Annotated in this window: 51 protein-coding genes and 1 pseudogene (2 of these 52 running past the window's edge); 47 read left to right on the top strand and 5 right to left on the bottom strand. The window is 37.1% G+C overall.

The annotated features are described in order from the left end of the window. Nucleotides 1-3,633, top strand: partial view of a hypothetical protein gene (locus ACWM35_RS01085; protein WP_454814642.1) — the 3' portion only. The gene continues 831 nt to the left of window position 1, outside the view; 3,633 of the gene's 4,464 nt are visible here — the last part of the coding sequence; its start codon lies off the left edge, out of view; it ends in the stop codon at nt 3,631-3,633. Between the two features lie 141 nt (nt 3,634-3,774). Here ACWM35_RS01085 and ACWM35_RS01080 read toward each other — a convergent pair whose 3' ends face one another. Continuing rightward, nucleotides 3,775-4,686, bottom strand: coding sequence for a DMT family transporter (locus ACWM35_RS01080; protein WP_454814640.1), 912 nt, complete (start codon nt 4,684-4,686; stop codon nt 3,775-3,777). Nucleotides 4,687-4,977: 291 nt separating this feature from the next. Here ACWM35_RS01080 and ACWM35_RS01075 point away from each other — a divergent pair, with 291 nt between their 5' ends. The 34 genes and pseudogenes from ACWM35_RS01075 (at nt 4,978) to ACWM35_RS00910 (ending at nt 41,874) form a co-directional block, all read left to right on the top strand. Next, nucleotides 4,978-5,655, top strand: a complete 678-nt coding sequence (locus tag ACWM35_RS01075) for a DUF421 domain-containing protein (RefSeq protein WP_454814638.1) — start codon at nt 4,978-4,980, stop codon at nt 5,653-5,655. A 24-nt stretch (nt 5,656-5,679) separates the two neighbouring features. Further along, nucleotides 5,680-6,369, top strand: a complete 690-nt coding sequence (locus ACWM35_RS01070) for a hypothetical protein (RefSeq protein WP_454814636.1) — start codon at nt 5,680-5,682, stop codon at nt 6,367-6,369. A 160-nt stretch (nt 6,370-6,529) separates the two neighbouring features. Then, complete coding sequence (locus ACWM35_RS01065) at nt 6,530-8,473, top strand: CoA-disulfide reductase (protein ID WP_454814634.1); 1,944 nt, start codon at nt 6,530-6,532, stop codon at nt 8,471-8,473. A gap of 1,236 nt (nt 8,474-9,709) precedes the next feature. After that, complete coding sequence (locus tag ACWM35_RS01060; protein ID WP_454814632.1) at nt 9,710-9,973, top strand: metal-sensitive transcriptional regulator; 264 nt, start codon at nt 9,710-9,712, stop codon at nt 9,971-9,973. A 122-nt stretch (nt 9,974-10,095) separates the two neighbouring features. Beyond that, on the top strand, nt 10,096-10,575 hold the full coding sequence (locus ACWM35_RS01055; RefSeq protein ID WP_454814630.1) for a DsrE/DsrF/DrsH-like family protein: 480 nt from the start codon (nt 10,096-10,098) through the stop codon (nt 10,573-10,575). A gap of 28 nt (nt 10,576-10,603) precedes the next feature. Next, nucleotides 10,604-10,966 (top strand): rhodanese-like domain-containing protein, encoded by a 363-nt coding sequence (locus ACWM35_RS01050; protein WP_454814628.1) that lies wholly within the window; start codon nt 10,604-10,606, stop codon nt 10,964-10,966. Nucleotides 10,967-10,982: 16 nt separating this feature from the next. Further along, on the top strand, nt 10,983-11,279 hold the full coding sequence (locus ACWM35_RS01045) for a rhodanese-like domain-containing protein (RefSeq protein ID WP_454814626.1): 297 nt from the start codon (nt 10,983-10,985) through the stop codon (nt 11,277-11,279). A 52-nt stretch (nt 11,280-11,331) separates the two neighbouring features. Next, nucleotides 11,332-11,901 carry a sulfurtransferase TusA family protein gene (locus ACWM35_RS01040; protein ID WP_454814624.1) on the top strand — a complete coding sequence of 190 codons (570 nt, stop codon included), beginning with the start codon at nt 11,332-11,334 and terminating at the stop codon, nt 11,899-11,901. 45 nt (nt 11,902-11,946) lie between these two features. Beyond that, complete coding sequence (locus tag ACWM35_RS01035; RefSeq protein ID WP_454814622.1) at nt 11,947-13,074, top strand: MBL fold metallo-hydrolase; 1,128 nt, start codon at nt 11,947-11,949, stop codon at nt 13,072-13,074. A gap of 19 nt (nt 13,075-13,093) precedes the next feature. Continuing rightward, nucleotides 13,094-13,321, top strand: a complete 228-nt coding sequence (locus ACWM35_RS01030; RefSeq protein WP_454814620.1) for a sulfurtransferase TusA family protein — start codon at nt 13,094-13,096, stop codon at nt 13,319-13,321. A gap of 51 nt (nt 13,322-13,372) precedes the next feature. Then, complete coding sequence (locus tag ACWM35_RS01025) at nt 13,373-14,149, top strand: sulfite exporter TauE/SafE family protein (protein ID WP_454814618.1); 777 nt, start codon at nt 13,373-13,375, stop codon at nt 14,147-14,149. A 139-nt stretch (nt 14,150-14,288) separates the two neighbouring features. Further along, a complete protein-coding gene (locus ACWM35_RS01020) occupies nt 14,289-14,648 on the top strand; it encodes a hypothetical protein (protein WP_454814616.1) in 360 nt (119 codons plus the stop codon). Between the two features lie 246 nt (nt 14,649-14,894). Then, nucleotides 14,895-17,249, top strand: a pseudogene (locus ACWM35_RS01015) (cytochrome P450); the annotation flags it as partial. Nucleotides 17,250-17,370: 121 nt separating this feature from the next. Next, nucleotides 17,371-17,613 carry a hypothetical protein gene (locus ACWM35_RS01010; protein WP_454814614.1) on the top strand — a complete coding sequence of 81 codons (243 nt, stop codon included), beginning with the start codon at nt 17,371-17,373 and terminating at the stop codon, nt 17,611-17,613. Between the two features lie 128 nt (nt 17,614-17,741). Beyond that, the gene (locus ACWM35_RS01005; RefSeq protein WP_454814612.1) at nt 17,742-19,256 is read left to right on the top strand and encodes a spore germination protein; all 1,515 of its coding nucleotides are present in this window, start codon (nt 17,742-17,744) and stop codon (nt 19,254-19,256) included. Continuing rightward, the gene (locus ACWM35_RS01000; RefSeq protein ID WP_454814610.1) at nt 19,257-20,453 is read left to right on the top strand and encodes a Ger(x)C family spore germination protein; all 1,197 of its coding nucleotides are present in this window, start codon (nt 19,257-19,259) and stop codon (nt 20,451-20,453) included. Nucleotides 20,454-20,471: 18 nt separating this feature from the next. Continuing rightward, nucleotides 20,472-21,575: a GerAB/ArcD/ProY family transporter gene (locus ACWM35_RS00995; protein ID WP_454814608.1), complete on the top strand. Its 1,104-nt coding sequence runs from the start codon at nt 20,472-20,474 to the stop codon at nt 21,573-21,575. 304 nt (nt 21,576-21,879) lie between these two features. After that, entirely contained in the window at nt 21,880-22,728 is an 849-nt protein-coding gene (gene kynA, locus ACWM35_RS00990) for a tryptophan 2,3-dioxygenase (RefSeq protein ID WP_454814606.1), read from the top strand. Between the two features lie 161 nt (nt 22,729-22,889). After that, nucleotides 22,890-23,885, top strand: coding sequence for a hypothetical protein (locus ACWM35_RS00985; RefSeq protein ID WP_454814604.1), 996 nt, complete (start codon nt 22,890-22,892; stop codon nt 23,883-23,885). Nucleotides 23,886-24,111: 226 nt separating this feature from the next. Further along, nucleotides 24,112-24,615: a hypothetical protein gene (locus tag ACWM35_RS00980; protein WP_454814603.1), complete on the top strand. Its 504-nt coding sequence runs from the start codon at nt 24,112-24,114 to the stop codon at nt 24,613-24,615. Nucleotides 24,616-24,633: 18 nt separating this feature from the next. Further along, nucleotides 24,634-25,683 carry an alpha/beta fold hydrolase gene (locus ACWM35_RS00975; RefSeq protein WP_454814601.1) on the top strand — a complete coding sequence of 350 codons (1,050 nt, stop codon included), beginning with the start codon at nt 24,634-24,636 and terminating at the stop codon, nt 25,681-25,683. Between the two features lie 146 nt (nt 25,684-25,829). Further along, the gene (locus ACWM35_RS00970) at nt 25,830-27,902 is read left to right on the top strand and encodes a sigma 54-interacting transcriptional regulator (protein WP_454814599.1); all 2,073 of its coding nucleotides are present in this window, start codon (nt 25,830-25,832) and stop codon (nt 27,900-27,902) included. Nucleotides 27,903-28,063: 161 nt separating this feature from the next. Beyond that, a complete protein-coding gene (locus tag ACWM35_RS00965) occupies nt 28,064-29,215 on the top strand; it encodes a thiolase family protein (protein WP_454814597.1) in 1,152 nt (383 codons plus the stop codon). 24 nt (nt 29,216-29,239) lie between these two features. Beyond that, on the top strand, nt 29,240-30,010 hold the full coding sequence (locus tag ACWM35_RS00960; RefSeq protein WP_454814595.1) for a 3-hydroxyacyl-CoA dehydrogenase: 771 nt from the start codon (nt 29,240-29,242) through the stop codon (nt 30,008-30,010). 109 nt (nt 30,011-30,119) lie between these two features. Further along, nucleotides 30,120-30,533, top strand: coding sequence for an acyl-CoA thioesterase (locus ACWM35_RS00955; RefSeq protein WP_454814593.1), 414 nt, complete (start codon nt 30,120-30,122; stop codon nt 30,531-30,533). Then, entirely contained in the window at nt 30,534-31,319 is a 786-nt protein-coding gene (locus tag ACWM35_RS00950; RefSeq protein WP_454814591.1) for a tyrosine-protein phosphatase, read from the top strand. A gap of 104 nt (nt 31,320-31,423) precedes the next feature. After that, nucleotides 31,424-32,575, top strand: a complete 1,152-nt coding sequence (locus ACWM35_RS00945) for an acyl-CoA dehydrogenase family protein (protein WP_454814589.1) — start codon at nt 31,424-31,426, stop codon at nt 32,573-32,575. Next, nucleotides 32,575-33,669: an acyl-CoA dehydrogenase family protein gene (locus ACWM35_RS00940; protein ID WP_454814587.1), complete on the top strand. Its 1,095-nt coding sequence runs from the start codon at nt 32,575-32,577 to the stop codon at nt 33,667-33,669. The genes ACWM35_RS00945 and ACWM35_RS00940 overlap by 1 nt, the downstream gene beginning before the upstream one ends. Then, nucleotides 33,666-34,478, top strand: coding sequence for an enoyl-CoA hydratase/isomerase family protein (locus tag ACWM35_RS00935; RefSeq protein WP_454814585.1), 813 nt, complete (start codon nt 33,666-33,668; stop codon nt 34,476-34,478). The genes ACWM35_RS00940 and ACWM35_RS00935 overlap by 4 nt, the downstream gene beginning before the upstream one ends. Nucleotides 34,479-34,719: 241 nt before the next feature. Beyond that, nucleotides 34,720-36,672 (top strand): LTA synthase family protein, encoded by a 1,953-nt coding sequence (locus tag ACWM35_RS00930; protein WP_454814583.1) that lies wholly within the window; start codon nt 34,720-34,722, stop codon nt 36,670-36,672. 135 nt (nt 36,673-36,807) lie between these two features. After that, complete coding sequence (gene pepF / locus ACWM35_RS00925) at nt 36,808-38,592, top strand: oligoendopeptidase F (RefSeq protein ID WP_454814581.1); 1,785 nt, start codon at nt 36,808-36,810, stop codon at nt 38,590-38,592. A 132-nt stretch (nt 38,593-38,724) separates the two neighbouring features. Beyond that, nucleotides 38,725-39,387 (top strand): TVP38/TMEM64 family protein, encoded by a 663-nt coding sequence (locus tag ACWM35_RS00920; RefSeq protein ID WP_454814579.1) that lies wholly within the window; start codon nt 38,725-38,727, stop codon nt 39,385-39,387. A gap of 151 nt (nt 39,388-39,538) precedes the next feature. Continuing rightward, nucleotides 39,539-40,873 carry a Na+/H+ antiporter NhaC family protein gene (locus ACWM35_RS00915; protein ID WP_454814578.1) on the top strand — a complete coding sequence of 445 codons (1,335 nt, stop codon included), beginning with the start codon at nt 39,539-39,541 and terminating at the stop codon, nt 40,871-40,873. Between the two features lie 116 nt (nt 40,874-40,989). Further along, nucleotides 40,990-41,874 (top strand): YitT family protein, encoded by an 885-nt coding sequence (locus tag ACWM35_RS00910; protein WP_454814576.1) that lies wholly within the window; start codon nt 40,990-40,992, stop codon nt 41,872-41,874. A 53-nt stretch (nt 41,875-41,927) separates the two neighbouring features. Here the strand turns inward: ACWM35_RS00910 and ACWM35_RS00905 are convergent, their stop codons facing one another. From ACWM35_RS00905 to asnA, 3 genes are all read right to left on the bottom strand, one after another. Further along, complete coding sequence (locus ACWM35_RS00905; protein ID WP_454814574.1) at nt 41,928-43,241, bottom strand: Na+/H+ antiporter family protein; 1,314 nt, start codon at nt 43,239-43,241, stop codon at nt 41,928-41,930. Nucleotides 43,242-43,422: 181 nt separating this feature from the next. After that, on the bottom strand, nt 43,423-43,764 hold the full coding sequence (locus ACWM35_RS00900) for a hypothetical protein (protein WP_454814572.1): 342 nt from the start codon (nt 43,762-43,764) through the stop codon (nt 43,423-43,425). 103 nt (nt 43,765-43,867) lie between these two features. Further along, the gene (asnA, locus tag ACWM35_RS00895) at nt 43,868-44,881 is read right to left on the bottom strand and encodes an aspartate--ammonia ligase (RefSeq protein WP_454814570.1); all 1,014 of its coding nucleotides are present in this window, start codon (nt 44,879-44,881) and stop codon (nt 43,868-43,870) included. A 200-nt stretch (nt 44,882-45,081) separates the two neighbouring features. Here asnA and ACWM35_RS00890 point away from each other — a divergent pair, with 200 nt between their 5' ends. The 7 genes from ACWM35_RS00890 to ACWM35_RS00860 all read left to right on the top strand — a co-directional run bounded on the left by ACWM35_RS00890 (nt 45,082) and on the right by ACWM35_RS00860 (nt 51,304). Further along, complete coding sequence (locus ACWM35_RS00890) at nt 45,082-45,729, top strand: hypothetical protein (RefSeq protein WP_454814568.1); 648 nt, start codon at nt 45,082-45,084, stop codon at nt 45,727-45,729. A gap of 730 nt (nt 45,730-46,459) precedes the next feature. After that, complete coding sequence (locus ACWM35_RS00885) at nt 46,460-47,902, top strand: amino acid permease (protein WP_454814566.1); 1,443 nt, start codon at nt 46,460-46,462, stop codon at nt 47,900-47,902. 80 nt (nt 47,903-47,982) lie between these two features. Next, complete coding sequence (locus tag ACWM35_RS00880; protein ID WP_454814564.1) at nt 47,983-48,129, top strand: hypothetical protein; 147 nt, start codon at nt 47,983-47,985, stop codon at nt 48,127-48,129. Nucleotides 48,130-48,253: 124 nt separating this feature from the next. Continuing rightward, nucleotides 48,254-48,601, top strand: a complete 348-nt coding sequence (locus ACWM35_RS00875; RefSeq protein ID WP_454814562.1) for a PadR family transcriptional regulator — start codon at nt 48,254-48,256, stop codon at nt 48,599-48,601. Then, entirely contained in the window at nt 48,582-49,220 is a 639-nt protein-coding gene (locus ACWM35_RS00870) for an HAAS signaling domain-containing protein (protein WP_454814560.1), read from the top strand. Before ACWM35_RS00875 ends, ACWM35_RS00870 begins: the two co-directional genes overlap by 20 nt. 72 nt (nt 49,221-49,292) lie before the next feature. Beyond that, on the top strand, nt 49,293-50,747 hold the full coding sequence (locus tag ACWM35_RS00865; protein WP_454814558.1) for a DUF4153 domain-containing protein: 1,455 nt from the start codon (nt 49,293-49,295) through the stop codon (nt 50,745-50,747). Nucleotides 50,748-50,815: 68 nt separating this feature from the next. Then, nucleotides 50,816-51,304 (top strand): DinB family protein, encoded by a 489-nt coding sequence (locus tag ACWM35_RS00860; protein WP_454814556.1) that lies wholly within the window; start codon nt 50,816-50,818, stop codon nt 51,302-51,304. Between the two features lie 44 nt (nt 51,305-51,348). Here ACWM35_RS00860 and ACWM35_RS00855 read toward each other — a convergent pair whose 3' ends face one another. After that, nucleotides 51,349-52,143 carry a TIGR00266 family protein gene (locus ACWM35_RS00855; protein ID WP_454814554.1) on the bottom strand — a complete coding sequence of 265 codons (795 nt, stop codon included), beginning with the start codon at nt 52,141-52,143 and terminating at the stop codon, nt 51,349-51,351. Between the two features lie 322 nt (nt 52,144-52,465). On the opposite strand from ACWM35_RS00855, the gene ACWM35_RS00850 reads away from it, so the two are divergent. The 5 genes from ACWM35_RS00850 to ACWM35_RS00830 all read left to right on the top strand — a co-directional run. Continuing rightward, a complete protein-coding gene (locus tag ACWM35_RS00850) occupies nt 52,466-54,211 on the top strand; it encodes a SulP family inorganic anion transporter (protein WP_454814552.1) in 1,746 nt (581 codons plus the stop codon). Between the two features lie 24 nt (nt 54,212-54,235). After that, nucleotides 54,236-54,592, top strand: coding sequence for an ArsR/SmtB family transcription factor (locus tag ACWM35_RS00845; RefSeq protein WP_454814550.1), 357 nt, complete (start codon nt 54,236-54,238; stop codon nt 54,590-54,592). A 282-nt stretch (nt 54,593-54,874) separates the two neighbouring features. Then, nucleotides 54,875-55,075, top strand: coding sequence for a cold-shock protein (locus tag ACWM35_RS00840; RefSeq protein WP_026575162.1), 201 nt, complete (start codon nt 54,875-54,877; stop codon nt 55,073-55,075). Nucleotides 55,076-55,253: 178 nt separating this feature from the next. After that, complete coding sequence (locus ACWM35_RS00835) at nt 55,254-56,399, top strand: exonuclease SbcCD subunit D (protein WP_454814548.1); 1,146 nt, start codon at nt 55,254-55,256, stop codon at nt 56,397-56,399. After that, on the top strand, nt 56,396-57,671 hold the start of the coding sequence (locus ACWM35_RS00830) for an AAA family ATPase (RefSeq protein WP_454814546.1). Its footprint extends 1,862 nt past the window's final position; the window shows 1,276 of its 3,138 coding nt (coding positions 1-1,276); its start codon is at nt 56,396-56,398; its stop codon lies off the right edge, out of view. The genes ACWM35_RS00835 and ACWM35_RS00830 overlap by 4 nt, the downstream gene beginning before the upstream one ends.

Here is a 57,671-nt window from a genome sequence, read left to right as displayed (position 1 = left end):
TTAGAAGACATTGTTCCCTTTGAAGAGCATTTAGCTAAGGGTGTTGAACATAAAGAGATTGTTCAGGCAAGTAAGCAGACAGGCAGGCAACTTCTTGGTGCGCTGCAGCATTTAAAGCAATCAGAAGAGGAAAGATTGCTTACTGTAGCGAAGGACATGGAGAAATTAATCAACAGGCAGACCGATTTACGTTATCAAAAGGATAATTTAGAGTTTGCAAAAGCTCACCGAGAGGTCATGGATTGGGAAAAGAAAATAGTGGAAGAAAGGGAAAAACATGCTTCCCTACAAGAGATCGTTAAAGTAAAACTTGACAGAAAAGAACAACTTGCCTTCCAAGCCTTACTAAAAGAATGGAACGAAAACGAACAGAGTATTCGATCACTTTCTCAGCAGATCGCGACTTTAGAGCAAAATAGCGGTTTAGAGCAAGTGAATCAAAGAATGGATGAAATTAAACAAGAAACTAGAGTGCAATGGGAACAAGCCTTTTTAGCGATACAAGAAGGAGTTAAGCAGTATCAAGCGTACCAAAAGTTTTTAAGTAAAAAGATAAAAGAAATCTCACAGCAAGATAAGCAGAAGACGAGAGATATTGCGCAGCTTAGTACTGAAATTGATTTTTTATATACGCAAATGCATAACTTTGAATCAAAGGAAGAAGCACTTATCCAAGAATTTGGCGATCGTTTAACCTATGACCTACAAGGGATGATCGAGAGTTTCTTAAAACAAATTGACGAGAAAAAAGCAAGATTAGTTGAGATACAAATAAAGGAAAAAGAATCTAATGAGAAGCAAAACAAGTTAGCTGCTTCAAATGGTACGCTCGTCCAATCAATTCAGTTTTCAGAAGCCAAATGTGACGAATTAACACTTTCAAACGAAAAGCAAAAAGAAAAAGAAGCAAAACTTTTTGATAAACTTCAAGGTTTATTAGATGATGTTTCCGTTCCTTTTACGCACTCGCTCATATCAAAATATAACTTGCAAATAGAAGAAATATTGAGCAATAACCGTCAACAAGCAGAGCAAATGAAAAAAGAACTTTGGGAATCACAACTTGATCATTCCTTAAACGATGAGCCCTTTTGGATTGCCAATAAAGATGTGAAAGAATTAAAGGAATGGATTGATGAGAAGACTGGTATTGATGTGTTTTATGGGACTCAATTTCTCCAATCATTAAGTCACGAAGAACTTGCGAATACCCTAATTGCTTATCCCCTCCTTCCATACGGTTTGGTGGTAAGCGGGCAGCAGTGGCAAAAAATTAACCAGCAGGTTTTAACAGGGAAAATGTTTAAAAGTCCTGTCCCTATTTTTTTACGTGAAGAAATGAACAAGGAACAGCACCAGCCATCCTTTGTCATCATTAACGGAAAAGAAAAAGAGCTTTTAACTGATAAAAATCAGTTTACCAGTTGGAAAATAAAGATTGCTAAACAAATAGAAGACAAGCAAGATACGCTTACTGAAATGGAGAAGACAGAAATTTCCCTGCGTCGTATATTAAAGGAAATCGATCGTTTCTCATCAAATGAACTATCTAGTGATATCGAAAAAGAGATTATTCACGAACAAAATAGACTACTAACGCTGAAAACGGAATTGCAGCAAATCAAAGCACAAGCAGAGAAAGAAAGAGAATTACAGCTTGTGTTGAAAGATCAACTGGAAAAGACAAAAGGAAAGATTGAAAAGCTGACAAGAAATGTAGAAACAATAGAGGATTTTAATCAAGAAAAAATCCTTCATCAAGAAAACAAGCAGGTGAAACACGAAAAGGAAAAACAGAAGGACGCTTTGACCATTCAGCAACAAGAGATAGGCAAAGAGCACCAGCATACTGTTGAACTGCAAAACCAGTGGAGTCAAACATACCTGGAATGGAAACTTACAACTGAACAAAATATTAAGGAGATTGCTTTCTTTATTGAAGAAGCTGTATTTCCTCCTGAACAAAAAGCGGACCAATCGGAAGAGGTTCCTCGGTTATCACCACATTTATTACAAGAGATAAATGGAAGTATCGAGGAGCTAAAACAGCTGCAAAAATCAAAGGAAGAACAAGCAAGAGAATTACTCGTTCTTCAAGCTAGAAAAGAAACGGAACAAAAGCAGCAGAAGAAATTGGAGAAAAAACTCCATGCTCATGATGAGGAATGGAAAAATGCAGCTGAACCAGAGGAACCAATCAGTATCTTAGAAAATATGCTTCAAAATGCTCAGAAGGAAGCGAAGGCAGCAGAAAAGGAAGAACGGGACCAAGGAACGGCGGTAACGGTTGCAGAAACCTCTTTAAAACACGCAATCGAACAACGTGACAAATTAGGAAAAAAGATAGAAAAGCATGAAAAACAACCAGAAGCCTGGGAAGACCTTGATTTAGAAGTAAAAGAAGTAGAAATAAAAGACCAAACGAAACAAACGAAAGAGGAGGTAAAGAAGGCTGAGAAAGTTCAAAAAGAAACAGAAACGAATATTACAGGTTATGATGGTGATTTATTAACCCTATCCGTCATTCTTAAAGAAGAAGCAGCTGTATTTACGAATAATGATGTCGAAAAAATTAAGAATCAAGGAAAAGCCTGTATTTTGTCCTGGTGCGAAGAACATCAAGCCATTCAAGAAGAAGGTAAAGAAAAGCATGCGAAAATTGACCAATCATTGCGTAACTTAAAGCTTACGATTGAAGGAAAAGATTGGGAGATCCGTTTTAAAAATGAAGTATTAACTACTTTAGATCATATGGATACAAGGCATTATACGCATATCCAAAGCATTGTGAAAAATATGAAGCGGTTTTCACAAAGCGGCTTGGAACAATTAGAACGTGATAAAGAAAGGGCAGAAAAGGCGCAAAACTTCTGGGCCAGCCGTGCCAGCATGAAAGTCATGAGTATTTCAGAGGCGATTCGTTCTATGATTGCGAAAATGAAACTGAAAAATGAACGCGGATCCTTTCCGCTTGTCCAACTTAAAGAAGATATCTTACCTAAAAAGGCAGAAGATATCGAACCACTTTTAAAACAGCATTTTGTTTCGGCTATAAACAAAATTACGAAACAATTTGATCTGATTGACGATCATAACCGTGCATTAGATGAAGAAATTAAACAGCTAATAAGTGATGAGCAAATTCTATTTGTCTCTCTTCGAAATCGATATCCTGAGCTGCTTGTCTATAATATGCGAACCGATAATGCCTTTATGTATGGAAAACCGCAAAGAGAGCATTATTCCACCTGGCAGACCATTAATCAAGGCTCTAAGACGAAATCAGACGGAAGTGGGGGACAAAAATTATCCGCCCGAATGGTTATGATGATGATGTTATTATCAGTAAAAAGCGAAACGGATCAAAGCTGGGTTCCTTTAGTCTGTGATAATCCGTTTGGACAAGCTGCATCGGCACATGTACTTGACCCAATCTTTGCTGTTGCTGAAAAACTGAAGTTCCAATTCATCGTTGTTACTCCGCCTGAACTTGTAAAAACGGAAATCAGCCAAAGATTTGATGCCTATTATAAATTGGATTTCATACGTGATAAAGGAAAAGAAATTGTATCAGACACGATTGTTCCAGCCTTTCGGATATATCAGGGGGAGGAAGCGGCTCAAGTTAGGTAACAAAAATAAAAGTTTTGCTTAACCTAAAAATCTCACTTTCTATAAAGAAGGTGAGATTTTATATTTTTATCGATTATGGAATTAGTAGCCGAACTAATTGAATGGAGACTGGTCTTTTATTTCTCCACCGAATAACTACTTTTAGGAGGCGCTTTTCCTTTCTAATGGGGCAGAGTTCATTTTTGTTTTATTGATTTTAATATTTCCTGCAACAATTCCACCTAATATTAAAATAACCCCCAGCCATTGAGATAAACTAACAGGCTCTGCTAAGACTAGGGAAGATAGAATAACTGCTATAGGTAGTTCAGAGGATGTTAAAATGGTTCCAAGTCCTGGTCCAATATGTGGCATACCAATTGTAAATAAGAGTGGCGGTAAGACTACTCCTAGCAAACCAAGATACAAACCATACGGTGCAATTTCGATTAGAACGGGTAAATGGAGTAACTCGGTTGGCGGAAATAGGATAAAAACGGTAATCAGCCCCCCAGTGGTAAAAAAAGCGCTTTTTTGCACAGCTGGTATATCATTTTCGACAATACCACTAAGAAAGATAAAAGTAGTATAAGTCAAAGCAGATAAGAGTCCCCAAACGGTTCCTTGCCATGTCATTTCCCCGCTGCCTTCTGCAAGAATTCCAGCTGCAAATATAGAGCCGATGACAAGTATAGCAATGGAAACAACTTTCCCAAATGATGGTGTCTTTTTATAAAAAAGCCACTCAAATATGCTGCCAATCCAGACAAATTGAAATAAAAAGATGATCGCAAGCGAAGCATTAAGTGATTGCAGTGATTGGTAATAAAAAAGACTAGTTAATCCAAGTGGGATTCCGCATAGTAGTAATTTAGCTATTTTCGTCAGTGTAAGTTTTTTCCTTTTCGTAAAAAGAGCAACGATCCAGATTAATATAGTCCCCATTAAGAATTGACTTCCAGTTACATCTGAACTGGTAAAACCCGCAGCATATGCTAGCTTTACAAAAGTAGATAGTGCTCCGTAACAACATCCCCCTATAAAAACAATTAGAGCGTAATGCCAAGTTTTCATTTTTTTACCCCTTTCATTTTCCTAAAAACATAAAAAACCACACAGCTATATATAGCTGTGTGGCGAAAATAGAGATTTCTCTAGAAAAATCCACAAACAAAAGATTTTATTATTCAATTTCCTAAAGAATTTTAAAATAAATCGAACTTAATGTCAATCGAAAACGGAGCTAAAGGAATTTGGCCAGAATTTTATAAACATGAAATTACCTTTATTGGGAATAACTAACAATTAAATTAGGAGTATTTGTATTTATGAGAATAGAGTCAAATGAATGGAGTTTGTATTTTAATGAAAATTTTGTACCTAACAATGGAACTAATAGTTGGCTTTTTATATCTTTTTCTTTTGGTAAAAGTGGTAGGGAAAAAAATCATTAATCAAATTTCTCCGTTTACGTTTATCGCAGCCATTGTGCTTGGGGAACTTTTAGGAAATGCCTTGTATGACCATAAAATAGGTGTATTTTATATTATTTACTCTATGTCTGTATGGGGAGGATTGCTTTTCCTTGTTGAATATTTAAGTCAAAAATCTCTAATTTTTAGGGGTGTTGTGGAGGGAAAACCCTCAGCACTAATAAAAAACGGTATCATTGATCGCGAGGAATTAAGGAAAAATAGGATGACAATTAATCAGCTTCAAAGTTTGCTTCGACAAAGTGAAACTTTTTCAATTCGAGAAGTTGCTTTTTGTTATTTAGAGTCTAGTGGTTCATTAAGTATTCTTAAAAAATCTAAGTACCAAAAAACTACTCAAGAAGATTTCAACCTCCCTTCAGAAGCTGTTTATGTTCCCGTTACTTTAATTAGGGATGGTGAGGTCCTCTGGGATGAAATGATTGATTTAGGTTTTGATGAGGCTTGGTTAAAAATTCAATTAAAAGCACAAAATATTACAGACTATAAAGATATATTCATTGCTGAATGGCTGAACGGGGATGGTCTATTTGTTCAGACTTTTACATAAAAGGAATATTCGGGAGGCTGTCATATGAGAAGGATAAATTCTGGCTCCGTCAATTCTTACATTAGATATGGGAACATTAAAATACCGAAGAGTATTCTAAGTGAGTGTCCTGAGTGCAGAAAGACAACTGAGTTTATGCTCAATGCCAATTATCAAAGCAGCAAAAATGGATTGGTCACGGAGTCTAGTTGTCCTACTTGTAAAAAATCTGCTGTCTTTGTCATTATGACCAGGGATTTTCCCGATGATCAAGGTGAACATGCTGATACATATATCTATGATGTTCAAGCTTCTAAACATCCAATCAATCAAATAGAAAGCCTCCCTAATGTACCAAGGGATCTTATTCGAGCTTACCGATCCGCGATTAACGTACATCAATCTAGAGAGAATTCAGCTACTGCTGTTATGTCCAAGCGGGTAATAGAAAGTATCCTTAAACATTTTCTTAAAGAAAAAAGTAAGGGTCAACCCTTATCGCAACAGCTTGAAATTTTGCCAAATCATGTTGAACTAGCAAAGCCGATTCAATCGTTAAGCCATCTGCTCGCATCAGATGGCTCCTTGCACAGGATGCTTGAATTAGAAACTGAAATGGACTATGAGACAACTTCCTTATTAATGGATTTATTAGAAAGTTTAATCGAGTATCTCTTCGTTTTGCCTGGTAAAATGGAAGTCACTCATAACAAAATTGCCCAAAAATTTCATTAGAATAGACCAGAGATGACCTGGTCTATTTTCCATTATTGATTGTGAAGAAAATGTGAATATCTCTATTAATCACTTTACAATATTTTTTTGAGAGATATAATACCCATATAGGTATAAACCCTAAGGGGTATATTAAGAAAAAATTGAAGGAGAATTCAAAATGACTAAGAAAGTTATTATTGTTGGTGGCGTGGCAGGAGGAGCTACTGCTGCAGCAAGATTAAGAAGAATTAGTGAGGATGTGGAGATTGTTCTTGTGGAACGTGGAGAACATATATCGTTTGCAAACTGCGGTTTACCTTATTATATTGGTGAAACGATTAAGGATCGCAGCAAATTATTAGTACAAACCGTAAAAGGGATGTCTGAACGATTTAATCTTGATATCCGTAATTTAAGCGAAGTGGTAAGTATTAATCCAGACAAGAAAAATGTCACCATAAAGAACCTCCAAACCGGTGAAGTGTACGAGGAATGGTATGACAAGTTACTTTTATCACCAGGAGCAAGGCCAATTGTACCACCTATTCCAGGATTAACTGAAAATGAGACTCTTTTTACATTAAGAAATATTCCAGATACAGATCAAATCAAAAATTATGTGGACTCTCAACTTCCTAAAAGAGCAGTTGTTATTGGCGGTGGGTTTATCGGGATCGAGATGGCTGAAAACCTGGTAGACAGGGGAGTCGAAGTTACGATTATTGAAATGGCCAATCAAATTATGGCACCAATCGATATTGAAATGGCTAGTATTTTGCACACTCATTTAAAAGAAAAAGGAGTTAAGTTAATTCTTGAAAATGGCGTTCATTCCTTTACGGATCATGGAAAGAAAGTAATTTTAGCAGATGGAACGGAAATTCAAACAGATATGACTATTTTATCTATCGGTGTTAGACCTGAAAATGAATTAGCTAGTACTGCAGGTTTGGCATTAGGGGAGCGTGGAGGAATTGTGGTTAATGAATTCCTTCAAACGTCTAACGAAGATATCTATGCGGTTGGGGATGCTGTAGAGGTAGTTGATTTCATCAATGGAACAAAGACGATGATTCCACTTGCAGGACCCGCCAACAGACAAGGGCGTATTGCTGCTAATAATATGATGGGCAAAATAGAAAAGTATCAGGGGACATTAGGAACTTCCATTGCTAAGGTGTTTGAATTAACAGTTGCAGCTACCGGTAATAATGAAAAAACATTAAAGCGTTTAGGAATGAACTATGAAGTTGTGCATATTCACCCAAGTTCGCATGCTGGATATTATCCAGGAGCTGCTCCAATTTCATTAAAAATAATCTTTGATAAAGAAACAGGGAAAATCTTTGGAGCACAAGCCGTTGGAGCCGACGGCGTGGATAAGCGAATCGATGTAATTGCAACTGCGATTAAAGGTGGATTAACAGTAGAAGATTTAACAAATCTAGAATTATCATACGCACCACCGTATTCTTCAGCAAAAGATCCAGTTAATATGGCAGGCTACGTTGCAACGAATATTATGGATGGAGAGTTGGAACATGTACAATGGTATGAGGTTGATCAAATTGTTGCTGAAGGTGGACTGTTAATCGATGTTCGTGAACCAATGGAACGTGAATTTGGTTATATTGAAGGTTCCATTAATATCTCCCTGAACGATCTACGAAATAAATTAGATGAAATACCAAAAGATAAGACTGTTTATGTAAGCTGTCAGGTGGGATTAAGAGGATATTTAGCAAGCCGAATTCTTAAAAATAACGGCTATAATGTTAAAAATGTCGATGGAGGCTGGAAAACTTACTCATCTGTATTTGGCAGCAATATAAATAAGAATGTTGAAACAACAACAAATGATCTTGGGGAAACTGTTGTAGAAAATTCAAATACAATCAGGGTAGATTCCGTTGTGGATGTAAGTGGGTTAACTTGTCCGCTGCCAATTGTTAAACTAAAAAAGGGGATTGATTCATTGGAAAGTGGCCAAGTTATTGAGCTTCATGTTACAGACAAAGGTTCTTTAAATGATCTTCCCGCATGGTCAAATAACGCTGGTCATACCATTTTAAAAACAGAACAGGATGAAAAACTCATTAAATTCTGGATTAAAAAGAAATAAACAAAATGTAGGACCGCTATGATAAAGGCGGTCTCCATCTTATTAATAGAAGGCTCTTTTCTAAATGAATGTTGTTTTCAATTATTTCTCGAGGATTCACCTGAAAAATACAAAAATAGAACGTTTTTGGAGATTTTTCAGAGTGATTTCCATGGAACTCGAAAATTCCCTTTGATGGGCATCAGAGAAGACATCTGATTCCCGTTTCACAAGAAAAAACATGTGTACGGGCATCAGAGAAGAAATTTGATTCCCGTTTCACAAGAAAAAACATGTAGACGGGCATCAAAGTATGCATCTGATTCCCGTTTCACAAAAAAAAACATGTGTACGGGCATCAGAGAAGCCATCTGATTCCCGTTTCACAAGAAAAAACATGTGTACGGGCATCAGAGAAGCCATCTGATTCCCGTTTCACAAGAAAAAACATGTGTACGGGCATCAGAGAAGAAATCTGATTCCCGTTTCACAAGAAAAAACATGTGTACGGGCATCAAGAAATCTAATTCCTTTTCACAAGAAAAAGCATGTGTACGGGCATCAGAGAAGAAATCTGATTCCCGTTTCACAAGAAAAAGCATGTGTACGGGCATCAGAGAAGACATATGATTCCCGTTTCACAAGAAAAAGCATGTGTACGGGCATCAGAGAAGACATATGATTCCCGTTTCACAAGAAAAAGCATGTGTACGGGCATCAGAGAAGAAATCTGATTCCCGTTTCACAAGAAAAAGCATGTGTACGGGCATCAGAGAAGAAATCTGATTCCCGTTTCACAAGAAAAAACACGTGGACGGGCAACAGAGAAGCCATCTGATTCCCGTTTCACAAGAAAAAGCACTTGGATGGGCATCAGAGAAGCCATCTGATTCCCGTTATACAGGAAAAAACACGTGAGGCATCAGAGAAGAAATCTGATTCCCGTTTCACAGAAAAAGCAAGTGGACGGGCATCAGAGAAGCCATCTGATTCCCGTTATACAGGAAAAAACACGTGGACGGGCATCAGTGGTCGCGTATGATCACCAATTTAACCTGATAAATCAGTTCTACTAAGGGCTGAAACGATAATGTAGATGGTAGATACCAAAACAAATAAAGTTTGCGAAAACAGCCTAACAGAAAGATGACTTAAAATTTATTATTGACATTATACCTATAGGGGTATATTATTGGATCTATCAGTGATATTTATTTTTTTCGAGTAAAGATAAAGACTGTTAGAGGAGGTAAAGCCATGGATTATAATGATCAAATCAAAAATAGGGTAAAACGGATTGAGGGACAGCTTAGAGGTATTTTACGTTTAATGGAAGAAGATAAAGATTGTAAAGAAGTTATTACACAGTTATCTGCAGCAAGAACTGCTATTGATCGAACTATCGGTGTGATTGTAAGTTCTAATTTAGTGGAATGTGTTAGAAAAGCAGAAGAAACGAAAGAAAGTAGTGCCGAAGAATTGATCAAAGAGGCAGTAAACCTATTGGTAAAAAGTCGTTAAAAAATAAAAAGGGTTGACACCCCCTTTTATTTTCATTAACATTATACCCATAGGGGTAACGGTACATTTTTTTGAATTAAATAATACCCCTATGGGTAACTAAAGGTGGAGGAGAATATAAAATGGCAGAAAAGAAAAAAACAACTATTGTATTATTGAGTGGGGATTATGACAAAGCAATGGCAGCTTATATTATTGCGAATGGTGCAGCAGCCTATGATCATGATGTAACGATTTTTCACACATTCTGGGGATTAAATGCCTTAAGAAAAGATGAAAGTATTTCGGTTGAAAAAGGATTCCTGGAAAAAATGTTTGCGAAAATAATGCCTAGAGGCGCTGACAAAATGGGGTTATCGAAAATGAACTTTGCAGGTTTCGGCCCTAAGCTAATCAAAAAGGTGATGAAAAAACACAATGCACTCCCACTTCCTCAACTAATCGAAATGGCACAAGAGCAGGAAGTAAAATTAATCGCATGTACCATGACGATGGATTTATTAGGTCTGCAAAAAGAAGAGCTTTTAGATAATATTGAATATGCAGGAGTTGCCGCTTATTTAGCAGAAGCGGAAGATGGAAATGTCAATTTGTTTATCTAAGATTTCATTCTTGATAGGAGGACTTTAAATGGAGTATTTAAATTATCTATTACTTGCACTTTTACTGTTTTTTATTGTAAATCGCTTTATACCAACAAAAGGGATCAGAAATATTTCAACAGTGGATTTAAAAAATGAATTAAAAGATAAAAATAAAATCTTTGTAGATGTGAGGACAGCAGGAGAATTTAAGGGAAAAAATATAAAGGAATTTAAAAATATTCCTCTCCATCAGCTTACAGAAAGAGCAGAGAAAGAACTGTCAAAGGATAAGGAAATTGTTGTGATTTGCCAGAGTGGGATGAGAAGTCAAAAAGCCAGTAAACTATTAAAGAAATTGGGTTATACAAAAGTAACGAATGTAAAAGGCGGTATGAGCGCCTGGTCATAATAAGGAGGAATGGACAATGAAAGAAATGGCGGCGAAAGAAGTTGAACAATTACTAATTGAAGGAAAAAAACTTGAAATCATAGATGTTCGCGAAGTAGATGAGGTTGCAACTGGAAAAATTTCAGGAGCGATAAATATTCCTCTAGGACTGCTAGAGTTTCGTATGCATGAATTGGATAAAACGAAAGAGTATACCATCGTCTGTCGTTCAGGTGGTAGAAGTGCTCGTGCTTCACAATTTCTTGAGTACCAGGGATTTAACGTAATCAATATGACCGGTGGCATGCTTTCTTGGGAAGGGAAAGTTGAATAATTTTTTCATCTACAATAATACCTATACAGGTATATAAACAGGAGGTTTTAAGATGGAGACGATAAAAGCTAATATGATTTTAGATGCAAAAGGGTTAGCATGTCCAATGCCTATCGTTAAAACAAAGAAGGCAATGAACAACTTAGAGGCGGGTCAAGTGCTTGAAGTTCAAGCAACTGATAAAGGATCCAAAGCTGACTTGCTGGCTTGGGCTGAGAAATCGGGACATCAATACTTAGGTACAATCGAGGAAGGTGAGGTTTTATGTCACTATCTTAGAAAGTCCTCTAGTGATGAAACAATCGAAAGAAAACACGAAAAAGTAATTAATAATGAAGAGCTTGAAAAGAAAATCAATGCAAATGATAACATAGTTATTCTTGATGTAAGGGAAACAGCAGAATATGTCTTTCATCATATTCCAGATGCTATTTCTATTCCATTAGGTGAACTAGAAAATCGTTTAAATGAATTAAACAAAGAGGATGACATCTTTGTCGTCTGCCGAACAGGGAACCGTAGTGACCTTGCTGCACAAACTTTAGCAGAAAGAGGATTTAAGAAAGTAATGAATGTTGTCCCAGGAATGAGTCAATGGACTGGGAAAATAACTTCTCTTTAGCATGAAAAAATTTTAGTTTCAAATATACCTAAGGGGGTAATTTTGGTGACTGTAAGCATGATGACTTCAAAAGAAGTAACTAAAAAAGTTTTTAATAAAGATGAATTGTTCATATTAGATGTTCGTAATGAAAGTGACTTTCAGGATTGGAAGATTGAAGGTAAAAACTTTGAGTATCTTAACATTCCGTATTTTGAATTACTTGATGGTGTAGAAGGAATTATCGATAAGGTTCCATCTGATAAAGAAGTTTTAGTTGTCTGTGCGAAAGAAGGATCATCCATTATGATAGCTGAAATGCTCTCGGATGCAGGGTTATCGGTTTCTTACCTAAAGGGTGGTATGAAGGCATGGAGTGAACATTTAGAACCTGTAAAAATTGGAGAGTTAAAAGATGGTGGCGAAATTTATCAATTCGTGCGGATTGGTAAAGGATGTTTATCTTACATGGTTGTGTCGAATGGCGATGCTGCTATTATTGATGCAACTCGGATGACGGAAGTTTATCTTGAATTCGCTGAAAGAATTGGTGCGAAAATTAATCATGTATTTGACACACACCTGCATGCCGATCACATTTCTGGCGGAAGAAATATTGCTGAACGAACAGGTGCAACTTATTGGCTCCCTCCAAAAGATGCAGCAGAAGTTACTTTTGCCTATCATCCATTAGAAGATGGAAACGAGGTTGAAATTGGAAATGTAAAAATCAAAATCCAAGCCTTATATTCACCCGGGCATACAATTGGTTCTACTTCATTTATCGTGGATGAAAAATTTCTGCTAACGGGTGACATCCTATTCATTGACTCAATTGGAAGGCCAGATTTAGCTGGTTTAGCCCAAGATTGGGTGGGAGATTTAAGAGAAAGTTTATATAAGAAATACAGAGAATTATCTGAAGATCTTATCGTACTTCCTGCACATTTTATGATAATTGAAGAATTGAATGAAGATGGAAGTGTAGCAGAAAAACTAGGAACACTTTTTGCCAAAAATCATGGTTTAAATATAGAAGATGAAGCGAAATTTAGAAAAATGGTTACGGAAAACCTGCCACCACAACCAAATTCTTATCAAGAAATTCGTGAAACGAACATGGGGAAAATCAATCCTGATGATGAAAAACAACGAGAAATGGAAATTGGACCAAATCGCTGTGCCGTTCGATAAATACTAGGAGGTAAAAGTAATGGAAGCAAATAAAGTTTTAGATGCAAAAGGGCTAGCATGCCCAATGCCGATCGTTAAGACCAAAAAGGCAATGAATGAATTAGAAAGCGGCCAAGTTTTAGAAATTCATGCTACCGATAAAGGAGCAAAAAATGACCTTGCAGCATGGGCAAAATCAGGCGGTCACGAGTTAATGAATCATGAAATAGAGAATGATGTACTTAAGTTTTGGATTAAAAAAGGTTAAGAAATAGGGAACCTGGTATGGTTCCCTTTTCTTAAAGGGGGTGGAAGTAAAATGGATTTTGGATTTATTTTGACCATTTTCTTAATAGGATTTATTGGTTCCTATTTATCAGGGATGTTAGGAATAGGCGGTTCGATTATTAAATATCCAATGCTTTTATACATTCCTCCGATATTTGGTCTAGCAGCATTTAGTGCCCACGAAGTGTCTGGAATAAGTGCTGTACAAGTGTTTTTCGCGACAATTGGTGGTGTATGGGCCTATCGTAAAGGCGGTTATTTAAATAAGACGCTAATCGGATATATGGGGGCTAGCATATTAATTGGTAGTTTTGTAGGCGGTTATGGTTCAAGGTTGATGACAGAGGGTGGAATTAATTTAGTATATGGTATTCTAGCCTTAATTGCGGCTGTCATGATGTTTATTCCGAAAAAAGGTATTGACGATATTCCTCTTGAACAAGTGAAGTTTAATAAATGGCTGGCAGCTATTCTGGCTCTAATAGTTGGAATTGGTTCTGGAATTGTTGGAGCAGCAGGCGCATTTTTATTAGTTCCAATCATGCTTGTTGTCTTAAAAATACCTACACGTATGACGATTGCTTCTTCACTGGCCATTACGTTTCTATCATCAATAGGTGCAACTGTTGGAAAAATTACCACAGGACAAGTTGAATTTTTTCCTTCCCTCATCATGGTTATTGCAAGTCTAATCGCCTCACCTCTAGGTGCAATAGCAGGGAAAAAAATTAACACCAAAGTATTGCAGGTGATTTTAGCGTTATTAATTCTAGCAACAGCAGTGAAAATTTGGATGGATATCCTATAACTTTAGATCACTTAAACCCATTACATAAAAGGTGATGGGTTTTTCTTAATTTTAAATGTAATCACATATTGGTTTTCGAATATCGTATCCATACATATACTTTTTAGAAAAAGAATTTGTTTTGGGAGGAGAAGCTGTGATGAACTTCGAGATGCAAAAAGCGATCATGCTGGCAGAAAATATACACAGTTTTATTAAATTAGTCCATAAATATCATCATCATAAAAACAGCTTTAGATTAAATCCTGATAAATTGTATCAAATCAAACTCATCATCGAAGATTTTAAATTCCAAATACTCGCTGATGAACTAATAAGAATAAACAAGTATGATTGGAACGAGAAATATACCTATCATTTAGTTGACCAATTTAACCAAGGAATCAACATTATCGCTGAATACTTGAAAAATAACTACGATGAATTATTTCTTCTTTCAGCAAGAGTGCACATATTATTGAGCCAAAGCTCATCCATTAGAAAGCTCGAAACCACCTGATTCCCTCCTTATTTTTCTTGAAAAAATATCAGTATTCTTCAATGTTAACAAATTATCAAAAAGTTCAAAATCTATTATTGCTATCTTACGAAAATAGTATTATACTAATTTTAAATTTGTTGAATTATTCGAAATTAATAGGTATTGAGGGAAAATGTAATTGTATTTTTTTTAACAAGAAAATGAATGATTATTCATTCATAAATTTCATTCGTTAGATCATATATTATGCAAAGGAGAGTTATTATGGAAAATTTCATCCCAATTCCACAGCCCAAGACCTACGGTCCGCTAGGCAACTTGCCGCTAATTGATAAGGAAGCACCTACTTTATCATTTTGCGAATTGGCAGAGCAGTATGGTCCAATTTATCGAATGGAGTTTTCTGGAGGATTCTCAACCATTATTCTTTCAGGACATGAATTGACTGCTGAGGTCTGTAATAATCCAAAATTCGATAAAAGCCTGGCAGGTGGTTTAAGTAAGGTTCGGGCTTTTTCAGGAGATGGGCTATTTACCAGTAAGACCCAAGAGCCTAACTGGCAAAAAGCTCATAACATTCTTGTCCCATCTTTTAGTCAACAAGCAATGAAGGGTTACCACTCGATGATGGTAGATATTGCCTTACAGTTAGTACAAAAATGGGAACGACTTAACCCTAATGAGAGTATTGATGTAGCAGATGATATGACGAAGCTGACATTGGACACGATTGGTTTATGTGGTTTTAATTATCGCTTTAACAGTTTCTACCGTGAAAATCACCATCCTTTTATCAACAATATGGTGAATTCTCTCGATGAAGCCATGCATCAAGGTACACGACTGCCGATTCAAGATAAATTTATGTTTAAACGAAAACGACAATTCGAGCAGGATATCCAGGAGATGTTTACCTTAGTTGACCAATTAATTGCTGAGCGGAAAGAACAAGGGGATCAAGGGGAAACCGATATGCTTGCGCGGATGCTTAGCGCTAAGGATCCACAAACAGGGGAGCAGCTTAGTGATGAAAATATTCGTTTTCAAATCATCACTTTCCTGATAGCAGGACATGAAACAACGAGTGGTTTATTGTCGTTTACTCTTTACCTGCTATTAAAGCATCCAGAAGTCCTTAAAAAAGCTTATGAAGAAGTGGATCAAGTATTAACAGGTCCGATTCCAACCTATAAACAAGTTACACAACTTAAATATGTTCGAATGATATTAAATGAATCACTACGCTTATACCCGACAGCACCACAATTTACCCTTTATGCAAAGGAAGATTTGGTTCTTGGAGGAAAATATAAGATCGATAAGAGGCAAAATGTTGTGGTCCTCTTACCGCAACTACACCGAGACAAAGAGGCATGGGGAGAAGACGCGGAGGAGTTTCGCCCTGAACGATTTGAAGATCCAAGTAAAATTCCACATGATGCTTATAAACCTTTTGGTAATGGGCAGCGGGCTTGTATTGGAATGCAGTTTGCCCTTCATGAAGCGACATTATTGATGGGTATGATTCTTCAGAAGTTTGAACTAATTGATCATACAAACTACCAATTGAAAATAAAACAAACTATGACGCTGAAACCGGACAATTTTACCATGCGTGTCCAAGTAAGAGAGCAAAAAATAGTCAACCCAATGGTTGATTCACGGGAAAATAATGCGGGCGAGTTGAAAAAACGTAGTCTAGCTCAAAATTATTCACTGATAGGGGTAAACAATCAGCCATTCCTTGTGCTGTATGGTTCCAATATGGGGACGGCAGAGGGTATTGCCCGTGAAATGGCGGCAACAGCTAGCCAAGTTGGTTTCATGAGTAAGGTAGCGCCACTTGATGATTGGATTGATCAATTACCTGCCGAGGGGATAGTCTTAATTATCACTTCCTCTTATAATGGACGACCACCAAAAAATGCACGGAAATTTGTTCAATGGTTAGATCAGCTCGAACCAAGCAAACTAAATGGAGTTCAATATGCCGTATTTGGCTGTGGAGATCGTAACTGGGCCAATACATATCAAGATGTGCCGAGATTCATCGATGAACAGCTAGCCTTAAAAGGAGCTATACGGTTCTCGGAGCGCGGTGAGGCGGATGTAAGTAATGACATTGAGGAACAGCTTCAAGCCTGGAAAAGGGTATTTTTGACTGATGTCATGAAGGTCTTTGGATTGACACGAGTAAATAAAGATGAGTTGAAACGCAGTGTCCTAACGATGCATTATGTTAATCAAGAAGTTGATCAATTGTCGGATTTACCAAGTAATAGCAAAGAGAATGTAAATCGAGTTTTACGTCGTTATCGATTGAATGGTAATGCTCGGGTAATGTTATCTGCTAGTGGAGATAACATAAACCATCTGCCATTAGAACGTACGATAAGTCTTTATGAGCTTCTTGATAATAGTGTAGATTTGCAAGCTGTAGCGACCCGCAGTCAAATCCGTGAAATGGCTGATTTGACTGTATGTCCTCCACATAAACGGGAATTAGAATTATTACTTGAGGAAGAAAACGATAAATTATCAATGCTTGACCTCCTTGAAAAATATGAAGCATGTGAAATGACATTTGAACGGTTTTTAGAGCTTTCACCTCCATTAAAAATAATGGCAGAAATGATTTAATGGATTCAAAACAAAAAGCAGAGACATCTGCTTTTTTGTTTTTGTCATAACCATGTTTACTCACATAAACTATGGTATTAATAAGTAAGGATGTTGCTTTATGAGGTATTTACGACGACCACAACCAATGATTGGTCAAGCTTGGACGGGAAGACATGTTATTTTGCTTCATTGTAATTTGGATAATCAATTGATTAGTCTTCATAAAAGCCTCCATGCACCGATTGAGCCCCCACAGAACAATTGTGCTGAAACATTATCACAATTATTAAGTATTGGCTATCGTATCCAAGCGATTACCCCCGTATTAACCAATCAAATTCAATATTTTTTGGTACTGTAATGCATCTTTAATATCAGGCTAAAAGCTAGGATGATTTCAATCTTCCTAGCTTATTTTATTGGCGAAAAATTACATGAATTTACGTTATTTGGTAATTATAAAAAAAAGGTTTAAGGAGATGAAATCCTATGTTGAAAATGAACAAAAATCAAAACAATGGGAATTCCGATATCTCTGATAACCGTATCACAACAGATATTCAAGATAATATTGCTCAAATCAAAATAGAGTTGGGAGAAAGCTCCGATTTGATTATTCGTACGATAAAATGTGGAGATAGCCTAACTGCATTTGCTGTTGTACACATTGATGGGATTTCAAGTACACAAAATATACATGAACATATCATTGAACCTCTTCTAGCCTATAATTCTAATCTGAAAAAAGATCCATTGAGGGAGATCTTAGAAAAAACTATAGCAATCTCCAATATGAAAGAAAAATACTTTTTTAAAGACATACTAGCTGCAATTGTTACAGGTAACACAGTGATATTAATGGATGGGGAAAAAAGTGCACTAATCCTTGAAACAAAAGAAATTGAATCGAGAAGTATTGCCGAACCCACAACTCAAACCGTGATCCGTGGTCCGAAAGACAGTTTTACCGAAAAACTTCGAACGAATACTTCGCTTGTCAGAGCAAGAATTCAAAGTCCGGATTTGCGTCTTGAACAGATGAGTATCGGTGATGTGACCCAAACAACCGTTGAGATAATGTATCTTAAGGATATTGCAAATGAATCTGTTATAAGGGATGTCAAAGAACGACTACAAAAAATTACCATTGATGGGATTCTTGAATCTTCCTATATCGAAAGTTTTATACTAGATGACAATCATTCACCTTTCCCAACTGTTCAAAATACAGAAAGGCCTGATGTTGTCGTAGGAAATTTACTTGAAGGGCGGGTGGCGATTTTTATAAATGGGACACCTTATGTCCTTATTGTCCCTGTTACCTTCACCCAGCTTTTCCAATCACCAGAAGATTATTACCAGAATCAATATATTGGCAGTTTTTTAAGGATGTTACGATTGGCAGCATTCCTATTAGCCTTATATGCTCCTGCTGTATATGTGGCCATGATTACTCACCATCATGCACTAGTTCCAACGGTATTACTTGTAAGTATCGCTGCCCAAAGGGAGGCGATTCCCTTTCCTGCGATTGTAGAGGCTTTCCTTATGGAAATTACCTTTGAAGTTTTACGGGAAGCCGGCATTCGGATGCCTCGAGCAGTAGGTCCTGCTCTTTCTATTGTGGGAGCCTTAATCCTGGGACAGGCAGCGGTTGATGCTGGATTTGTGTCAGCAGCGATGGTGATCATTGTATCCGTAACTGCCATTGCCAGCTTCGCACTCCCAAACTACAATATTGGAATTGCTGCTCGAATACTTCGATTTATATTATTAATTGTCGCTGCCTATGCGGGATTGTATGGTGTATTAATTGCTTCACTCATCATCGGAATGCATATGTGCGGGCTCTCATCTTTCGGAGTTCCCTATCTTTCTCCAATTGCACCATTTAAACTCGACGAGCAACGGGACGTTCTGTTCCGTTTTAACCTTACAAAATTAGTAAAAAGACCTTCACCTGCTGTAAAAAGAAACAGAGTGAGAATAAGGGAGAAAGATTGAGTGATCAAACAAATGAGAAGAACATTATTATTTGTGATAATTTTAATATTTGGTTCACTCTCAGGTTGCGCCAATTATAAAGAGTTAAATGAAATTTCTCTTGTCCTTGGATTAGGGATTGACTATAACCCAGATAAAGAAACTTTCGAGGTTGTTTATCAAGTGGTCAATCCAAAAGAAAATGCAGCAAAGGAGACGGGGTCAGGTGCTACGCCTGTGGACAACTATAAAACCAGCGGGAAAACACTTTCTGAAGCTGCCAGGAACTCCTCTAAAGTTTTTTCACGTCAGAATGTCTACTCCCATATTCAGCTAGTTATTATTGGCGAACATTTGGCAAGAAAGGAAAGCTTAAACTTTATTTTTGATGTATTTGAGCGTGAAGCAAGTGTTCGAGTGAATGTACCTGTCCTAATCGCACGAGGCAATGAAGTGAAAACGACAATGGATATTATTCCTTCTATCGATAAGGTTCCAGTTAGAACATTCGTAGGAAAAATTAAAAATTCATCCCGTTTACTGGGAGAATATGGAGAAGTAAAAATCAATCAAGTTATTGAAAATTTAACGAGTTATGGAATTGAGCCTTCAATAAATGGAATAACCGTTGTAGGAGACAAGAAGACTGGTTCTTCAAAAGAAAATCTAGAAAAGATGGAAAAAGCAATTGTCTCACTTAATGGAATAGCAGTCTTTAGGAAAGGGAAACTTGTTGGCTGGTTAGATGGAAAAAAGACAAAATCGATTCAAATTATACAAAACCAATTGAAGAATACCAACTTGAATATTCCTTGTGATGCGAGACGCTATAATTCTGTTATGGTGAATCGATTGAAAAATAAATCTAAAGTCGAAATAAAGAATAATCAAGCAGAGATTACAGTTCAAACTAATGCCTATGGTTATTTATCCGAAATGCTTTGCAACAAAGATATTAGTAAACCTGAAGTATTAAATGAAGTGATGCTGAAAGCGGAACGAGAATTAGAAAATGAAATAAGAGAAGGGATCGTTGCTGCTCAGAAGCTAAAAAGTGATGTTTTCGGCTTTGGGGAAAACTTACGTATTGCAAACCATCATAAATGGAAGAAAGTTAAGAATAATTGGAATGACTTATTTTCACAAGCAGTGGTAAATGTCCAGGTAAATTTGGAGATTGAAGGAACAGGAATGCGAATTAAGCCTTATCCTTATTAACAAGGAGTGGAAATATAGATGGACCAGGCAAAAATAAACGGATTTCAATTGTTTAGTGTCATATTTTTATTTGAATTAGGAAGTGCTCTTCTTTTAGGGCTGGGGGCTGGTGCTCAACAAGACGCTTGGATGGTTGTAATAATGGGCATTTTATTCGGCTGTGGGCTTTATCTTGTTTTTGCCAAATTAAATAATCTATATCCTTCACTGCCACTGACACAATATCTCCGAAAAATACTTGGCCGATATTTAGGGTGGGGAATAGGGCTTTTGTATGTCATTTATTTTCTATACATTTCTTCCAGAGTCCTGCGTGATTTTGAAGAACTTTTAGTTATATCAGCCTACCGGGAGAGTACACGCCTGACAATTGGTATCATCATGATTGGGTGTGTCATGTATGCCATCTACAAAGGATTGGAAGTATTTTTTCGAATATCAGAACTATGCCTTTTCATAATCATATTGATGTTACTACTCCTAATTTTGTTTGAATTTGCAAGTGGAATCGTTAAATTTGATCATCTCCTTCCTGTGTTAGAAAATGGTTGGAAACCAGTATTAAAAGCCTTTTTTCCAACTACTATGACGTTTCCTTTCGGTGAAATGATTACCTTTACCATCCTACTGCCTTACTTGAACAAACAAGAAAAGGCAAAAAAAATGGGGGTAATTGGAATTATTATTAGCGGTATGGTTTTACTAATCGAAACCTTATTGAATATCGCTATTGAAGGGGCAGATATTTATACAAGATCAGCCTTTCCCATCTTAACTGCTGTAAGCTATATTAACATTGCTGAGTTTATTCAACGGCTGGATACGCTAGTGATTATTAGTATGGTGATTTTAGGGTTTGTAAAAATTACGGTGTTTTTCTTCTGTGCAACCATTGGGACTGCTGATTTGTTTCATATTAAACAACCAAAGAAATTAATTTATCCAATGGGGATCATTGTCCTTATTAGTTCAATTATTATGGCTCCAAATGATATTGAACACTTAAATGAAGGATTAAAAGTGGTACCCTATTACTTACATCTTCCTATGCAGGTAGGGATTCCTATTTTGCTATTAATTATTGCTTTGATTAAACAAAAAAGAAATCAGCAAACATCATAGCTATGTTTGCTGATTTTTTTTTAGTTTGCTATAGGCCTTTAAATAAATAAGAGGAAGGAAAAAAATAAAAATGAGGAAATAGTCTTCACCTGTTATCTTATACTGAAGTTTACTAAAACCTTTCAGTACTTCGCCTATACCTAGCCCCTGTAGAAAATCAAGAAATGCTACCAGCACTAATACAAGGAAAAATAATAAAAGGGAAACAAATAGATTCTTCATTGACATCACCTTATTTTTTTTTATCTTTTGTAGATTTCTCAAAATTAATTCATATAAATTTACTATTTGGGGAGGTAATAAAATGAATAAACCAAAAGACAACACAAATATTGGACAAGAAAATAATATTCAAACCAATTTTCAAAAAGCGATGTCGTATGGTGATTATCTACATCTTGATAAGGTTTTGGCTAGTCAACACCGTTTGTCCAATCACCATGATGAAATGCTCTTTATCATCATCCATCAAGCAAGTGAATTATGGATGAAGTTAATCATCCATGAATTAACCGCGGCAATCGAGTATATTCAAGGAAACGATCTAGAACCATCCTTCAAAATTCTCTCACGTGTTTCAAGAATTCAACAGCAATTGATTCAGTCCTGGAGTGTTCTCTCTACCTTAACACCTTCAGAGTATTTGGAGTTTAGAGATAAACTCGGTCAATCATCCGGATTCCAGTCCTATCAAAATAGATTAATTGAGTTTGCATTAGGAAATAAAAACGCACATACCCTTGCTGTCTATCAGCATCAAAAGGATCTATACGAAAAAATGCAGAAGGCTTTGCAAAAACCAAGTATATATGATGCTGCGATCCACGCCATTTCTGCCCGTGGGATTCCGATTGATCAAGAAGTTTTAAATCGAGATGTTTCGATAACTTATATACCTAATCCCAGTGTTGAAGAAGCTTGGTTGAAAGTATACAGTAATGTTCATCAATACTGGGATTTATACGAATTGGCAGAAAAGTTAGTGGATATCGGAAATCAGCAGCAATTATGGCGCTTCAATCATATGATCACGGTAGAAAGAATCATAGGGCACAAACAAGGAACAGGTGGGTCTTCAGGTGTAAATTATTTAAAAAGAGTACTAGATCAACACTTTTTCCCAGAGCTTTGGAGTTTAAGAACGAAGTTATAGATGGAAATGGCCGCACAGTGATTTTAGGATGTGCGGTTTATTTTAGAATCAAAAATGTGAAATACTTCACAAAACGTTCAATTTTTCCTTGGTATATTGTTGAGAACTTAATGTATATTAATACTATGATAATGTTGTTTTCTTATTGGGGGGAAAATAAAATGAAAAAAATATTTGCACTAGTAATAGTAATCGGTACTTTGATGAGTCCATTTTTAACGGAAGCTCATGTGAAGTGGTTCACAAAAGTGGCGCCACACAAAGAATCCATTGAACATATACTATCACCTTTGTTTATGTCTTTGGCCTTAATTGCCGCGATTGTCCTTGCTTCACTTACATTACTTATTCCTAAAACAGAAGGTTGGAAGCAAATCAAAAAATGGGATGAGAATTTATCTAGTTTAAGAAAATACTCACGATACATTTTAAAATACGGGACTGCTATTGCTTTAATCATACAAGTGAGTAATGGGACGCTATTTGCTCCAGAGCTCCCGATTAACCATTCGCTCGCGATTGTGTTTACTTGGATTTCTATTGGCTGCTTACTGATCCCACATCATATAGCAACAAAAGTTGGAGCGGCTGTTTTACTAGGTCTGTTTGTTTACATTACAATGGAACACGGCATTTTCTATATGCTAGACTATGGTTTCTATATTGCTATCATTGGGGTTTTACTAATTGGTAAAACAAAGTACGAGAAAATAGGCTTTCCATTCTTATATCTTGGAACTGGATTATCCTTATGTTGGGTAGCTGTTGAAAAATGGGTATTCCCAAGCATGTCATTGGATATTGTCATAAATCACCATGTACCGACATTTGGTTTTGAACCTTCTGTTTTTATTGTGATGGCAGCCTTTATTGAATTTGTTGTTGGCTATTTACTTGTAGTAGGGATCCTTAACCGAGTGCTTGGATTCGTTGTTACTGTCATCTTTATTTTGACGACCATGCTGTTTGGAATGAAGGAAGTCATCGGTCATTTCATGGTTCATATTGTGTTAATCATCTTTATTATTGAAGGGGTATCATTCTATAATCCTCCAATAAAAATGCATAAAACGAAAATAGATCAATTCATCTTTGTTTTTCTTAATTTCATCTTTGTTCTTGCTACCTTTGTGTTAATTTACTATCGATTTGCTTAACAATATAAAAACAGTCGTTCTCTCATAGGACGGCTATTTTTTTATGTGTAAAAATGTTTTCAGAATCTTCATATTTTCGCTGATAATGTTATTGAAAAGGAAAAGTTATCATTGTAAAATATTAGTAGTGATAAATGAATGAAGACTCATTCATTGAAAGGAGGAAACAAACACAGTCATAGTTTCAGGTAAATTAATAAATTTGCTGGTGAAAGAGGTGAAGGGGATGTCTAACGATAAGCTAACTAATCCCTATGATTCTTTTAGAAGAGTCAGTGAAATGTGGGAAAAAGGACTAAATGGATTACTATTTCAATCAATCGATAACCATGGATTAATCCAAATGACGAAGGTCGGACTCGAGGCGAATGCTAGATACATAGAGATGTTAAAGCGAAATCGAGAACTGATGGCTAGTTATTGGAATATTCCTACCAAAAAAGATGTAGCCAATGCCGTGAAACAAACAATTCAAGCGGAAGAAAAGATTGATATTCTCGAAGAACAAATCTGGAATTTGCAAGATCAATTTGCCGCAGCATATGAAGAGCAGAACAAGCTGCTTATGGAAATATTGCAATATACAAAACATGTCGATTCAGAATGGAAACAAGTCTCACAGGAGCTTTCTCAATTAGCAGATTTGAAATCAGAGTTTGAAGCTTTAAAAAAGTCGTTAAAGAAAGACAAGAAGGAACCAGTTCTAGCTAGTTCTGGTTCATCTAAATAGGGTGAGGGGAGAATAAAGATGGCAGTTCATACACTTCTGAAAATGCCAGTTCTTAATCTAGAAAACGAGAAAGAACGGTGGACCACCATATCTAAAGTTTTAAGTGAACCAAAGCCTGAGATCCAATCTACACCAAGAAAAGCGGTTTGGAAAAAAAATAAATCTGTTTTATGGTTTCATCCTGCTCCGGAAAAAAAGTACAACACACCGATATTCATGGTTTATTCTCTTTTAAATAAACCCTATATTTTAGATATTTCAGAAGAAGGAAGCGTCATTGGCAACCTTACCAAGCAAGGATACGATGTTTACCTGTTTGATTGGGGTTCCCCAGGCTTAGAAGACAAGGATATCTCATTAGATACGTATGTAATTGACTATCTTGAAATGGCAGTCAGACGGGCTTTAAGACATTCAAGGGCAAATGAAATATCAATGGTTGGATATTGTATTGGTGGTATGCTTTCCGCGATTATGACCTCCCTCACCGATTTGCCAATTAAAAATCTTGTTCTTGCTGCAGTTCCTTTCGATTATAGTAATTTCATTGTCCCTGATAAATGGGTGAAAGCCATTCAAAAAGGTACACTGAATTTCGATCGGTTTGCGGATGCATACGAAGTCATCCCTTCAGAGTTTTTATATGCGATTTTTATGGGGCTGCAAGGATTTAATATCGGACCAAATATAAATCTCTTCACTCGAGCGACTGACTCAAAATATGTGGACAAATGGAGAAGAATGGATAAATGGATGAAGGATGCAGTAACCTTTTCCGGCACAGCTTTCAAACAAATGTTTAATGAGTTATACAAAGAAAATAAATTAGTTAAAGGTGAAATGAAAATTGGCGGCCGTAAGGTTGATTTGGCCAATATTAAGTGCAGTACCCTAGTCATTTCATCCACAAGGGATGAATTAGTTTTAGAAACCCAAAGCCTTCCCGTCATGGAACTTATTTCAAGTGAAGACAAAACCTACGAGCATGTGGAAGCTGGACATGTCTCTCTATGCTTAACTGGTCAGTTTGCCTATGCAATTGATCCATGGCTCGGGGCACGTTCATAATAATCACACTAACCGCGCAGCCATTGTGCGGTTTTTACTTTAGTGAATCATAGATATCTATCATTTGTGTTTGATTTCTGAAGATTCTAATAAATATGATATAATAGTTGATATCAACTTTACAGAAAAAATTTTGGAGGGCTATTATGAAAACTGTTGGTGATATTATGACAACAGTAACAACGTGTTTGACACCTGGAAATACACTTTTTGAAGCCTTGCTCTTTATGAAAAATGCGAAGTGGAATACGGTCCCTGTTATCGATTCTAGCAAAATGCTAGTAGGGGTTTTTACTAGAAGTTCTTTATACAATATGCTCCTTGCAGATCTCAATAAAAATACCCCCATTTTAAATTACATAGTCGAGGACGTTGGTACGATTCCGGTTGATACATCGGTAGAAAGACTGGACCAAATTTTATTAGACAGTCGGGTTGGAACAGGAATTGTCATTAATAGCAGGAAGGAACCTGTTGGACTTTTAACCAAAAATGATGCCCTCAAGAATTATTTACATGAATCCAATTTATTAAAGGGACAACTTGAAACCGTGCTGAAGACGTCTAATTTAGGCGCTGCCATGACAGACGATACTCATCAGATTATTTTTGTTAATTCCAAGCTGATTGAAATGATGGGTAAGGATGAAAAGGATATCATTAATCAAAAAATTGACAGTATCGTCCCAAAGATAATCGATCTAGGAGAGGCAAAGGAAATCCAATTTCGAATACGCCTTCAAGCGGAACATTTTATTGTTCGCGTTTCCAAATACAATATGTCGGATGGGAAACAGGGAATGATCATCCTATTTCAAAATGTATCTGAATTAGAAAACATGGGCCAAGAACTGGAATCAGTGAAAAAATGGAAAACGATCCTTCAATCCGTTCTTCATAATGCCTATGACGGTTTAGTCATGGTGAATGAAAAACATAACATTATTTTTATAAGTCCGTCTCTTTTGGAATTGTTTGATCTTCATGAACTAAATGTTGACAATACAACGGTCGAAGAGGTTCTCCCTCATTTTCAATTAAGCCAAGCACTTAAAACAGGTGTAGCTGACATTAGTGATTTTATGGAGGTAAAAGGAATTACCTATATGGTTCATCGAATCCCTGTTTATCAAGAGGATCGAATCATTGGTGCGATCGGTAAGATTGTTTATCGGCAGCTACATGAAGTACGGGAGCGCTTTAAAAGCTTTGACAATAGTGAAAAGAAAAAGCTTTTGTCGGATAAAAAAGGGGAAAAGGCTCGATTTACCTTTAATGAAATTGTTTCGGATGATGAACAAATGGAAAAATTGAAACGCAGTGGGATGAAAGCTGCAAAAGGGAAAACAACCGTTTTAATCCGTGGGGAAAGCGGCACAGGAAAAGAACTGTTTGCTCATGCCATCCATAGTGCTAGTCATTATTCAGATGGCCCTTTTATTACAGTCAATTGTGCAGCGATTCCTGAACATCTGTTAGAGTCTGAGTTTTTTGGCTATGAAGAGGGTGCATTTACCGGGGCAAAGAATAAAGGGAAAATGGGTAAATTTGATTTGGCTAATGGTGGAACACTTTTCCTTGATGAAATTGGGGATATGAGCTTGCAGCTTCAGGCAAAGCTCCTTAGTGTCCTTCAAGAAAGAGGTTTTTATCGAATCGGTGGAACTGAAAGAGTTGAAGTGGATGTTAGAATTATTGGCGCAACGAACCGACCATTAGAAAAAATGGTAAGTGAAGGAAGTTTTCGTGAAGATCTATTCTACCGGATCAATGTGATTAGTTTTGATTTACCTCCATTAAGAAAACGAAAAAGGGATATCCTGCTGCTAAGCGAGCGGTTTATCCGAGAATTAAACAAACAAAATGGAACAAGTATTACGGGTTGGGACCCTATGGTGGAACAAGCATTAATCGAATACGATTGGCCTGGAAACATCAGAGAGTTGAGGAATGTTTGGGAAAGGGCCATGGTGTTTGCCGAAAATGGAAAGGTTCAACTCGAGGATTTCCCTGATTATGTTGTGAAAAAAATAGGTTATGATTTTCTTGAAGAGAATGAAGAGACAGTGAATCTTCCATTACTTGAAAGAGTTGAACAAATGGCTATCCGTAAAGCACTAAAGGAAACGAAAGGGAACAAAAGTAAAGCTTGTCAACTACTGGGGATAAGTCGATCTGTATTATACGATAAACTCAAAAAATATCAATTAACATATTAAATGTATGAAAATAGGACAATTTTATATAATTACTGTCGTTTTTTCAATCGTTTTTATATAGATAAGAGCATAAGGAGGCTCTGATCTTCGTGGCATGAAACTTGCATTATTTTAATTGATTGATAATTTAACATTTTAATAATTAATAAGGGGGATATGGTATGCGTGAAGTAGTCATTGTTGAAGCCGTTCGTACACCTGTTGGTAAAAGAAAAGGAGTTTTTAGTGATGTACGGCCAGATGATTTAGCTGCAAAGGTATTAAAGGAATTAGTAAACCGTGCTGGAATTTCTCCAGGAATTGTCGAGGATGTTATTTTGGGGTGTGTACAGCAGGTAGAGGAGCAAGGAGTAAATATTGCCCGTACTGCTGTTCTCATGGCTGATTTCCCGATTCATGTTCCAGGTACGACGATTGATCGTCAATGTGGTTCAGGGCAACAAGCCGTTCATTTTGCCGCTCAGGCGATTTTAGCTGGGGATATGGATGTTGTGATTGCGGGCGGTGTGGAAAGCATGACGAGAGTGCCGATGGGAGCTGCACGTCAAAATTCAACATGGAGTGAAACATTAACTTCCAAATATGAAATGATCCATCAAGGATTGTCTGCAGAACGAATTGCTGAAAAATGGGGCTATACACGTCAGCAATTAGATGAGTTTTCTTTAGTAAGCCATGAAAGAGCCATTAAAGCTCAAGAAGAGGGGCATTTTGATCGTGAAATTATGGCAATTGAAGTGACCTTTGAGGATGGAACAAAAACCGTTGTTAAACAAGATGAAGGACCGCGTAAAGGGTCAACTATTGAAAAATTAGCCACACTTCAACCTGCATTCATGAAGGGTGGAAAAATTCACGCAGGAAATTCAAGTCAAATGAGTGACGGAGCTGCAGCCCTATTATTAATGTCTAGAGAAAAAGCGGAGGAATTAGGTTTAAAACCAAGATTCCGCATTGTATCACGTGCTGTTGTTGGTTCAGATCCAACATTGATGTTGACTGGTCCAGCAGAAGCCTCAAGAAAAGCACTGGCAAAAGCAAACCTAACCATTGAAGATATGGATACGTATGAGGTGAATGAGGCTTTTGCTCCAGTTCCGCTTGTTTGGTTGGATGAATTGAAAGCGGATCCACAAAAGCTTAATCCAAATGGTGGAGCCATCGCTCTTGGCCATCCATTAGGTTGTTCAGGTGCACGCCTCATGGTATCCATGTTGCATGAACTAGAAAGAACAGGGGGCCGCTTTGGAATTCAAGCCATTTGCGAAGGCGGCGGTATGGCAAACAGTACGATTATTGAAAGAATCGGGTAATTCTTCGAAAAAGGAGTGGTATCAATGAAAATAAATGGCAGTGTGACAGTTGTAACGGGTGGAGCTTCTGGTTTAGGTGAGGCGACAGTAAAACGACTTGTAGAAAATGGAGGACGTGCGGCAATTCTTGATTTACAACAAGAGCGAGGTGAGGCTCTAGTTGAGAAATTGGGCTTTGATAAAGTTTTATATATTAACACCAATGTTACTAGTGAAGAAGCTGTCCAGTCTGCCATTAACCAGACCTTTGAAAAATTTGGTGCCATCCATGCAGCCATAAACTGTGCTGGCATAGGTGCTGCTGAAAAGACTCTTGGGATAGAAAGACCCCATGACCTTGGTGTTTTTACAAAAGTTATTCAGGTTAACTTAATTGGTACCTTTAATGTTCTGCGACTCGCAGCTGAGAAAATGGCTCAAAATTCTCCAAATGAAGAAGGGGAAAGAGGCGTCATTATTAATACAGCTTCGGTTGCTGCTTTTGATGGACAAATGGGGCAAGCAGCTTACAGTGCATCAAAAGGTGGAATTGTCGGAATGACATTGCCGATTGCTCGTGATCTAGCAAGACATGGAATTCGTGTCATGACGATTGCACCGGGGCTCATCGATACTCCATTATTTGCAGGTGCACCGGAAAAGGTACGTGCTGCACTTGGTGCGATGGTACCATTTCCGCCTAGATTGGGCTACCCATCTGAATATGCACAGTTAGCACAGAGCATTATGGAAAATCCTTTACTCAATGGTGAAACCATTCGTCTTGATGGAGCCATTCGTATGCAGCCGAAATAAGAAATCTTTCAATTAATAAACAGCAAAGAGACAATGTTTAATGGCTCAATTAAAACTTTGTTTGTTTTAATTGGGCCATAAACGTTAATTCCATTTTGAGGTGAAATGAATGCAAACAATAGTAGAAATCGTAGTAGACGCAGAAAAAATTGATCATCTGGGACATATGAATTACCTAGAATATATTATTTTCTCAGAAAAGGGAATGCGTGATTGGTTTATTAATGCTGGAGCTTCTCATGAGGAGTTGGTTCCAAAGAATATGGGAATGGTTTTTATAAAATTGGATGTATCGTATTTAAACGAAGCTAGATTGGGAGATTCACTTAGAATCATTACAACACCAGTGAGGGTAGGAAATAAGAGCTTTACCATTAAACAAGATATCTATAATCAAAATAATCTACATATTACGGAATTCAACAAAACTTTTGTTATGTTCAATACGACAACAAGAAAAAGTATCCCCGTCATAGAGCAAATTGCTAGACAATTCCACAACAATGAAATGGATGGTAAATAAATGAACAAAGAAAAAATTTCTGATTGCATCTTGCCCTTAAGTGGAGCAATCAACTTCCGGGATATGGAAGGATTAGGAACACATAATGGTAGAAAGGTGAAAACTGGGATTCTTTTTCGTTCCGCTGAATTAACAGGGTTAACGGAAGGGGATATGCAAATTTTAGAATCGTTAAACATTAAAAGGGTATTTGATTATCGCAGACAAGAGGAAGCGGCGCGGAAGCCTGATCCTATCATTGGAAAATCGATTAATGAACGAGTCTCCGTGATGTCAGAAGATAATATCACTACAAATATCTTTAATAAAGAAGATGCCCCCAAAGATTATTTTAGCCAATTTACAATTGAAAGGTTTTTAAGAATTTATACAAAAATGCCGATTCAAAACCCATCCTATAAACAGCTTATGAACCGATTAAAAAATCCTGCAGAAAATTTACCTCTTATCCACCATTGTACAGCTGGACGTGACCGGACAGGCGTTGGAGCAATGATTATATTAATGACGTTAGGTGTACCATATAAAACTGTATTAGAAGATTACCTTCTATCCAATCAGACTTTAGAATCCTATCACAATCAAATTTTTATCAAAACTTCTAATTTTTTTTTAGTTGATGAATGGAATCAATTTAAAGAGGCTTTTCCATTACGTGCAGACTATCTAAATGCTGCTTTCGATTCAATCCTTAAAACTTATGGAGATTTTGAGACATATATAGTGAAAGAGTTCGGTATAACTGATGAAATTCGAAAAAACATTCAAGATTTTTGCTTAGAGTAAAGCGAATATAGCCAAACATTTACTAATCCTGTTTATATATTCTAAATAGAGGTAATGCAAATCGAATAACAGTAAATTTTATTTTAAACAAAGAGGTGAAATAGTTGAAAGCGCTACAAATTCCAGTTGTTGAACTACCTAAAGAAACAGAAAATTTAAGAAAAGAAATTAGACAATTTATTAAGGAAGAAATCGACAACGGTTTCATTGAACCGAAATGTGATTGCTGGTTAAGTGGATTTTCAGCTGATTTCTCTCGAAAGATGGGTGAACGTGGCTGGATTGGCATGACCTGGCCGAAAAAATACGGAGGCGGGGAACGTCCATCAATTGAAAGATATATCGTAACAGAAGAGATGTTGGCAGCAGGGGCACCTGTTTCAGGCCACTGGATTGCCGATCGGCAGACAGGACCACTTTTACTTAAATATGGAACTGAAGAACAAAAACAGTATTTCTTACCAAGTATTGTAAAAGGTGAATGTTTTTTTGCCATTGGATTAAGTGAACCAAATGCAGGTTCTGATTTAGCAGCGATTCAATCCCGAGCGGTGAAAGTGGATAAGGGCTGGGTATTAAATGGTAGTAAAATTTGGACAAGCGGTGCTCATGTTGCGCATTATTCGATTGTCCTTTGCCGTACATCCCCGCAAGATCCAAACAATCGTCATGCAGGTATGAGTCAATTAATAGTAGATCTAAAGGCTACAGGAGTTACGATTCGTCCGATTCATTTAATGACGGGGGAACATCATTTCAATGAAGTATTTTTTGAAGATGTATTTATCCCTGATGAGAGGGTTGTTGGCGAATTGGGAAATGGTTGGGCCCAAGGTATGGCGGAATTGGCTTATGAAAGGAGTGGCCCGGAACGAATTCTAAGTACATATCCACTTCTAAACGAACTAACCAACATCCTTTTAGAAAAAGGTGACAATAAGGGTTTAAATCAAGTAAGTCGGTTAGTGGCAAGAATGTGGACTCTACGGAATATGTCGCTTGGTATTGCTCGATTGTTAGAGGAAGGTGTTCCCTCAAACATAATTGCTTCATTGGTGAAAGACATGGGTACCCAATTTGAACAAGAAAATGCTGAGATGACGAGACTATTAATTTCAGCCAATCCTTCCACTCATTCTAAATCACGTATTGAGAGATATTTGGCACAGTCGATTCTGCAATCCCCAGGGTTTACATTACGTGGAGGAACGAATGAGATCCTTCGTGGAATTATCGCAAAGGGGGTTATCCACTAATGAGTGAAATGAAAGAAATGATTATTGACTCAACCGCAAAGATTATGGAGAAGTTTTCTACAAAAGAAGTGGTAAATGATGCTGAAAAAGGAATCTGGGCGAGTGAATTGTGGGATAGTTTAGCAGAATATGGAATGCTAAACGTTGGCGTCTCGGAAGAATTAGGCGGAAGCGGTGGGGATTTTGAGGATGCGCTTAGTATTTTAAGATTAGCAGGAAAGTACTCAGCACCGATTCCATTAGCGGAAACGTATATGGCGAATTGGATATTATCTGATTATGGTATAGAGGTTTCGGACAAAATCCTGACGATTGCCTATGAAAAAGAAATGCAACCTTTTCAGTTTCATAAGGAAACTGATGGGTGGATTGTATCTGGTCAAGCGAATCATGTTCCATGGGCGAGATTTGCCGAATCGATCATTCTATTTGGAGAAACCGAAGAAGGAACAATTCTCGCCTTGCTAGATTTAGATAAAGCCGAAATCATACACGGGAAAAATATGGCTGGTGAGGCCCGTGATCAAGTCATTTTTGATCATGTTTACCTAAAAGCTTGTAAAATCATTTCTATTGATCATCGTGAAGTTGGTAGAAAAATTCTATATAGTGGTGCCCTAACGAAAACGGTCATGATGGCTGGAGCATTAGAAAAAATTTTAGAAATGACGATCAATCATTCAACCGAACGTACCCAATTCGGCAGACCGCTTCATCGATTTCAAGCGATTCAGCATCATATTGCAGCACTAGCCGGTGAAACAGCAGCAGCAGGAATTGCCGCAAATTATGCGGTGGATGCTTATGGAAGGAATCCTTTTTCAAAAGAAATAGCACTTGCAAAAATCCGCGTAAACGAAGCCGCTGGTAAGGGGAACCCAATCGCTCACCAGGTTTTAGCTGCGATTGGATTTACTTACGAACATACTTTGCATCACAGTACACGAAGGCTGTGGTCATGGCGAGATGAATTTGGGACGGAAACCGATTGGGAAGAAGTGATTACGCAAGAATTAATAAAGTTAGACCAAGATGGACTATGGTCGATGGTCACAGGCGTAAAAAATTTTTCAACAAAGGCGGGAATAAAATGAAAGACCTAATATTTACTATTGAAAATCAGGTTGCGAAAATTGTTCTTAATCGCCCCGATAGTTTGAACGCCTTCAGTCTTGAAATGATTGATTTATGGATTGCAGCCTTGGAAATGGTTCGTGATTCTGACGATGTGCGAGTTCTCGTCGTTTCTGGAAACGGACGTGGGTTCTGTTCAGGCGGCGATATTAAATCTATGGCAAAAGGAGAGGGGTTCCTTCAAAGTAATGGAGTGGAAGACTTATCATCAACTGCATTAGCAAGGAAAAACTCCTTGTGGAAAAAAGTTCAAAGAATTCCCTTGCTTTTACTAGAAATTGATATCCCAGTGATTGCGGTTTTACATGGAGCTGCATTCGGAGCAGGATTTGATATGGCGCTTGCATGTGATATTCGAATCGCCGCCGATAATACGAAAATCTCTGAGAGTTATTTAAATGTTGGAATAGTTCCAGGAGATGGTGCCGCATGGTTTTTACCAAGATTAGTCGGAACCGATAAAGCTTTAGAATTGCTATGGAATCGTACCGTTTTAACGGCACAAGAAGCAAAAGAGATGGGGCTTGTTACACATGTAGTCCCGAACGAGCAATTACCGGAATTTGTTGATCAATATGTGGAAAGATTACTAGCCGGTCCCCAGACAGCAATGCGTTTTACAAAAAGAGCTGTTTACCAAGGCTTGACCATGGATTTACGTACTTCCTATGATATGATCTCTTCCGCAATGGGCATCGTCACCGAACTTGAAGACTATCAAGAAGGAGTAAAGGCAGTACTAGAAAAAAGAAAACCAAACTTCAAATAAAATCATCTACAATAAAACAATCTCCTACCTCGAGATTGTTTTTTTTTATCTCCTTGACATTTTAAAAAAAGCGAGTATAGTTATGTACTTGTGTGACACCAATTTAAAAATTTAACTTAGTTTGGTCATGAATTGTTCATAATTAACAGGTAAGATAGATGATAGATTATTTGGTTCCAATTTCATATACAAAAATAAGACATGTTATGTAATAATTATTTGCTAGAAGGTAGGTGCAAAAATGAATAACTTATTTCAAAGAGGTCAAGGTATTCTTAATAAATATATTGGCTTTTTCTTATTGACTGTATTCTTCCTTTGGATGAAAACTTATATTGCTCAATTAACACAATTTGACTTAGGTATTGATAATACATTACAAAAGTTCTTACTATTTATAAATCCTTTAGGATCATCATTACTATTTTTAGGCTTTGCGTTCTTTTTTAAAGGTCGGAAAAAATATATTGCCTTAATCGTTATTGATTTCTTATTATCGTTCTTACTTTTTGCCAATGTGGTCTATTATCGATTTTTTAACGATTTTATTACATTGCCTACGTTAACTCAGACTCAAAACTTTGGCGATGTAAGTGGAAGTGTTGTCACTTTATTAAGACCATATGATTTCTTATTCTTTATCGATATTATTCTATTAATCGGATTGCTAGTTTCTCCAATTGTAAAATTAGAGATTAAAGATATGAATCGCCGTAAAGTAGCAGCATTATTCTCTTTATCATTAGCAATTTCTTTTGGAAATTTATCATTAGCTGAAACCGATCGTCCACAATTATTAACTAGAGGATTTGACCGAAATTATATTGTGAAATATTTAGGAATGTACAATTACACTATCTATGATGCCGTAAAAAGTACAAAAGCATCCGCTCAACGAGTTATGGCGGATAGCGATGATATTACCGAGGTAATCAACTATACTAAATCTAACCACGCTGAGCCTAATCCAACTTACTTTGGTGCTGGAAAAGGCATGAACGTCATTTATTTACATTTAGAATCGATGCAAAACTTCCTGATTAATTACAAATTAAATGGGGAAGAAGTCACACCGTTTTTAAATTCTTTGGTTAAAGAACAAAACACGATGTATTTTGATAACTTCTTTCACCAAACAGCACAGGGTAAAACAGCTGATGCTGAGTTTATGTTAGAAAACTCATTATACGGACTGCCACAAGGTTCAGCTTTTACGACTAAAGGAATGAACACTTATCAATCGGCACCAGCGATTTTAGCTTCTCAAGGCTATACTTCGGCCGTGTTCCATGGAAATTCAGGAAGCTTCTGGAATCGTAATGAAATCTATAAATCGTTTGGCTATAATAAGTTTTTTGATTCAAGCTATTACCAAATGAAAGAAGAAGATTTGGCTGAATATGGTCTGATGGATAAGCCGTTTTACGAGCAGTCCATTCCATTATTGGAATCATTACCACAGCCATTTTATACAAAATTTATTCCTGTATCTAATCATTATCCGTATCCATTAGATGAAGAGCTTGCAACAATCGCACCACATACTACGGGTGATAAATCTGTTGACACGTATTTTCAGACCGCTCGTTATGCGGATGAAGCATTGAAGCAATTATTTAACTATCTGAAGGAATCTGGATTATATGATAACTCCATTATTATTATGTACGGAGATCACTATGGTATTTCTGAAAATCATAATAAAGCAATGGAAAAAGTACTTGGAAAAGAAATTGGTTCATTTGAGAGTGCCGGGTTACAACGTGTACCATTCTTTATTCGTGTACCTGGTATGGAAGGTGGCATTAACCATGAATATGGCGGTCAAATTGATGTGCTTCCAACTTTACTTCACTTACTAGGAATTGATACAAAAGATAAAGTTCAATTAGGAACAGACCTTTTATCAGAACAGCATGATGAACTTGTTCCATTCCGAAATGGTGAATTCATGAGTCCAACGTTCTCATATGTTGATGGGAAGTTTTTTGATTCAACAACAGGGTTGGAGTTAACAGAGGATAAGATGGAAGAAGCTAAGAATCTTCAAGAAATCGTTGAACATAAGTTAGCCCTTTCAGATAAGGTCGTGAATGGTGACTTATTACGGTTTTATACTCCTGAAGGATTCACAACGATTGACCGTACTAAATTAAACTATAACGAGTCAGACGCTGACAAAACTGAAAAGTAACGATTAATTGGCTGCCTTAGAATATTTTCTTGGGCAGCCTTTTCTATTTGAACTACAATCTTCTCTTCATGAAAATTTTGACTAATACATAAAATTATTGGAAGATAAAAGTAATAATTATTTGGGAGGAATACTATGACTGTCTATACTTCAAGAGCGGAGGTTCCAGCGTCTGAAAAGTGGAATCTTAATGATATTTATTCCGATCTCAATAAATGGGAAGAGGATCTTCAACGAATCGAAAAAATTTCAGCAAAGCTAAAAGAATTTGATGGTGCGATTCATGATGGTAAGAGCTTGTATCAGTATCTAAAACAGAAAGAAGAATTGTCTTATGTTTTTAATCATATCTATGCTTACGCAATGTTGAAAGTGGACGAAGATACTAGAAATACCGATGCTCAGTCTTTATTAGATCAGGCGAAGGGGCTTAGCGTAAAAGTTAGTGCAGCTACCTCTTTCTTTATGCCGTATTTAATAAGTTTAGATGAACAAACGTTAAAAGCATACATTGAGGAAGAAACTGGCTTGAAGTATTTTGAAGAGGACATCTATGAGTCTTTTCGCTACAAAACCCATGTCCTTAGCAAGGAAAAAGAGGAAATCCTATCCCAATTAGGGGAAGCTTTATCAGCTCCGAGTACGACCTTTGGGATGATGAATAATGCGGATATAAAGTTTGGGGATGTAACGGGTGATAATGGAGAGAAAATGGAACTAACTAGAGGGATGTATTCGCAAATTCTCGAATCCGCCAATCGAGAAAAACGCAGGGAAGCTTACAAGGCCTATTATCAACCCTATGTTCAACTGAAAAATTCCATTGCAAGTACGCTTTCTGCTGCTATCAAAAATAATGTTACATTAGCTAAGCTTAGAAATTATCCATCTGCATTAGAAAAGGCGTTGTTCGGTGATCGTGTTCCAAAGGAGGTTTATGAAAACCTGATATCTGCAACAAAAGCGAATATTGCTCCATTGCATCGGTACTCGCAAATTCGGAAAGAAAAGCTGCAATTAGAGGATCTTCGCCAATATGATATGAATGTTCCTTTGGTTCAAGGAGTCAAACAAGTAATCTCCTATGATGAAGCCTATGAAACCATGCTCAATGCCCTTGCACCGCTTGGGGAGGATTATGTATCCATTTTAAAAGAGTTTAAAGAGTCACGATATATCGATGTCAGAGAAACACCTGGTAAGAGGTCTGGTGCATACAATCTTGGGATTTATGGGGTCCATCCGTTTATTTTATTGAATCACCGAGATGACTTAGACAGTTTGTTTACCCTTGCACATGAATGTGGTCATGGCGTCCATAGTAAACTCAGTTCACAATATCAGCCGCAAATTACAGCTCGTTATAGTATTTTCGTTGCAGAGGTTGCATCGACCGTTAATGAGGTTCTACTCATTAATTATTTATTAAATCGTGAAACAAATCCTGAGGTTCGACAGCATTTATTGAATCATTTCATCGACCAATTTAAGGGTACATTTTTCACCCAAGTCATGTTTGCTGAATTTGAGAAAAAAACTCACGAACTAGCTGAAAAGGGCATTCCATTGAATGCCGAGGTGTTCAATCAAACCTATGAGTCCTTGTTCAAAGAATATTATGGTAATGAATTGGTGTTTGATGACGAAGTGAAATATGGCTGGGCTAGAATTCCTCACTTCTATCGTCCTTTTTATGTTTATAAATATGCTACAGGATTTGCCTCAGCCATCCATTTAGCAACTAGGATTTTAGAAGGCGACAAACAAACATTGAACTCCTATCTTGAATTCTTAAAAAGTGGTAGCTCGGATTATCCACTGGAATTATTAAAAAAGACAGGGGTAGATTTAACGACGCCATTACCAATCGAAAACGCGCTAAAAAAATTCAGCAAACTAATAGAAGAGTTTGTGAATTAACAATAAAAAACGGTCTTCTCTGGAATCAGAAGAGACCGTTATTTCATTTTTTTAGTTGAATTTAAGGCCACTCTTACAATTGCTCATGGTATCATGACTATAAGAATATATTTAAATAATTGAGATTTCCTAGTGGGAAAGGTGATATCTATTTGGATCAAACTTATTTCTTTTATTGCATTATTAGGCACGATTGTCCTTATTGCTTTAAACACAGAGTTATTTCAATCCCTTAGATCTGGAGATATTGATTCAATCCTTCAGACGCTAACGGAAAGTACTTTTGATAAATTTTTCATTACTTTTATCATTATGGTCATTCAAAATTCTTTTACCATCATTCCGCTCATCCTTATCATTTCCATTAACTTTGCATTATTTGGATTTTTTAATGGCCTTCTTTGGAGCTGGTTTACAAGTATTATTGGTGCAGCCATTTGGTTTTATGGCAGCCGTTATTTTTTCCATGATTGGGTCCAAAAGAAAACGAATCCAGATTTGTTAGCAAGAATGGAGAACAATGGCTTTTTATTTGTTTTTCAAGCAAGAATTATCCCGTTTGTGCCAACGAGTTTGATTAACATTATTGGCGGATTAAGTACCATTCGTTTTAAACATTTTATTATCGGTACCATGGCAGGAAATTTTATTTTCTTTTTTGTCTTATCATTAATCCCTGCAGGGCTCATGACAGGAAATGCAGATAATTATGTTCTCCTAAGCATTACACTTTTGTTACTTGGGTTTGTCATTTTTTTCCGTGTTAAGAAAAAGGGAAAAAGAATGAAAGAGTAAAATATTAATAGGATTTTTTGATAAACTTCTTGCCTAAATTGAAAAAATAATGTATTCTAGTTTATGTTTTTAATCGTATTTAAAAGTATGACCTCTTCATCTGATGAAAAGAAGAGGTCTTTTTTATGTAGAGAAAGTGAGGGTGTTCATCATGAGCTCAGTCAAAAAAGGTAACCCTTGGGCACTTTTGCCGTTTGTGGTGTTTTTAATTTTATTTATCGGTTCAGGTGTTATGACAGGGGATTTTTATAAATTTCCAGTTATCGTGGCCATTACGATAGCAGCTGCGGTTGCTTTAATGATGAACCGCAAAGTATCATTCAATCAGAAGGTTGATGTTTTTACAAAAGGTGCCGGTGACGCAAACATCATGCTAATGGTTGTAATTTTCCTATTAGCTGGGGCATTTTCTGAAGTGGCGAAAGGGATGGGGGCAGTTGATTCTACGGTCAACCTAGCTTTATCGATCGTTCCTCAAAATTTATTAATGGTTGGCATATTCATCATTGCCTGTTTCATTTCGTTGTCGATGGGGACGAGTATGGGAACCATTGTAGCACTTGCTCCAATAGGCGTTGGTATTAGTGAGCAAACCGATATTTCCTTGGCACTTTCCATGGCAGCAGTAATTGGCGGTGCGATGTTTGGTGACAATCTATCCTTTATCTCGGATACGACGATTGCAGCTGTCAGAACACAAGGAACAAAAATGAAGGATAAATTTAAAGTGAATTTTCTCATCGTGTTACCAGCAGCTGTGGTTACCTGTGTTATTCTCGCTCTTTTAACAATGGGTGAACAGGCGACCATCATAAAAGCTTCCTATGATTGGCTGAAAATTTTGCCGTACCTTTGTGTGTTAATTACGGCATTAGCTGGGGTCAATGTCTTTTTAGTTCTTTCTTTAGGTATTGTGTTCTCTGGAATTCTTGGGGTTTTGGATGGCAGTTATCAATGGATGGATGTCATTCAGAATATTAGCAGCGGAATGGCTGGAATGTATGAAATTTCGTTCTTAGCGATATTAATTGCAGGGATGGTAGCGGTGATAAAACACAATGGTGGAATCGATTTTCTCCTCCACAGTGTCACAAGAAATATTAAATCTAAAAAAGGTGCCGAATTCAGTATTGCCGGACTTGTGGGCTTAACGGATCTCTCCACTGCCAATAATACGATCTCGATTATTATTGCAGGACCACTTGCTAAAAATATTTCGGAGCAATATGGAATCGACCCACGTAGGTCAGCAAGTATCCTTGATGTTTTCTCTTGTTGTATACAAGGGATCATTCCTTACGGAGCACAAATGCTAGTTGCTGCAGGTGTTGCAGGAATTTCACCGGTGAGCATTTTGTCCTATTCCTATTACCCCGTTTTAATTGGTGTGTGTGGAGTTCTTGCGATTTTGACTGGTTTTCCTCGATTTTCAGTAGCTGTTAAGCAAGAAGGAAACGTAAAAAGTGTAAATGAAAAAGTGAGTTAAGAGTATGCGCTGGCTCATGACAGAACCAGCGTATTTTGTTACAGTTCCATTCACTGGCAATTACTACCTCAAGTATGTTATTATTTCAAAATGAAAAATATTGAAGGTGTGATAATGTGTCAGAATTAGTAACTGGAAAAGTGCAACATCGAAAGCTTCCTCTAAGTAGAATAATTCTCCGAACCATTATGATTACACTCGGTGCTATTTTAATGGCTGTAGGCCTCGAAATATTTCTGGTACCTAACAAAGTTATTGACGGGGGAGTAACCGGTATCTCGATCATGCTATCCCATGTTACAGGAATTCAGCTTGGTATCTTTCTATTCCTTTTAAATCTGCCATTTGTCTACTTGGGCTATAAACAGATGGGGAAAACTTTTGCGATTTCAACGGTATATGGAATTATTGTTTTATCTATTTTTACCTCTCTTTTTCATCCGGTACCCGCATTTACAGATGATATCCTCCTAGCGACTATTTTTGGAGGGATGATTCTTGGAATCGGAGTCGGAATTGTAATCCGGAGTGGCGGGGCCTTAGATGGAACCGAAATACTTTCCCTTGTCGTCACTAAAAAAGTTCCATTTTCTGTTGGCCAGATTATTATGTTTATTAATTTCTTTATTCTAGGTGCAGCTGGATTCGTATTTACTTGGGATCGGGCTATGTATTCATTACTTGCCTATGTTATTGCTTCCAAAGCGATTGATACGGTAGTGGCTGGGCTTGAGGAATCAAAATCTGTTTGGATTATTAGTGAAGCGGCAGAACAAATTGGTGATGCAGTAAATGCTCGATTAGGTAGGGGAGTGACCTATTTAAAAGGGGAGGGTGCTTATACCGGTGATGAGAAAAAAGTCATCTTTAGTGTTATCACAAGGCTTGAGGAATCAAAGCTGACAACGATTGTTGAAGAAATAGATCCATCCGCATTTTTAGCAATTGCTGACATCGCTGAGGTTCGGGGTGGACGCTTTAAGAAAAGAGATATCCATTAAAAGGTTATTATTAAAACAGAAAGGGTTGCCTAGAAGGCACCCTTTTTCTGTCTTTATAGAATCATCGCAGCAATCCAGCCGAAGATGATTAATGGTATATTATAGTGGTTGAAAGTGGGAACACACGTATCCCAAATATGATTATGCTGGCCATCAGCATTAAGACCGGCTGTTGGTCCAAGCGTGCTGTCAGAAGCAGGCGAGCCTGCATCACCTAATGCAGCTGCGGTACCTACTAAAGCGATTGTTGCCATCGGGCTGAATCCTAGCTCCAATGATAGGGGAACAAAAATCGTCGCTATGATCGGAATGGTTGAGAAGGATGAGCCAATCCCCATTGTCACGAGCAATCCCACAATAAGCATTAATAATGCACCTAGTGATTTACTACCGCCAATTAGTGATGCTGACTGTTTTACTAACGAGTCAACATCTCCCGTTTCCTTCAAAACATCGGCAAATCCAAATGCAGCGAGCATAACAAATCCGATGAATGCCATCATTTTCATACCATTCGTTAAAAGTTCGTCTGCTTCCCGCCATTTAATTGCTCCGCTAATATAAAGGATGAGAATCCCGGTTAAAGCTCCGATGATCATCGAATCTACTATTATTTGAATGGTTAATGCACCAACAATGGAAATGATCGCGAAAATAATTCCCTTCTTGGAGTAAACCGCTTTTTCTAACTCAAGTATGGCTTTATCCTTATATTCTCTTGGTTTTCGGTAAGTGATAAAGATGGCAATAAGTAAACCAATCACTAAACCTGCAGTAGGAATAATCATTGCAATCGGAATGTCGCTCATATTAACTTTTAATCCGCCATCTTCCATATTCGTAGCTAAAATTTCGTGAAATATTTTTCCAAAACCCACTGGAAGTAAAATATATGGTGCAGTTAATCCAAATGTTAATACGGAAGCAATTAACCTGCGATCCAACTTTAATTGATTCATTAACGTTAGGAGTGGGGGAATCAAGATTGGAATAAAAGCAATATGGATTGGAATCACATTTTGAGAAAAACATGCCATTAGTAAAATAGAAAAAACGATAATGACTTTGGAATAGGCTTTCCCTTTAGAATCACCTTTCTTTTGTACAATTCCTAAAACCCATTCTACTAATAGATTTGGTAACCCTGTTTTAGAAATGGCAACGGCAAAGCCTCCTAATAATGCGTAACTTAAGGCAACTTCCGCACTGCCACCTAATCCGTTTGTGAAAACTTCAATGGTCTTATCTATGGTTAGTCCGCCTGTTAATCCTCCAACAAGAGCGCCGATAATTAAAGCTAGTACTACATTCACGCGCATAAGGCTTAAGATTAACATGACAAAAACGGCAACTAAAACTGCATTCATTAAGGTGTTCCCCTCTCGGTGCTTTATTATGCTAAATTGGTAGAGTGTTAAAATCTATTTACTAAAATACCATACTAGCAAATTTATTGTCAATATAAAAAATGTCATACCTATAGGAATAACGTAGGAATGGCATTACATAAAAAATCTAGAACACACCATGCATGTTCTAGATTTTCATTTATTTTTTTTCAGTTTTTTTGTCGTTCTGTTTATCACTTAATCCGCGATAAATTTGGGTATACATGCTACCTTCAACAATATTTTCTAAGAAAAATGGACCGATTAGTTCTAAATACTCTTCGTCTTCAAACATTTTTTTGTTTTGTAGTTCCATCTCCGCCAAGCCTTCATATGTAGAGAGAAGGGCGTAAGTATGATCTTCTCCAGATATAGGGGTTAAGATCTCAACATGATGGTTATAATTCTCGTTTCTAAACTTCTTGATTTCTCTTAAATTGTCGATACCTTCTTTAAATTTATCTTGTTTTACGATAAAGGTTTGATAAATATAAACCGTCATACTATATGTCCCCCCGAAAAAAGATTTCAAACATATGGATAGATTACCCAAAATTTTGCTTTTCATTCCTATGATAGAAGTGGGGGGATTGGATTAGAAAATCCTATAAGAGTGTTATGTTTGCTTTTTTACATTCCTCGATAATTTGTTCATTCCAAACAGATACTTGCACTTCTCCAATATGAGCCTTCTTTAAGAAAAACATACAAATTCTTGATTGACCAATCCCGCCGCCAATGGTATAAGGCAGGTCCTTATTAAGGATTGCTTGATGGTATTCCAAGTTTACCCGTTGCTCGTTGTTGGAAACCTTTAATTGACTCAATAATGCTTTTTCATCGACACGAATGCCCATAGAGGAGACTTCAACTGATTTTTCTAAGATAGGGTACCAAAAAATAATATCCCCATTTAGCGTCCAATCATCATAGTCAGGAGAGCGGCCATCATGTTTTTCTCCTGATAGTAGATCCCCACCGATTTGCATAATGAAGACTGCACCGTATTCTTTGGCAATGGCATCCTCTCTTTGTTTAGCCGTTAATTTAGGATACCGATCCTCAAGTTCTTGTGAAGTAATAAAATATATTTCTTCTGGTAAGATTGGTGTCAGTGCTGGAAACTGTTGAAACAAATAGCTTTCTGTATTTTTGAATACACGATAGATTTGTTGTACTTCTTTTTTTAAGGTTTCTAAGGATCGTTCTTGTTTTGTAATGATCTTTTCCCAGTCCCATTGATCGACATAAATGGAATGAAGGTCATCCAAAATTTCATCTCTTCTAATCGCATTCATATCTGTGTAAAGACCTTCGTGAAGATTAAATCCATATCTACCGAGAGCCATACGTTTCCATTTAGCAAGAGATTGGACAATTTCGATATTTGCATCTTTAATATCTAATGCTCCGAACGAAACGACTCGTTCGACTCCATTAAGGTCATCATTAATTCCTTTACCTGATGAAATCATTATTGGCGCAGACACTCGTGTTAAATTTAGTGCTTCAGCCAGACTTTTTTCAAAATAGTCCTTTGTCTTTTTTATCGCAATTTCTGTCTGTAATAAATCTAATTTTGAATCATAACTTTTGAGTCCTGTTTGTGAATTCTGCATGTTAAGTCCCTCCAAAAAATTGTCCAAAGTAAGTAGCTAATGCCCCTGGAATATTCTGAAATTATAGCAAACAAAGTTATTTTCTGTCACTATAAAAAACATTTTAAAAATGAGTTTTAACCGGAGGAACGTATCCTGCATACTGTGGATAATAATGAAATCAACTAATCTTTCGTAATGAGAAAGGAGTACTTAGTTAAATGGAAATCAATACCTATAATGAATTAATGCGTCAATTTATCGATGAAGCTAATGAAATCAAAGAAAGTTATGATAATGCAAAAGAAACCTTGTTCAAACAGCATGAGAAAGCGTTAAGACGATTTAATGAAATTCAATCCCAGTTCAAAGAATTCGAGATCGCCTATAAACTTGGTGAAGTCGATGAAGAGGATTTTATTGAAGCACAGAAAGAATATGAACGAGTTGAAAACACTGTTGTCGAAACAGGTTATAGACTGGATGAGATTGAACTTTATAAAAAAGAATTACTAATGAGTGTACTTGTAAAACAAAATGATCTAAGACAGACTTACAAAAAGGAATTAGCTGTGGAAACAGATAAATTAAGACTCCAATTAATGAAAGCCAAATATGAATTTCTAAAACTTGCTGTAGAATTGCGCAAATCCTATAATAAACTTAGTTATGAAGAGTATTATCATGAAAAATTAAAAAAAGACCTTGGACTCCCTTCGGAGGTAAAGGAATTAAATGCTTTTCAAGCTCTTGCACCATCCATTCTAGATGAAGGGGCTGGCATATCCTTTCGGGAGTTAACACATGCTCTTTACTTTGGCATGCTTCCAGAAGAACTAAAAATGGCAATAGAAGAGAAAGAAAAATAAAACACAAACCCTTCATCAATAAATTTGGTGAAGGGTTTGTGTTTTTTAAAAGATAAGAAAGTTTAAAATTTGACTTTGAGAATTGTCCAGCTCCAGAGCCTAGGGGCTCGGGTCATAAGCCAATCCGTCAAGAAGGTTAAAAAGCAACCTTCACGCCGGCTCGTCTTATACCTGTCGCCCCTGACCAAGGCGCTTCCGCTTTTCTTATAATTCCCAATCTGAAAAGGAACCGCTACCTTGACAGCTGGGGCATTCCATCGAATTGAAGTAAGCAAACTCATTGTAGGGATAGACAGTAAATCCTCTGCCATAACAATCAGGACATTTATCCTGATCTCTCATTTGGGAGATATGATTTTGTTGTCTCGTTTCTCTCCATTGATTAAAAGAATTAATCAATCCCACATTATTCACCTCAAATAATTTTTATAAATATTATGATATAATAATTGTATTTTTATACTTTCAATTGATAGATTCCTGAATTCGTTTGCCTACATTATTTCCTTAATCCTTAGATCTTAGAGCTGCCAAGATTTCACCACCTATTTTTTTATGAATTTTTATGTATTTGGGCAAATAATGGGGATTAATAAGAAAAAAAATATTATTGCGAATATTAGTCTTATCGATTAGACTAACTATTGTGACAAAATAATGAACGTGTATCATTGTTTTTTGTCAATGAAATGGAAGCGTATACATTCGTGAGGAGATTGGGGGAAATTAAATGAATTTACCTGAAAACAATGAAACACATGAACTGAAACGAACAATGAAGTCTAGACACTTATTTATGATTTCACTTGGAGGGGTAATCGGATCAGGTCTTTTCTTAGGTTCAGGCTATACCATCAGTGAGGCAGGACCGATGGGGGCGATTCTGTCTTATCTTGTTGGCGGCTTTATCATGTTTTTAACCATGCTTTGTCTCGGAGAATTATCGGTAGCTATGCCGGTATCTGGTTCGTTCCAAACCTATACGACGAAATTTATAGGACCGGGGACAGGGTTTGCACTTGGGTGGCTATACTGGTTAGGTTGGTCAGTAACCGTTGCCTTAGAGTTTCTGGCAGCTGGACAGCTTATGGAAAGATGGTTTCCTGATACACCAATTTGGATATGGAGTGCCATTTTTGCTGTTCTGTTATTTTCGCTTAATGCTCTTTCAGCTAGGGCGTTTGCTGAATCAGAATTCTGGTTTTCAAGTATAAAAATTTTAGCCATTCTTCTATTCATTGCATTGGGTGGAGCAGCTATGTTTGGATTCATTGATTTGAATGGTGGACAAGATGCCCCATTCTTAGCTAATTTTACCGCACATGGACTGTTACCAAATGGTTTTACTGCTTTAATTATTACGATGATTGCCGTAAACTTTTCATTCCAAGGAACGGAATTAATTGGGATCGCGGCAGGTGAAAGTGAAGAACCTGAAAAAACCATTCCAAAATCAATTAGACAAACAGTATGGCGTACACTAGTGTTCTTCGTTTTGGCGATTTTTGTTGTGGCTGGCTTAATTCCAATGGAAAAAGCAGGCGTAGTAGAAAGCCCATTTGTTGTGGTATTCGATAGTATCGGAATTCCTTATGCCGCAGATATTATGAATTTTGTTATTTTGACAGCGTTATTATCTGTCGGTAACTCTGGACTTTATGCTGCAACTCGGATGTTGTATGCGATGTCGAAAGAAAAAATGGCTAGTCCCGCGCTAACGAAGGTCAATAAGCGGGGAGTTCCGTTTAATGCTTTGTTATTAACAATGAGTATTGCTTTATTATCTCTTCTTTCTGGGTTTTTTGCTGCAGAAACAGTCTTTGTATGGCTTTTATCGATTGCCGGTCTCGGTGCTCAAGTGGGCTGGATTTCCATCACAGCATCGCAAATTGCTTTCCGTAGAAAATTCATCCGGGAAGGGGGCAGAGTGGAGGATCTTAAATTCAAAACACCTCTATATCCAGTTCTGCCAATCATCGCCTTAACATTAAACATCATTGTTTTATCAAGCTTAGCCTTTGATTCAGACCAACGTTTAGCACTTTATCTTGGTGTGCCATTTGTCATTGCTTGTTATTTGATATATCATTTCCGAATCAAAAAGAATCGCGAGCAGGACGGAATGGGCGAACAAGAAATTCAATTACAATCAGATAAAAAAATGGCTATATAGTGCAAATGAAAAACGCTCAATTGAGCGTTTTTTTTTGATAATTGGTGGAGATTTTCAAATACTATGGAAGAGGTGATACTATGGGAAAATGGAATGAACAAGCTGCACCAAACAATAATCTGCCACCGAAAACAATTAAATCATCAGACATGCTATTGGGAGAAAAAGCAGAGCATGAATTCTCTGAAGAATTATCTGATGGTGGAGAAAGAGATAAATTCATTTAAAGTCAAACAAAGAATCCAAAACGGAGTGACGCTTAATTCGTCACTTCTTTTTGTTTTTATTTTACAAAAGAATTAAAGTATTGTAGAATTTCTATGTACCTAATAATTCTAGGTAGGTGAAACGATGTTTAATCGGGAATTAGTAAAAGGAAGTACGTCGCTCATTTTGCTCCAGCTATTAAATGAAAGAGACATGTATGGCTATGAATTAGTCAAAGAATTAGAGAAACGCAGTGATCATGGCTTAAGCGTAAAAGAAGGTACCCTGTATCCAGCATTGCACAAGCTTGAAAAACAGGAGTATATCGAATGCTATTGGCAGGAGCAGGAAAAAGGACCGGCACGGAAATATTACCGGATCACTGAAGCGGGAAAAGAAGTTCTACATGAAAAAACCCGTGAATGGCAGGACTTTGTAAAAGTAATGAACAAGGTAATTGGGAGAACGAAGCATGGTACAGCCGAAGAATAGGTTTTTAAACGAGCTTTCCAAAGGGCTCGGAAATCATCAAGATAAAGAAAATATTCTTCAAGACTATGAGGCCCATATCGATGAAATCTTACTTGAATTTATAGATTGTGAAGATGATGACTTCATCATGGAACGGATTGTTTTAAGGGTTGGAAGCCCGTCAGAAATCGCTGACATGTGGAGAGAGGAGCTTTCCGTTACACCGAGTAGAATGAAATGGGTATTTATCATTTTAAATATTCTATTCTTTGGGGGTGGAAGTCTTCTAACATTGTTCCATAACCTATATGATTGGGACTGGCTGACAATCGTTTGGAGTCACTTAACAGCAATACCCACGATAATTGCACTTATTTATATGTTCTTTTGGGCATTGCTTGGTTATGAAATTGGAAAAGGGTTTGGCCATGGAGGCAGGAGATTGTTAAAAAAGACTTTTTTATTATCATTAGTTCCGAACCTTATCCTTATGCTTTTAACGGTTTTTCAAGTAATCCCGCATTCATGGTTTGCACCACTTTTAACAAAAACATTTATTACAGCTTGTATCATCTTTACCTTGTTTCTGTACCCAATTAGCTTAATAGGGTATCGCTGGGGGAAGAAGGCTTCGATATGAGCACTTTTTTTACTCAAATACATAGAAAAACTATGTACATAGAATTACAAAGTAATTTAGGGGGTCCTTGTAATGAAGATAAGCAAATCGGATTGGATATTTTTACTATTATGCTTGGTGCTAGGAATCGTGGCGGAAGAGTCCTTTCTTCGAGCTGAAATAGGTATTTCCTATTTGGTATTTACCATTGTTCTATATGGCATCTTTTTTTGGCGGTATCGTGGCTTTACCTTTTCACATCAACGTTTTGGCTATTTACTTATCATCTGTATTTGGCTGCTATCAGCCAGTTATTTTATCAATGATGTTCCATTTTTCTATGCACTGAATATATTAGTCATTCCTTCATTGGTTATTTTTCATCTTGTGTTAATAACTAGCCCAAGAAACTTACTATGGAATAAACCTGTATTTATTGTCTATTTATTTACAAAAATATTTGATGCTTTGAAATACAATATTGGCATTACATCCTTATTGGGAAAAGGGCTAAAACAAGGAATGGACGAAAGTAAGTATCAGCTTTGGAAAAAAGTATTGATGGGTGTAGTAATTTCATTACCAGTTTTATTTGTAGTTTTGCAATTACTTATGTCTGCTGATAGCCAATTTGAACGGATGATAGGTGGAATCCCACAATGGTTTAAATATGTGGATGCTGAAATTGTTGGTCGTACCATTGCTGTTTTCATTTATACTTTTGCTTTCTTTGGGTTTATTCAGGTTCTTTTCCAAAAACAAACCAAGGTGACCAAGCATCTTGATTCTTCACAACACTTTCAGTTAGATGCCATTATCAGCATCACAGTCCTTGTCATCATAAATTCGGTTTATGTGTTATTCACGATTGTCCAATTTACATATTTTTTTAGTGGTACACTTCAAGGAGATTTTACCTTTGCAGAATATGCGCGAAAGGGATTTTTTGAACTCGTGTTTGTGACGCTAATTAATTTATCGATTATCGTCTTTGTCCTTACCTTTATGAGGGGGATTTCTGGAATAATGAAGCGGTTGACGCAAAGTTTGTTGACGATTTTGATCCTTGCAAGCGCCATCATGTTAAGCTCAGCATTTATACGCTTGAGTATGTATGAAGAAGCATACGGCTATAGTTTTATACGTGTCATGGCACACTCATTTATGATTTTTCTTACGGTCATTTTTATGTATACGCTAATCAAAATTTGGATGGAAAGGCTATCCTTATTCCACTTTTATTTTATTTGTTCGTTACTCTATTACACTACGATGAGTGTTATCGATGTTGAAAAAATCATCGTAAAGAAAAATATCGAGCGCTATGAACAGACTGGAAAAATTGATATCAACTATCTAAATAGTCTCGCATTCACGGGAGTGGTTGGCTTGATCGAACTATATGAAAAAGAGGAGAATATCCCTGGGTTAAAAGAAATTCTCATAGAAAGAAAAAACATGGCAAAAGAACAAATTCCAGCATGGCAGTCATATAATCTTAAAAGAGAACAAGCAAATGAAATGCTGAGTGAATTACAACTAGAATAGAAACTTTCCGTTTGCCCATCCGTCTATTTTTATAGGGAATAAGGTCAATATGAAAAGGAGTGTTCATTATGAATCGGAAAGATGTAATTCTTGAACAATTTTTGCTGTGTGATTCGAAAAATGGCTGGTTTGTTTCATTTAAAAGTGCAGTTGCGGAATTGAATGCTGAGCAGGCGACATGGAAAAATACGGAGACTGAAAATTCCATAAGGGAAATCATCAGTCATTTAGTATTTTGGAATGAACGTTATTTAAATCGCTTTAAGGGTATTCCCATTCAAAAAATGGAAGGGGATAATGATTCCACTTTTGATGCACTAAATGATGTAGAGTGGAATAAAAGCATAGAACGTTTTCATGCTGTAATGAAAGAATGGTATCAAACGATTCAACTTGCTGATGAGGAGAAGCTTGATCAACAAGTTAGTGAGGATTCGAAGGGGAGTTGGTTAGAAACATTGACGAGTATTACCCTTCATAATGCGTATCATATTGGACAAATTGTAACAATTCGAAAACTCCAGGGTTCATGGAGGAAAGAAATCGGGGTTAGTTAAATGAAAACCGGACTCATTTTTTGAGTCCGGTTTTTGGTTCTTTATTAATCACCGTTAAACATTTCAAAAATTCCTTTAGCAATGCTGCCTTCGTCTTTTCCGCCACCACGATTTGGCGCTGCTGCAAAGACACGGCTCGCAAGTCGGCTAAATGGCAGTGATTGAATCCAAACAGATCCAGGACCTTTCAGGGTTGCAAAGAATAACCCTTCACCACCAAATAGAGCTGTCTTAACACCCTTAACAAATTCGATATTATAATCAACTCCGCTTGTCATGGCTACTAAACAGCCTGTATCGACTCGGAGTGTTTGTCCTGGCAAAAGTTCTTTTTTTGTAATCGTACCGCCAGCGTGAACAAACGCCATTCCATCGCCTTCAAGCTTTTGCATGATAAAGCCCTCACCGCCAAAGAAACCGGCACCGATTTTTCGTTGAAACTCAATTCCAACTGAAACCCCTTTAGCTGCGGCAAGGAAAGCATCTTTTTGACAGATAATTTTACCACCTAATTCACTTAGGTCCATTGGTATGATTTTTCCTGGGTAAGGTGAAGCGAAGGAAACATGTTTTTTTCCAGCTCCTTGATTGGTGAAGGCTGTCATAAATAGGCTTTCGCCAGTAATGACGCGTTTCCCAGCACTAAATAATTTACCCATTATCCCGCTCCCGCCACCATGACCTGAACCATCACCAAAGATGGTTTCCATATGTATGTCATCTTCCATCATCATAAAACTTCCTGCTTCTGCTATGACCGTCTCTTGGGGATCGAGTTCGACTTCAACAAACTGCATATCATCTCCATAAATCTTATAATCGATTTCATGGTTATTCATCCTAAATCCCTCCACTCATGTTATACCTATATTTTAAAGGATTTAGGAAAAAAGTGCTAATTTTTAGAAAAGAAATAAAAAAGACGTCTGTAGGAACAGACGTCTTTGCGTATTGAGGCGAAAAACCACACTCCACATAGTGCGCTCCAAAAAGGAATGTTTCTCGACTTACACAATTCAGCTCATCGCTTAATTAATATAACATAGTCCGCTAGGAAAAAACAACTGGTTTATTTTTGAAACAAAAGTATTGATTATTATTTCATATTATTCTATATTCAAATAATCAGATATACAAATTAAAAACGTAAGAAGGGTTTATATGTTTAGTGACAAAAGATTCCATCAATATTCCTTAAGAAGTGTGCCAAAAGATGTCCTGTCAGGCCTCATTGTTGGTGTCATAGCCATTCCGCTTGGAATGGCGTTTGCGATTGCTTCTGGGGTAAAGCCAGAGTATGGGATCTATACGACAATTGTAGCGGGAATCCTTATCTCCCTGTTTGGCGGTTCCAAATATCAAATTGGGGGTCCGACGGGTGCGTTTATTCCGATATTATTTGGAATCGTTATGACTTACGGATATGAAAATCTACTAATTGCGGGTTTTTTAGCCGGTGTCATGCTGTTATTAATGGGAATTTTTAAACTAGGTTCATTAATCAAGTATATTCCTAAACCGGTAACCATCGGATTTACCACAGGAATTGCAGTCACGATTTTCACTGGACAAATTGCTAGTTTCCTAGGACTAACAGGGATAAAGAAACATGAAGAGTTTATCAAAAATCTTCAAGAAATTTTTGTGCATTTGGATTCTCTTAATCTTTTAAGCATCTTAACTGCCGTTATATGTTTAGTGACGATTGTCCTGACGCCTAAAATTGCTCCAAAGGTTCCCGGTCCCTTGCTGGGTTTAGTGATTTCTACGTTAGTTGCTGCTATTTTTTTTCCTGATCATGTGGCAACCATTGGTACAGCATATGGTCAAATACCAAGTGCTTTACCACATATCCAAATTCCTGATGTGAATTTGGATATGATTATCCACCTGTTAAAGCCAGCGTTTGTTATCGCCATGCTTGGAGGAATTGAATCATTGCTTTCAGCGGTAGTGGCAGATGGGATGACCAATAGTCGTCATAATAGCAACAAAGAACTGATTGGTCAGGGGATTGCCAATATGATTACCCCATTATTTGGAGGTATTCCGGCAACGGGCGCCATCGCGCGTACAGCGACGAATATCAAGAATGGAGCCGTATCACCGTTATCAGGTATTATCCATGGGGTAGTTGTTTTGCTCGTCTTGTTGTTTTTTGCTCCTTTTGCCTCCTATATTCCATTAGCAAGTATGGCACCAATCTTAATGGTTGTTGCTTGGAATATGAGTGAAAGAAAAGTGTTTGCCCATATATTTAAAACAAAATCAACTGATTCTCTTGTTCTCGTAGTCACGTTTTTGCTTACTGTTTTTGTAAATTTAACAACTGCGGTAGAAGTTGGTTTAGTAATGGCTGCCATCTTGTTTACTAAGAGGATGAGTGATCTGATGATTACGGCAAAGGCATTGCCTAATCCGAAGCATAAGCATGCTAAGGTTGAGACCCAAATTGTGTCTGACAGCCATGATTGTCCACAAATCAGTATCTTTAATGTGGAAGGCCCACTATTCTTTGGTGCTGCCCAAACATTTGAACAAACCATCATGAGTACGATTAATTATAACCCTAAGATTCTCCTCTTACGAATGAGCAGGGTTCCATTTATGGATACAACCGGGGAAGCAAACTTAGCGAGTATTGTGTCTCATTTTTCAAAAAATGGTATAGTTATCATATCAGGAATAAATGAACAACCGAAAAAGGTTCTGTTAAAGACAGGATTATATGAAGTGATTGGCCAAGAGCATTTTTTCGAACATACAGGTGATGCCATTCAGTATGCCCTTGCACAACTTGATAAAAATAAATGTCTTGGCTGTAAACACTTTGCCTTTAGGGAATGTAAGAAGCTAGCGACATCTGAAACAAGGGAAGCCAGCACGAAACTAACAGCTACCTACTAGAATTTGAACAAGGAAGTGAAACGATTGAATCTTGAAATGCAGCAATTTAAGGCGGAATTTTTTAAAGCACTTGCTCATCCATTGAGAATCCGCATCTTAGAGCTTCTGTCTGAGGGGGATAAAAATGTGAATGAAATACAAACCCTTGTAGGCAGTGAAGGATCTGCTGTGTCACAGCAGTTAACCATTTTACGAGCAAAAAACATTGTTTCAGGTACAAAAGAAGGAAATAAAGTGATTTACACACTAAAAGACCCAATGATCATTGAACTTCTAGCTGTAGCCCGGCAGATTTTTAACAACCACCTAGTTGATACAATAACGATATTAGATAAATTCAAAGATGACGAAGAAGAAGTACCATCAGTGACGAAAAACTAGTTTCCCACCGTCAAAAATAGCAGTTTAAGAGAACCATTTTTTGATTTGGAAAAGTAGGGAAAAAGATGAAAATACAGGCATTTTGCTTGGATTAATCTTGACAATCTAGCTAAAAAATGTTAAATTTTATACAGCCGTTGCACGAGATTAGATTTATGCTACAAAGCTTGTTCAAAGTTTTAACCGAAGTTTGGATGAGAAAGTGAAAGTAAAGCTATCACGTTGTAAATTGGTGAATTTTACAAGTGGCTTACCTTTAAGCCAATAGGAGGATTTTTTTACATGAAAAACGGTAAAGTAAAATGGTTCAACTCTGAAAAAGGTTTCGGATTCATTGAAGCTGAAGACGGAAACGATGTATTCGTTCACTATTCTGCAATCCAATCTGAAGGTTTCAAAACTTTAGAAGAAGGTCAAGAAGTTTCTTTCGAAGTAGTTGAAGGAGCTCGTGGACCACAAGCTGCTAACGTAACTAAGAAATAATTAATGAAACCACCTATAACAGCCCGGCCAATGTGTCGGGCTGTTTTTTGCTGTTTTACAGCTTTCATTCTTTCATAATATCCCCATTGTTCCTTTATTTTCTTAGTTTTCCACCCTCTATAAAGTTAGTATTTTGCTATAATAGTATCATTCGAGTTTAAAGGATGAGGTGAATCGTATGAAATTTATCCATACTGCTGATTGGCATTTAGGTAAGCTCGTTCACGGTGTGTATATGACAGAAAACCAGCGCGAAGTACTCAACCAATTTGTTGATGTCGTGGCAGAAGAAAAGCCGGATGCTGTCGTGATTGCTGGTGATTTATATGACCGATCTGTGCCGCCAACAGATGCTGTTGAACTGTTAGATGAAATTCTTTTTAAAATAAATGTCGAGCTAAAGACTCCAGTCGTTGCAATTGCTGGGAATCATGATAGTGCGGAGCGCCTATCATTCGGTAGCTCGTGGTATAAACATAGTCAATTTTATTTGTCAGGGAAATTATCTACTAGCTTTAAGCCTGTACAGGTTAACGGTGTGAATTTTTATTTAGTCCCATATGCTGAGCCTGGTATTGTTCGCCAGCTGCTTGACGATGACTCGATTCATTCTCATCACGATGCGATGAAAGCAATGGTCGGCAAAATGGAGGAAACGTTAAATCCTAATGAACCTAATGTACTTGTTGGACATGCTTTTGTGTTAGGTGGACAAACCACGGATTCGGAGCGGATATTATCTGTCGGTGGTTCCGGTTGTGTAGGGGCAGAAGTGTTTGAGCCGTTTTCCTACACAGCACTTGGCCATTTACACAGTCCAGAGGCCATTAAACATGAAAAAGTGAAATATTCTGGATCGTTATTAAAATATTCATTCTCAGAAGCGAAGCAAAATAAATCGATTTCGATTATTGAAATAGACGATAAAGGGAAATTTACTCATCGTTATCGTTCGTTGGTTCCGACCTATGATATGCGCGAACTTGAGGGTCATTTGGAAGAATTATTAGATTCGCAATTTTTTGAAAAACAAAGACTGCATGATTATTTAAAAGTCACCCTACTAGATGAAGGGGCATTGATTGACCCAATTAATAAATTGCGTCAGGTGTATCCGAATGTCCTCCATCTTGAGCGGAAAATTGATGTGACGGACATGAAGAAAAAGCAATCTTTTAACATTACGCAAAGTGAAAAAAAGTCAGAGCTTGACCTGTTTGAGCAATTTTATGCTGAAATGACTACCTCTGATTTTACGATAGAGAAAAAGGATGCAATGGCAGATGTCATTGAAAAAGTGTTGCGTGAGGAGGGTGTTAAGTGAAACCTTTAAAACTGAAAATGCAGGCATTTGGTCCATACGCAGATGTTGAAATCATTGATTTCACGGAACTGGGAAATCGAACGATGTTTGTGATATCTGGTAAAACGGGCTCAGGTAAGACAACCATTTTTGATGCGATCAGTTATGCCATTTATGGGAAAGCGAGCGGTGAGGACCGTAATGGACCAGAGCTTCGCAGCCAATTCGCCAAAGAGGATTTGCCAACTGAGGTTTCGCTTGATTTCTCACTCCGTAACAAAGTATATTCGATTATCCGTTCGCCGCAACAGCCGAAAAAGAAAGAAAAGGGCGAAGGATATACAACGCTTCCTGCTAAAGCGGAACTCTATAATTGGGATGAGCAGGGTGAGAAGCAACTAATAGCTTCTAAAATTAATGATGTTGAGGAAAAGATTAAAGAAATTATGCTGATTGACAGCAATCAATTCCGGCAGATCTTAATGATTCCCCAAGGAGAATTCCGCAAGCTGTTAACATCTGATAGTAAGGACAAAGAAGTTATATTGCAACGATTGTTCCACACTCAGATCTATAAAATGGTGGAAGAAAAGCTCAAGGTCGAAGCCAATGAGTTGAAAAAGTCAGTGGAGGACCAAGTACAAGCTAGAAATGAAGCGATTCGACGGATTCAGGCAGAAACGAACCTCGAATTGAAAAGCTTATTAGATGCTGACAGTGTCAATGACACGATCATCATGCCATTATTAAAAGAAGAAATTACGAGTTTATCAGACCTGATCGATAAAATGGTTATCATATTAAAAGAAAAAGAACAGGAACAAGATGTTCTTAAAGGAAAGCTTTTTGAAGCGGAAGCCATTCTAAAAGACCTGCAAACGAAAGAAGATTTAACACAACAAAAAAATCAGCTTGAGCAACAGGCAGATTTATATGTGGAAAAAGAGAAGCAGGTACAACTAGCACAAAAAGCAGCGGTTTTAGCCAAGCAAGAAGAACTTTGCCATCGCTTAAAACGAGAAGTAGATCAGGTACAAGCAAATGTCACTTCGATTCAGGCAGAAATTGACCGCTTAACTGTTGCGGTGGAGCAGGACGAAGAATTACTGCAAATTGAACTTAATCGTGAAGAAGAGCGGAAAGCTGCACAGGAAGAAATGAATCGTTTAGTTAATATGAAAGAAGATGTATATTCATTTTCTGCTTTAGTAAAAAAGGCAAGAATGCTAGAGGCTTCACTAAAAGCGACAAAGGAAAAGCAGTTTTCAGCGGAGAGAAATTTAGAAGGTTTGG

It is taken from the genome of Neobacillus sp. K501 (assembly GCF_053749995.1).
This window is presented reverse-complemented; position numbering and strand designations above follow the sequence as displayed.

Bases quoted from the DNA above. Each gene is read 5' to 3' on its own strand.
- ACWM35_RS01080 (WP_454814640.1), bottom strand. From the start codon at position 4,686: ATGAAAACTTGGCATTACGCTCTAATTGTTTTTATAGGGGGATGTTGT.
- ACWM35_RS01075 (WP_454814638.1), top strand. From the start codon at position 4,978: ATGAAAATTTTGTACCTAACAATGGAACTAATAGTTGGCTTTTTATAT.
- ACWM35_RS01070 (WP_454814636.1), top strand. From the start codon at position 5,680: ATGAGAAGGATAAATTCTGGCTCCGTCAATTCTTACATTAGATATGGG.
- ACWM35_RS01065 (WP_454814634.1), top strand. From the start codon at position 6,530: ATGACTAAGAAAGTTATTATTGTTGGTGGCGTGGCAGGAGGAGCTACT.
- ACWM35_RS01060 (WP_454814632.1), top strand. From the start codon at position 9,710: ATGGATTATAATGATCAAATCAAAAATAGGGTAAAACGGATTGAGGGA.
- ACWM35_RS01055 (WP_454814630.1), top strand. From the start codon at position 10,096: ATGGCAGAAAAGAAAAAAACAACTATTGTATTATTGAGTGGGGATTAT.
- ACWM35_RS01050 (WP_454814628.1), top strand. From the start codon at position 10,604: ATGGAGTATTTAAATTATCTATTACTTGCACTTTTACTGTTTTTTATT.
- ACWM35_RS01045 (WP_454814626.1), top strand. From the start codon at position 10,983: ATGAAAGAAATGGCGGCGAAAGAAGTTGAACAATTACTAATTGAAGGA.
- ACWM35_RS01040 (WP_454814624.1), top strand. From the start codon at position 11,332: ATGGAGACGATAAAAGCTAATATGATTTTAGATGCAAAAGGGTTAGCA.
- ACWM35_RS01030 (WP_454814620.1), top strand. From the start codon at position 13,094: ATGGAAGCAAATAAAGTTTTAGATGCAAAAGGGCTAGCATGCCCAATG.
- ACWM35_RS01025 (WP_454814618.1), top strand. From the start codon at position 13,373: ATGGATTTTGGATTTATTTTGACCATTTTCTTAATAGGATTTATTGGT.
- ACWM35_RS01020 (WP_454814616.1), top strand. From the start codon at position 14,289: ATGAACTTCGAGATGCAAAAAGCGATCATGCTGGCAGAAAATATACAC.
- ACWM35_RS01010 (WP_454814614.1), top strand. From the start codon at position 17,371: ATGAGGTATTTACGACGACCACAACCAATGATTGGTCAAGCTTGGACG.
- ACWM35_RS01005 (WP_454814612.1), top strand. From the start codon at position 17,742: ATGTTGAAAATGAACAAAAATCAAAACAATGGGAATTCCGATATCTCT.
- ACWM35_RS00995 (WP_454814608.1), top strand. From the start codon at position 20,472: ATGGACCAGGCAAAAATAAACGGATTTCAATTGTTTAGTGTCATATTT.
- kynA (WP_454814606.1), top strand. From the start codon at position 21,880: ATGAATAAACCAAAAGACAACACAAATATTGGACAAGAAAATAATATT.
- ACWM35_RS00985 (WP_454814604.1), top strand. From the start codon at position 22,890: ATGAAAAAAATATTTGCACTAGTAATAGTAATCGGTACTTTGATGAGT.
- ACWM35_RS00980 (WP_454814603.1), top strand. From the start codon at position 24,112: ATGTCTAACGATAAGCTAACTAATCCCTATGATTCTTTTAGAAGAGTC.
- ACWM35_RS00975 (WP_454814601.1), top strand. From the start codon at position 24,634: ATGGCAGTTCATACACTTCTGAAAATGCCAGTTCTTAATCTAGAAAAC.
- ACWM35_RS00970 (WP_454814599.1), top strand. From the start codon at position 25,830: ATGAAAACTGTTGGTGATATTATGACAACAGTAACAACGTGTTTGACA.
- ACWM35_RS00965 (WP_454814597.1), top strand. From the start codon at position 28,064: ATGCGTGAAGTAGTCATTGTTGAAGCCGTTCGTACACCTGTTGGTAAA.
- ACWM35_RS00960 (WP_454814595.1), top strand. From the start codon at position 29,240: ATGAAAATAAATGGCAGTGTGACAGTTGTAACGGGTGGAGCTTCTGGT.
- ACWM35_RS00955 (WP_454814593.1), top strand. From the start codon at position 30,120: ATGCAAACAATAGTAGAAATCGTAGTAGACGCAGAAAAAATTGATCAT.
- ACWM35_RS00950 (WP_454814591.1), top strand. From the start codon at position 30,534: ATGAACAAAGAAAAAATTTCTGATTGCATCTTGCCCTTAAGTGGAGCA.
- ACWM35_RS00940 (WP_454814587.1), top strand. From the start codon at position 32,575: ATGAGTGAAATGAAAGAAATGATTATTGACTCAACCGCAAAGATTATG.
- ACWM35_RS00935 (WP_454814585.1), top strand. From the start codon at position 33,666: ATGAAAGACCTAATATTTACTATTGAAAATCAGGTTGCGAAAATTGTT.
- ACWM35_RS00930 (WP_454814583.1), top strand. From the start codon at position 34,720: ATGAATAACTTATTTCAAAGAGGTCAAGGTATTCTTAATAAATATATT.
- pepF (WP_454814581.1), top strand. From the start codon at position 36,808: ATGACTGTCTATACTTCAAGAGCGGAGGTTCCAGCGTCTGAAAAGTGG.
- ACWM35_RS00915 (WP_454814578.1), top strand. From the start codon at position 39,539: ATGAGCTCAGTCAAAAAAGGTAACCCTTGGGCACTTTTGCCGTTTGTG.
- ACWM35_RS00905 (WP_454814574.1), bottom strand. From the start codon at position 43,241: ATGAATGCAGTTTTAGTTGCCGTTTTTGTCATGTTAATCTTAAGCCTT.
- ACWM35_RS00900 (WP_454814572.1), bottom strand. From the start codon at position 43,764: ATGACGGTTTATATTTATCAAACCTTTATCGTAAAACAAGATAAATTT.
- asnA (WP_454814570.1), bottom strand. From the start codon at position 44,881: ATGCAGAATTCACAAACAGGACTCAAAAGTTATGATTCAAAATTAGAT.
- ACWM35_RS00890 (WP_454814568.1), top strand. From the start codon at position 45,082: ATGGAAATCAATACCTATAATGAATTAATGCGTCAATTTATCGATGAA.
- ACWM35_RS00885 (WP_454814566.1), top strand. From the start codon at position 46,460: ATGAATTTACCTGAAAACAATGAAACACATGAACTGAAACGAACAATG.
- ACWM35_RS00880 (WP_454814564.1), top strand. From the start codon at position 47,983: ATGGGAAAATGGAATGAACAAGCTGCACCAAACAATAATCTGCCACCG.
- ACWM35_RS00875 (WP_454814562.1), top strand. From the start codon at position 48,254: ATGTTTAATCGGGAATTAGTAAAAGGAAGTACGTCGCTCATTTTGCTC.
- ACWM35_RS00870 (WP_454814560.1), top strand. From the start codon at position 48,582: ATGGTACAGCCGAAGAATAGGTTTTTAAACGAGCTTTCCAAAGGGCTC.
- ACWM35_RS00865 (WP_454814558.1), top strand. From the start codon at position 49,293: ATGAAGATAAGCAAATCGGATTGGATATTTTTACTATTATGCTTGGTG.
- ACWM35_RS00860 (WP_454814556.1), top strand. From the start codon at position 50,816: ATGAATCGGAAAGATGTAATTCTTGAACAATTTTTGCTGTGTGATTCG.
- ACWM35_RS00855 (WP_454814554.1), bottom strand. From the start codon at position 52,143: ATGAATAACCATGAAATCGATTATAAGATTTATGGAGATGATATGCAG.
- ACWM35_RS00850 (WP_454814552.1), top strand. From the start codon at position 52,466: ATGTTTAGTGACAAAAGATTCCATCAATATTCCTTAAGAAGTGTGCCA.
- ACWM35_RS00840 (WP_026575162.1), top strand. From the start codon at position 54,875: ATGAAAAACGGTAAAGTAAAATGGTTCAACTCTGAAAAAGGTTTCGGA.
- ACWM35_RS00835 (WP_454814548.1), top strand. From the start codon at position 55,254: ATGAAATTTATCCATACTGCTGATTGGCATTTAGGTAAGCTCGTTCAC.